Origin of the sequence: Rhodohalobacter halophilus (assembly GCF_001715195.1) — a bacterium.
Taxonomy (GTDB): Bacteria; Bacteroidota; Rhodothermia; order Balneolales; family Balneolaceae; genus Rhodohalobacter; species Rhodohalobacter halophilus.
The window spans coordinates 1-47,635 of record NZ_MDWE01000004.1; the positions used below are offsets into that span (position 1 = coordinate 1).

Annotated in this window: 41 protein-coding genes and 1 riboswitch; of the genes, 23 read left to right on the forward strand and 18 right to left on the reverse strand. The window is 45.3% G+C overall.

Features of this window, described 5'->3' with window-relative positions; translation table 11 throughout:
- Window positions 1–560: 560 nt before the first annotated feature.
- Window positions 561–663: riboswitch (SAM-I-IV-variant riboswitch) on the forward strand.
- 74 nt (window positions 664–737) lie between these two features.
- From BG260_RS01605 to BG260_RS14240, 3 genes are all read left to right on the forward strand, one after another.
- A complete protein-coding gene (locus tag BG260_RS01605; protein WP_141691494.1) occupies window positions 738–1,217 on the forward strand; it encodes a hypothetical protein in 480 nt (159 codons plus the stop codon).
- 358 nt (window positions 1,218–1,575) lie between these two features.
- Window positions 1,576–2,103: a Fic/DOC family N-terminal domain-containing protein gene (locus BG260_RS14235; RefSeq protein ID WP_218089706.1), complete on the forward strand. Its 528-nt coding sequence runs from the start codon at window positions 1,576–1,578 to the stop codon at window positions 2,101–2,103.
- Entirely contained in the window at window positions 2,024–2,713 is a 690-nt protein-coding gene (locus BG260_RS14240; protein ID WP_218089707.1) for a Fic family protein, read from the forward strand. Before BG260_RS14235 ends, BG260_RS14240 begins: the two co-directional genes overlap by 80 nt.
- A gap of 412 nt (window positions 2,714–3,125) precedes the next feature.
- Here BG260_RS14240 and BG260_RS01615 read toward each other — a convergent pair whose 3' ends face one another.
- Window positions 3,126–4,967, reverse strand: a complete 1,842-nt coding sequence (locus tag BG260_RS01615; protein WP_069130204.1) for a DUF4153 domain-containing protein — start codon at window positions 4,965–4,967, stop codon at window positions 3,126–3,128.
- 1,190 nt (window positions 4,968–6,157) lie between these two features.
- Here BG260_RS01615 and BG260_RS01620 point away from each other — a divergent pair.
- Window positions 6,158–9,046 (forward strand): hypothetical protein, encoded by a 2,889-nt coding sequence (locus tag BG260_RS01620; RefSeq protein ID WP_069130205.1) that lies wholly within the window; start codon window positions 6,158–6,160, stop codon window positions 9,044–9,046.
- A gap of 260 nt (window positions 9,047–9,306) precedes the next feature.
- Here the strand turns inward: BG260_RS01620 and BG260_RS01625 are convergent, their stop codons facing one another.
- Both BG260_RS01625 and BG260_RS01630 read right to left on the reverse strand, forming a co-directional pair.
- Window positions 9,307–9,750: a methylglyoxal synthase gene (locus BG260_RS01625; RefSeq protein ID WP_069130235.1), complete on the reverse strand. Its 444-nt coding sequence runs from the start codon at window positions 9,748–9,750 to the stop codon at window positions 9,307–9,309.
- 224 nt (window positions 9,751–9,974) lie between these two features.
- Window positions 9,975–11,816 carry an adenylate/guanylate cyclase domain-containing protein gene (locus tag BG260_RS01630; protein ID WP_069130206.1) on the reverse strand — a complete coding sequence of 614 codons (1,842 nt, stop codon included), beginning with the start codon at window positions 11,814–11,816 and terminating at the stop codon, window positions 9,975–9,977.
- Between the two features lie 117 nt (window positions 11,817–11,933).
- Here BG260_RS01630 and ndk point away from each other — a divergent pair, with 117 nt between their 5' ends.
- The 4 genes from ndk to BG260_RS01650 all read left to right on the forward strand — a co-directional run bounded on the left by ndk (window position 11,934) and on the right by BG260_RS01650 (window position 15,741).
- Window positions 11,934–12,365 (forward strand): nucleoside-diphosphate kinase, encoded by a 432-nt coding sequence (ndk, locus tag BG260_RS01635; RefSeq protein WP_069130207.1) that lies wholly within the window; start codon window positions 11,934–11,936, stop codon window positions 12,363–12,365.
- Window positions 12,366–12,815: 450 nt separating this feature from the next.
- A complete protein-coding gene (locus BG260_RS01640) occupies window positions 12,816–13,940 on the forward strand; it encodes an exo-beta-N-acetylmuramidase NamZ family protein (RefSeq protein WP_176719408.1) in 1,125 nt (374 codons plus the stop codon).
- Window positions 13,941–13,951: 11 nt separating this feature from the next.
- Complete coding sequence (locus BG260_RS01645; protein ID WP_069130209.1) at window positions 13,952–14,401, forward strand: hypothetical protein; 450 nt, start codon at window positions 13,952–13,954, stop codon at window positions 14,399–14,401.
- 119 nt (window positions 14,402–14,520) lie between these two features.
- A complete protein-coding gene (locus BG260_RS01650) occupies window positions 14,521–15,741 on the forward strand; it encodes an SPOR domain-containing protein (protein WP_069130210.1) in 1,221 nt (406 codons plus the stop codon).
- 23 nt (window positions 15,742–15,764) lie between these two features.
- On the opposite strand, the gene rlmB is transcribed toward BG260_RS01650, so the two are convergent.
- On the reverse strand, window positions 15,765–16,517 hold the full coding sequence (gene rlmB / locus BG260_RS01655) for a 23S rRNA (guanosine(2251)-2'-O)-methyltransferase RlmB (protein WP_069130211.1): 753 nt from the start codon (window positions 16,515–16,517) through the stop codon (window positions 15,765–15,767).
- 76 nt (window positions 16,518–16,593) lie between these two features.
- Between rlmB and BG260_RS01660 the strand changes: the two genes are divergently transcribed.
- The 14 genes from BG260_RS01660 (at window position 16,594) to BG260_RS01725 (ending at window position 32,708) form a co-directional block, all read left to right on the forward strand.
- Complete coding sequence (locus tag BG260_RS01660) at window positions 16,594–16,890, forward strand: hypothetical protein (RefSeq protein WP_069130212.1); 297 nt, start codon at window positions 16,594–16,596, stop codon at window positions 16,888–16,890.
- A gap of 183 nt (window positions 16,891–17,073) precedes the next feature.
- On the forward strand, window positions 17,074–18,699 hold the full coding sequence (locus BG260_RS01665; RefSeq protein WP_069130213.1) for a CTP synthase: 1,626 nt from the start codon (window positions 17,074–17,076) through the stop codon (window positions 18,697–18,699).
- Window positions 18,696–19,175 (forward strand): NUDIX domain-containing protein, encoded by a 480-nt coding sequence (locus tag BG260_RS01670; RefSeq protein ID WP_176719409.1) that lies wholly within the window; start codon window positions 18,696–18,698, stop codon window positions 19,173–19,175. The genes BG260_RS01665 and BG260_RS01670 overlap by 4 nt, the downstream gene beginning before the upstream one ends.
- 36 nt (window positions 19,176–19,211) lie before the next feature.
- Window positions 19,212–20,876 (forward strand): amidohydrolase, encoded by a 1,665-nt coding sequence (locus BG260_RS01675; RefSeq protein ID WP_069130215.1) that lies wholly within the window; start codon window positions 19,212–19,214, stop codon window positions 20,874–20,876.
- A gap of 9 nt (window positions 20,877–20,885) precedes the next feature.
- Entirely contained in the window at window positions 20,886–22,577 is a 1,692-nt protein-coding gene (locus BG260_RS01680) for an NAD+ synthase (RefSeq protein ID WP_069130216.1), read from the forward strand.
- Between the two features lie 96 nt (window positions 22,578–22,673).
- The gene (locus tag BG260_RS01685) at window positions 22,674–24,650 is read left to right on the forward strand and encodes a LysM peptidoglycan-binding domain-containing protein (RefSeq protein WP_069130217.1); all 1,977 of its coding nucleotides are present in this window, start codon (window positions 22,674–22,676) and stop codon (window positions 24,648–24,650) included.
- Between the two features lie 19 nt (window positions 24,651–24,669).
- Complete coding sequence (locus BG260_RS01690; RefSeq protein WP_069130218.1) at window positions 24,670–26,286, forward strand: S41 family peptidase; 1,617 nt, start codon at window positions 24,670–24,672, stop codon at window positions 26,284–26,286.
- A 2-nt stretch (window positions 26,287–26,288) separates the two neighbouring features.
- Window positions 26,289–27,131 (forward strand): PHP domain-containing protein, encoded by an 843-nt coding sequence (locus tag BG260_RS01695; protein WP_083750031.1) that lies wholly within the window; start codon window positions 26,289–26,291, stop codon window positions 27,129–27,131.
- An 11-nt stretch (window positions 27,132–27,142) separates the two neighbouring features.
- The gene (gene ribH, locus BG260_RS01700; RefSeq protein ID WP_069130220.1) at window positions 27,143–27,613 is read left to right on the forward strand and encodes a 6,7-dimethyl-8-ribityllumazine synthase; all 471 of its coding nucleotides are present in this window, start codon (window positions 27,143–27,145) and stop codon (window positions 27,611–27,613) included.
- Between the two features lie 69 nt (window positions 27,614–27,682).
- Complete coding sequence (locus BG260_RS01705) at window positions 27,683–28,510, forward strand: isoprenyl transferase (RefSeq protein WP_069130221.1); 828 nt, start codon at window positions 27,683–27,685, stop codon at window positions 28,508–28,510.
- Between the two features lie 70 nt (window positions 28,511–28,580).
- Window positions 28,581–31,031, forward strand: a complete 2,451-nt coding sequence (gene bamA / locus BG260_RS01710) for an outer membrane protein assembly factor BamA (RefSeq protein WP_245683872.1) — start codon at window positions 28,581–28,583, stop codon at window positions 31,029–31,031.
- Window positions 31,032–31,043: 12 nt separating this feature from the next.
- Complete coding sequence (locus BG260_RS01715) at window positions 31,044–31,577, forward strand: OmpH family outer membrane protein (protein WP_069130223.1); 534 nt, start codon at window positions 31,044–31,046, stop codon at window positions 31,575–31,577.
- A 45-nt stretch (window positions 31,578–31,622) separates the two neighbouring features.
- Window positions 31,623–32,144, forward strand: a complete 522-nt coding sequence (locus BG260_RS01720; protein WP_069130224.1) for an OmpH family outer membrane protein — start codon at window positions 31,623–31,625, stop codon at window positions 32,142–32,144.
- A gap of 18 nt (window positions 32,145–32,162) precedes the next feature.
- A complete protein-coding gene (locus tag BG260_RS01725; protein ID WP_069130225.1) occupies window positions 32,163–32,708 on the forward strand; it encodes an OmpH family outer membrane protein in 546 nt (181 codons plus the stop codon).
- A 139-nt stretch (window positions 32,709–32,847) separates the two neighbouring features.
- Here the strand turns inward: BG260_RS01725 and BG260_RS01730 are convergent, their stop codons facing one another.
- Window positions 32,848–33,957: a vWA domain-containing protein gene (locus BG260_RS01730; RefSeq protein ID WP_069130236.1), complete on the reverse strand. Its 1,110-nt coding sequence runs from the start codon at window positions 33,955–33,957 to the stop codon at window positions 32,848–32,850.
- A gap of 89 nt (window positions 33,958–34,046) precedes the next feature.
- Between BG260_RS01730 and BG260_RS01735 the strand changes: the two genes are divergently transcribed.
- Window positions 34,047–34,661, forward strand: coding sequence for a ribonuclease HII (locus BG260_RS01735; RefSeq protein WP_069130226.1), 615 nt, complete (start codon window positions 34,047–34,049; stop codon window positions 34,659–34,661).
- On the opposite strand, the gene BG260_RS01740 is transcribed toward BG260_RS01735, so the two are convergent.
- From BG260_RS01740 to BG260_RS01800, 13 genes are all read right to left on the reverse strand, one after another.
- Window positions 34,658–35,908 (reverse strand): FtsW/RodA/SpoVE family cell cycle protein, encoded by a 1,251-nt coding sequence (locus tag BG260_RS01740; protein WP_069130227.1) that lies wholly within the window; start codon window positions 35,906–35,908, stop codon window positions 34,658–34,660. The two genes, BG260_RS01735 and BG260_RS01740, sit on opposite strands and share 4 nt — an antisense overlap.
- Window positions 35,892–37,754: a penicillin-binding protein 2 gene (gene mrdA, locus BG260_RS01745; protein ID WP_069130228.1), complete on the reverse strand. Its 1,863-nt coding sequence runs from the start codon at window positions 37,752–37,754 to the stop codon at window positions 35,892–35,894. The genes BG260_RS01740 and mrdA overlap by 17 nt, the downstream gene beginning before the upstream one ends.
- Window positions 37,755–37,756: 2 nt before the next feature.
- Window positions 37,757–38,233, reverse strand: coding sequence for a hypothetical protein (locus tag BG260_RS01750; protein WP_083750032.1), 477 nt, complete (start codon window positions 38,231–38,233; stop codon window positions 37,757–37,759).
- Window positions 38,230–39,054 (reverse strand): rod shape-determining protein MreC, encoded by an 825-nt coding sequence (gene mreC / locus BG260_RS01755; RefSeq protein ID WP_245683873.1) that lies wholly within the window; start codon window positions 39,052–39,054, stop codon window positions 38,230–38,232. Before mreC ends, BG260_RS01750 begins: the two co-directional genes overlap by 4 nt.
- A gap of 15 nt (window positions 39,055–39,069) precedes the next feature.
- Window positions 39,070–40,140 carry a rod shape-determining protein gene (locus tag BG260_RS01760; protein WP_069130229.1) on the reverse strand — a complete coding sequence of 357 codons (1,071 nt, stop codon included), beginning with the start codon at window positions 40,138–40,140 and terminating at the stop codon, window positions 39,070–39,072.
- A 105-nt stretch (window positions 40,141–40,245) separates the two neighbouring features.
- Window positions 40,246–41,820 (reverse strand): bifunctional phosphoribosylaminoimidazolecarboxamide formyltransferase/IMP cyclohydrolase, encoded by a 1,575-nt coding sequence (gene purH, locus BG260_RS01765; RefSeq protein ID WP_083750033.1) that lies wholly within the window; start codon window positions 41,818–41,820, stop codon window positions 40,246–40,248.
- Between the two features lie 13 nt (window positions 41,821–41,833).
- Window positions 41,834–42,403 carry a phosphoribosylglycinamide formyltransferase gene (purN, locus tag BG260_RS01770; protein ID WP_069130230.1) on the reverse strand — a complete coding sequence of 190 codons (570 nt, stop codon included), beginning with the start codon at window positions 42,401–42,403 and terminating at the stop codon, window positions 41,834–41,836.
- Between the two features lie 72 nt (window positions 42,404–42,475).
- Entirely contained in the window at window positions 42,476–43,591 is a 1,116-nt protein-coding gene (locus tag BG260_RS01775) for an AI-2E family transporter (protein WP_069130231.1), read from the reverse strand.
- A complete protein-coding gene (locus BG260_RS01780) occupies window positions 43,584–44,282 on the reverse strand; it encodes a regulatory protein RecX (protein ID WP_069130232.1) in 699 nt (232 codons plus the stop codon). Before BG260_RS01780 ends, BG260_RS01775 begins: the two co-directional genes overlap by 8 nt.
- Before the next feature lie 2 nt (window positions 44,283–44,284).
- The gene (gene recA / locus BG260_RS01785) at window positions 44,285–45,334 is read right to left on the reverse strand and encodes a recombinase RecA (RefSeq protein ID WP_069130233.1); all 1,050 of its coding nucleotides are present in this window, start codon (window positions 45,332–45,334) and stop codon (window positions 44,285–44,287) included.
- Between the two features lie 173 nt (window positions 45,335–45,507).
- The gene (locus tag BG260_RS01790) at window positions 45,508–46,347 is read right to left on the reverse strand and encodes a TIGR02757 family protein (RefSeq protein ID WP_083750034.1); all 840 of its coding nucleotides are present in this window, start codon (window positions 46,345–46,347) and stop codon (window positions 45,508–45,510) included.
- Window positions 46,344–47,447, reverse strand: a complete 1,104-nt coding sequence (gene mutY, locus BG260_RS01795) for an A/G-specific adenine glycosylase (protein ID WP_069130234.1) — start codon at window positions 47,445–47,447, stop codon at window positions 46,344–46,346. The genes BG260_RS01790 and mutY overlap by 4 nt, the downstream gene beginning before the upstream one ends.
- Window positions 47,447–47,635, reverse strand: a 189-nt coding sequence (locus BG260_RS01800) for an Ig domain-containing protein (RefSeq protein WP_176719410.1), incomplete at its 5' end; no start/stop codon positions are given. The genes mutY and BG260_RS01800, both read right to left, overlap by 1 nt.

Consider the following 47,635-nt stretch of genomic DNA (forward strand, 5'->3'; position numbering starts at 1 on the left):
TTTTAATTGTAAAGTCTCTTAATATTTATAGATTTTTTGAACTTAAGATTCTTTACTTTAAAGTCAACAATAAAATTGTTTTGTAAGTAATGAAAATATTTCAATTCAATTTTCTTAGATAACTTTGTATTGGATTTTAAATCACCATTAAGCATCCTCCACCATTTATTACTGATCATTGTTATAATATCACCCACCCATCATAAATCAGATTTGATGCGGATAGGGGTTTCCTCGTATATTGAAAGTGTTATTCAAAAATCAAAGCCCACCTGACGAATAACACTCCAAAAAAAAACTGATTCCGGGTATTGCTGTGTCTGGATGACATTGGTAGATGGCTATCAAATTGCCTGAAGCATGAACAGTTCGCCTCTTGTCTCTGGCATCTGGCCAACAAAAAGAGACTCGTCGGTCGAACCGCCGCAAAAACACGCCGGAATTCGACAGACGAGGAGGGGTTGAATGTCGAATATCGAATGATGAATGTCGAACGCCGAATTTCGAATTGTTGCCTGAAGTTTGCCGCTTGATAACGGAATAGGCAGCTCTTATCTTTAACTCAGCATCAAGAAATCCGCCCACCGGCGGATTGCCAACCGGCCTGCTCGGGCACGGTGGCTCAAACGATGTGGGATCACGGATCCAAAACAGCGAGTCCCGTCTTTTCCCCATCTGATCTTGATGTACGCATCACAATACCAAACCGAAACCGTACATCAAACGATACAGATCCTATGAAAAAGTCAATGAACAGCAATCAATGCGAACCGTCCAACGGCCAGAACGAAGAACCCCTGAGTCCCACGCTTTCATCAGAAGAGCGCAAAACCCTCCACAGCTCCTATGTTCAGGCGGGCATCAAATGGATAGGGATGTTGCACGGAATTTCATCAGACGTGGTGGAGATGAAGAACGGCCTGCTGGTGGTTACCGTCACCCTGCCGGAGAGCTATTCGCAGCCGGTGGAGGATGGGGTGTTCATCCGTATTCTGAAGCATTGCCGGGCGTGGCACCGCCTGCAGATGGAACACCGCCTGCGCCGCCTCTACCTGATCGTCTATACCGACAAAGGCCGCGCGGGGTTTATGGTCAGGGCCGATGATATGGATAACGAAGAGTTCGTACAGCGTGCCCGCGAAACCCGCGAGTTTGGCAAAACCAGAAAACTGCTCTTCGACCGTATTTATGAGTGGGAGGAGGTGATGGGGATGTGATGGGATTAGCCCTGAAGAATTGGGGAAACGGGAGGTATTGGTGTTTGAATGACGAATGTTGAATATTGAATGTTGAATTGCGATTTGTTGCCTGCGGCCTGCCGCTTGAGGCTTGAGAAAACTCGTCGGTCGAACCACCGCAAAAACACGCCGGAATTCGACAGACGAGGAGGGGTTGAATGTCGAATATCGAATGATGAATGTCGAACGCCGAATTTCGAATTGTTGCCTGCGGCTTGCCGCTTGAGGCCGTTTTAACGAGTATACATTAAAAGTCACAATAATTAATGTATGTTTGGTTTTGTTACCCTATTTTAAGGTCGGATTCGCCACCATACATTAAAAAGCAAAGAATTTAATGCCAAAAGAGCAGCTCTACCCGGTTAACCCCGATCGTACAAAACCCTGGAATGATCTCCCGGAACTTCCCATTTCCCCGGCGCTCTACAGGGATGTGGATATTTATGAGCAGCTGGGCCGGGCAAAGGAGGCACTGGCGCTGCTGGCGGGACGAAGTATTGCAATTCCCAATCCCGGAATGCTCATCAACTCCATCACCCTGCAGGAGGCGAAGGTGTCGAGTGCGATCGAGAATGTGTTTACGACCGATGATGATCTCTACAGGGCGGTCAGTGATTCCAAAAAGGATGGTGAAGCACCGGGCCCGGCGAAGGAGGTGCTGCGCTATCAAGAGGCTCTGTGGGAGGGATATCACTATTTGGAGGAGACCGGTGCGTTTGACCGGGACTATTTTATCCGGCTCTATCAGATTATCCAGGAGAGCGGCGATGGAATCCGGCCGCCGTTTGCCAGAACCTTTATCCGGATGGGAGGGACCGGTCCGAATGCGGGGAAACCCGCCTATACGCCGCCAAGGGGGGGATGAGGTGGTGGAGGCGAGGCTCGACAACCTGATCGATTTTCTGAATGATGAGCAGTCACAGCCCGACGATGTTCTTCTGAAAATGTGCATTGCCCACTACCAGTTTGAGGTGATTCACCCGTTCCGGGACGGCAACGGTCGTGTCGGCCGGATCATGAATCTGCATATTATTACGCGGAACCATCAGCTGGATCTGCCCATTCTCTATCTGAGCCGTTATATCCTGGAGCACAAACAGGATTACTATGAATACCTGGCGGGGGTATCTCAGCGGGGCGACTGGAAAAGCTGGTTTCTCTATCTGCTGAAAGCAGTGGAATGGACCTCACGTCTTACCCTGCGCAAGGTGAATGATATCATCGAAAGTAAGGAGGAGATACTTGACGTGCTGCGCAGTCAGACGGATGTCCGCCGGCCGGAGGATCTCGCCGAAGCGATCTTTACCCAACCTTATATTAAGGTTAATCACCTGACCGAGCGCGGTGTTTATGCTGAAAACACAGCCCGTAATTACCTGAATGAACTGGCAGAGTTGCAGATTCTGGAGAAGAAAGAGATCAAGGGGAAGCACTACTACATCAACCCGGCTCTGGTGGAAATTCTGTCGTATTGAGCAATAATGCTTCTGAGAATAATTCCTGTAAAATAGTATACAAGCAAGATACACGAAAAGCAGTAAAGCCTAGCCTTGTGAAATTGACAGAGTAGCAGGTGAATGTGAGAATGAGGAGATCACAAATTCACCGGCCTCCGCCTTCATACTGACATTACCGGTCATTCTGATCCCGAAAGCATTCAGGAGAAGAATCTCCCTATGTTAACTTTATGGAATGATAAAAGTACGCATTGGCGCGTGGGGCTGCCATCAGGCTGTCACGCTGAGACAGGGGGTTTGAATGTCGAATTACGAATTACGAAAACCGAACTTCGATTTGTTACCTGCAACCTGCGGCTTGGGAAAACTCGTCAGGCGAACCGCCGCAAAAACACGCCGGAAATCGACAGACGAGGGTGATTCCGTTTGCTTACTCTTTAAATGAGAAATAGAGCCCGAAATTCGCATTCAGGCTTGTAACTTCACCGTTTTGCCGTTGGCCTACTACCGAATTGAAGACTAATTTTACCTTCAGGGATTCATTCTGCTGTTCGAGCGTCATTCTATCAACGGATAAAGATTCAAATCTGCCGCCACCGGTTTCAGGCAGTTCATCGATGAATGGTAAGAGATTAAATACCAGCGAACGCTCGGTCGCTTTCTCTGTGATATGGATTTCAAGATTTTCGTCTTCCAGTGAAATCGTGTAAACCCGTTCTGCAATGGTTGTTTCAAACTCTTGTGGAGTCAGCCACATCTCAATTTCACCGACGTAGTGGTCATATCCCTGCAAGGGGACCGGATCGGTGCTGCGCTTTTGTACCTGGAACATGGCAAAATCTGAGCCATCTCCCTCTTCCATCTCCCAGTTATTTACATAATCTATACCGATCAGGTCCGTAATGACCTGAGCATCTGAAACAACATTCATAGAGTCCTTGTTCTCAATAATCGTTTTCAGGTCTTCCTCAAAAAAGGGCTGAATGGATTGCACACCTTTCAGATCGAGCAGGTAGGTAATACCCGAGCTGATCTGTTTTCGATCGTTAAATGGGATCGCATTTTCAGCTCTGACAACGGTGCCGTTTTCCGAGAGCAGGCCGTGCTTTTCTAAATGATATTCCAGCCTGCTCAATTGACTTCTTTCTGAGACCTCGAATGCACTCAGCGGGCCAAAGGAGATCAGGATCATAATCAGAAAAAGAGAAACCGGGATCACTCTGATATCTTTCACTCTGCTGATCAGAAAATAGATTACCACTCCGGTCAGCCAAACAGCCAGGGTTGCAACATAATATCGGTTCACCGTTACCCCGTATTCGGAAATCCGGACCCAGATCGATAGCATGAGCAGAATGATCAGCGGAATGAGCGCAATGTAATAACCCTTCGAAAACAGGCGCACCCATTTGTGACCATTTTCATCCTGAATGGGATAGAGAAGCAAAAGGGCTAATATTCCTGCGATGGAGAAATTGAGCACCAGGTGAGCGACCCACCCGGTCGGCCACTGCCACTCAATGATGATTTTTCCTGTGTAGAGATACAGTATTAAAATGTATATGACGATCAGTGGGATGAGCACATGCTGAACAAAAATCTTCAATCCTTTCGGATAGGCCTTCTCATCGTCCGTTAGTTGATTGGGATGCGGAACTCCTGACAGGAAGAACCAGGTGCCAAAAATTCCGATTAAAAATATGGCCAGCTGCCCATATCGCTTCCCCTCGATGTCGAACTCGAGAAGGACTTCCAGCGAATACATGGCAATAGCCAATCCAATGTATAATACACTCACATACAAAGCCGAAAGCAGTATTCTGAGGAACAGGGTTTTATTGTAGGCCCAGAAGTCTTGTACACTCTTTTCACCCAGATAGGGTGCAAACGAAACCAAAAGATGAGACGACAGAAACAGCAAGGAGTATCGGTAAAACGCTTCAGAATTTGAGGGCTCAAAATCTTCGGGCAGAAACAGGTAATAAACACCAAGCAGCAGAACGCCCGCACCGCTGGCAAGGTATTGTTTGACAGAGTTCCAGTTTCTGCTTTCGCTGGTTATGTTGATGGCGAGTAAAAAGGATATGGATAAGGCTGAAACCCAGGTGAAATTTCTGAGCCAATCATATCCATCCCGCTGATCCCACGGTAAATCCACCAGCCAGATAACAGCCATTGTGCCCAGGATGGCAAAGATTAAAACAAAAGGGAATCTGCGGATTGTAGCTGAGGCATTTGAGGTAATTTGCTGTATAGACGGCAGCCGTATCATACTCTATCCTATAAATTTATGCTTAGTTGAATGTAGCACAATTTGGGATGATAAAAAGAAAAAAGCTCCTCTCCATGTCACGTACATTTGCGTGAGAGGAAGGATTACGGTATACGGCTTACGATATACGATTTAAGATCATCTGGAATTCTGTACTCTGAAAAAATGGCCTTAAGCTTTCAGCGGAAAAAGTGAGCAGCTGGGAGATGAGATTGAGGATTTGAATGACGAATTTCGAATGCTGAACACCGATTTGTGAAGTGGTTCTCTGCTTTTTGTTCCGAATAAGAGTCGAGATACTGCAGGATAACATTCAGATCTGCCCCGGCGGGGCAAAATATTTTTAGCCCCGGGTTGAATGAAGTGAAACCCGGGGTATAGATGAGTCCATTAAAAAGTCGCCGAATAGAGGGAATGGTTCGAAGTGTAAAACAAATTAGAGGCGATTATTTTACGATTTTGTTTTTGGGAAAGACAATTCAAGGTTCGTGAAATGTGCAGGAAATAGCTCCCCTCCATGTCACATGCATTTGCGTGAAAGCGTGGGTTGTCATGCAGCGGAGCTCCGGGACGAGGAGGGGAATTTGAATATCGAATATCGAATGACGAACGCCGAATTTTGATTTGTTGCATGCGGCTTGAGGCTTGAAAAGATCTCGTCGGGCGAACCGCCGCAAAAGCACGCCGGAATTCGTCAGACGAGGAGGGATTTGAATGTCGAATGTCGAATGATGAACGCCGAATTTTGATTTGTTGCATGCGGCTTGAGGCTTGAGGCTTGGAATAAACCCGTCAGCCTGCACCGGACACCCTATACAATCAACCTTTTCTCCGGTTAATCTTAGCTAATTCTAACAATCACTACTTATCACGCATAAAAATAGCTTCACCATAGTAAAATGGATGATTTTCATCTGTTGACAACGGATTGTTTTATGTTAGATCAGTCGTAAGAGATTGTAATTCAGCTCTTTATATACTTACTTCTTCAACATTATCTCGTGCTGTACATTATTGGTTTAATTGTCATGTAATCTATCTCTATATGGAAAAATGCTACAAATGTCTCTTTCAAAAATTTCTGATAACCATTTTTCTGATCATATTTTCCGGGTTATTCACCCAGCAGGCATTTGCCCGGCAAGCGGATCGTCCCTTTTCGGTTGATCTGAATGCGGGCGGCGGCCTGATTGGAAATTCAACGACCCACACCGCATTTCAGCCGGAGCTGGGCCTCAGTTACATGCCGGGACGGTGGGGGGGCAGGTCTTACTGCCGGCCTCTACTCGTTTGATTCCGGATTCAGTGCTGATCAGTATCGAACGGGATATGAGCAGTTTACGGTAACCGAAGCAAGTGAAAACCAGTGGGAGGCGTTTTATCTCAATGCAGGTCCCCGGTTTGAACAGAGCCTGAGCCGGTTTGTTAGCATGAACCTGGGGCTCGACCTGGCTATGAACTATCAGGAGGCACCGTCTCAAACTGTCCGGTTTTATGACTCCACCGGTGAAATGGAAAGTTCAGGTGTTGACTCTGATCTTGTACTTGCCGAAATGGATGCGGGAGACAACGCAGGGGGATGGAGTGCTGCAATTCGCCCTCAGATGCAGTTTGATTTTAAACCCGGATTTAGTGACCGGTTCAGTTTTAATATTAAAACGGGAATTCAGCATCATCTGTCTGATCGTGAAATCACCTATTCAGAACGGGATCTTTCCCGGGTGATGCAGGTGGATAACGCTTTTGAGATGTACTCACAGTTTGAGAACGCTCCTGTTGTACAGCACACCGAATCGGCACCCAAAACCAACTTTTTTGCCAATGCCGGAATTAAGATCAGCTTTGGAGGATCCAGGGCACCGGCTGCACCCGGCCAGGATTATAACTCGAGCCGATCCAATAAACCCGGCGGAAGTATTGCCAATGATGGTATAGGAGATGGTGATCCGGACAGTGATGATGACGGGATCGATGATGCTGTGGAAACCGCGCAGGACTATAACTCTAGCCGTTCCAATAAACCGACATCGGAAGCTGCTCCGGATGATGTCATAGAGATAAAACGGGACGGATTGGCTGTTGCAGAAAATTATATTGATGATATCATTGATGTTCTGGATCGTTGTGAGGAAGAAGTTTGCACACAAGTTCGCTTGAATGCGGATGGGAGAAAGGATAAGTCCCATCAAGTGAAACAGAGTCAAATTTCACAAGATCAGGGAATAGAAGATATCCACAGCATTGTGATGGAGGATGTGGTTTCACTGAGTAAATGTGAATCAGCCGTTTGCGGTGAAGTATTAGCCATGGAGCAGGCACTGCTCGGCCACATGAATGCTCTTATGGGAGTGGTTCAGGCCACGAGGGCACAGGATTACAATGCAGCCCGGTCGAACAAACCGACCTCCCGCGCAGCGGATATTGGTGACGGTGACGCGGATAGCGATAATGACGGGATCGATGATGCAATTGAAACGGCCAAGGATTACAACTCAAGCCGTTCGAACAAACCCAGATCAGAAGCCCGGGATGACCTCAATGATGACGATTGTGATGACGAAGGCCCCTGTCCGCGGCCGGATGATGTACTGGCTAATGCCAAAGAGCTGGGGTTAGCTTCAGCCGGGAATGATATCAGCAGCATCATGCAGGTTCTGGACAGATGTGAGGAGGGAGTGTGCGGGCAGGTGAGGCAACATGCGGATGAACGCCATCATGGAGTTGTCCAGGCCCGGGAAAATCCCTCTGATATCGACATGCATATTGAAGAGATTTTGAACATTGTGAAGGAGGATGTTGAATCGCTGGGAAGCTGTGAAACCGATGTGTGCCGGGAAGTGCTGGCAATGGAAGAGAGTCTGCTGGTAAAAATGAATCGGCTGAGCGAATTGGCACAGATCGCTCCGGCCCGGGATTACAACTCAAGCCGCTCCAATAAACCGTCTACACGCGCTGCGGATATCGGTGACGGTGACATGGACAGTGATGATGACGGCATTGACGATGGATTGGAAACTGCTCAGGATTACAATTCCAGTCGATCGAATAAACCGTCCACACGTGCTGCGGATATTGGTGATGGTGACATGGACAGTGATGATGACGGCATTGACGATGGATTGGACTTCACAATGGCCCGATTGGCAAACCCCTCAGGGTTGATTGTTAAGACGGGCATGGTGGCAGCGGGTGGTAATCCGTTATATAGCGGTAACACAAATTCCGGTGAAAATCCGCTGAATGAAGGTCAGGCAAACGATGGAGACAGTGATGGTCCTGGATCGTCAAATGTTCAGCAGTATACCATACAACCGGGTTCATACTGCATGGAAATAGGTACCAACTCCCAACCGGAAATGAACTCGAGTGCGCAAGCAGATCGAGGAATTGATAAAAAAGATATTCGTAGAGGAAAAGTTGATTCTGACGGATTCCCCGATTTCATGAAAACGGCATCATTTAGCATCAGCAAGCGAAGTGCACGAACCGGCCGTAATCCATCCGGTGACGAAGATATGGATAGTGATGGAGACGGAATCCAATTTAATCTGGAGATCGATCCAATCGATGAGGATTCAGATGATGATGGAGTGCTGGACGCTATTGAAACAGCATCCTACAGCATCAGCAAGCGAAGCGCGAGAACCGGTCGCAGTGCAGCTGCAGGAGGCAAAGAGATCGAGACGATGGAGTGGAATGAGGGAACTGCCAGGCAAATGGCGAGTGATGATGACCCGTGTGGGCCGGGTGTGTGGGCCCGAACTACAGGGGGCAGTGAGAATTGCATTCCGGAAAACTCAGAACAGGAAAACCCGCTTGCGCAGGAATCGGGGCGGCAGGAAACTCCGGTCCTCGAAAATATACCTCCAGGTAATGTATACCGATGGACTTATAATTTGACTTCACTGACTGATGCTCAGGAAATTCCGGGAAGGACATTAACCGTCTTGTTCACCGGAGGCACATGGCACTTTAATGTGCATATCGATCCGGATGATGACGGGGACGGGTATGGTGATCTGCTTCAGAACAGTTCATTCAGCATCAGTAAGCGGTCTGCGAGAACGGGACGCAATTGAGTTGAGACCTGACAGGGTTTCGATGGAAGGAGAATCCTGTCAGTGCCGGTATGTGGAATTGGGTTTCAGAATTTTTGATTAATGGATAAGCGACTGAATCCGTATTAGAGCCTGCAACTTGTTTGCTGAAATCTATATATAGCGGAGCTGCGGGTTGTCGTCTCGGAGCGAAGCTCTCCGAACGAGTTGGGAATGATGAAGGATGAATTTCGAATGTTAGCCTGAATCCTGAATCCTGAAAAATTGGTAATTAAAACCGGTTACTCCTCAACCTTCAAACTCTTCAGCCTCTCACCATAATCTACCAGAAATCGGTCATACTCTTTATTCATCAGATCAGATGTAATGAGAAAATCAGCCGAAGTACGATCGCAGGCCAGGGCGATATTGTACACGATCGATATTCGAAGCAGCGCCTTCACATCCACATCGTGCGGCTGAGCCTGGAGGGGATCCCAGAAGAAGATCAGGATATCGAGTTTGCTCTCGGCGATGGCCGCCCCAATCTGAAGATCACCGCCAAGCGGCCCGCTCATAAACCGGTGTACGGGCAGATCCAGTTTATCCGCAAGCAGGCCGCCGGTGGTTCCGGTGCCGTAGAGGTCGTGCTTCATAAGGATTTCGCGGTTGTAATCGGCCCAGTCAATCAGGTCGCGCTTACGGAAGTCGTGGGCAACAAGCCCGATTCGTTTCTTTTCACCCATCGGGGCGGTGTGGGATGCAATGCTGGGATGCGGAGCTTTAGATTTAGGGTCTTTAACCATACTGATTCACAGTTTGTATTGTTGATATATTTACGAGCTGTATCAGATACAAGCCCTATCATTAATATATCATTTGTAAGGCAAGTGTGAAGAGCGAATTTTTTCAGGTCTTAAGGAAATAATGAGGGGTAATAGCGGCTGTAAATTGTATACGACAAGCGGTTTTATACGACCAGGCGTAACGGACTATCGTTTCGAGACATCTGCAAAATCTCGAACGGTTCGTCATCAAATCCTTTCAGTGTTACTTCGCGTGAGTGAACACGAAGAATGTTGTGTTTTCCTCTCAGGTACTCCTTCAGTTCGGGGCACTCATAAGCATCGGATGAAATGACCACTTCCGAGCTGTTGGCAAAACTGACCAGCCTGGATGCAATATTTACGTGATTACCGAAATAGTCGATACGATTATTCAGAGAGACGGCCATGCAATCGCCCACGTGAATGCCACCTTTTAGTTTGATGGGAGACTCTTCACCGGCCTGCTGCTGTTTGAATAGTTTTTCTGCCTTGTAGAAGGCTTTCAAGGCATGGGCCGGAGTTGGGAAAATGGCCATTACGGAGTCCCCCAGGGTTTTTACTACCGCTCCGCGCTCCTCAATTACGGCTTGTTCAAGAGTATTAAAATGGCCCATCACCACTCCGAGTGCAGTTTCATCTCCATCTTTCCGGTATAGGTTGGAAGAGTTGAAGAGGTCGGTAAACAGGATGGTCAGATTTTTGGCATTCAGTTTCTTCTCATCACGGATCAGTTCTTCAGGAAACAGATTTCTGAAAAGCTGCCAGGAGGTAACTTCCGCCGCTGAAACGGCAAACGTCTCGCGGCTGAGGTTTTCACACTTCACAATCATTTTTTCTTCGGTCTGATTGTGAAGGATCAGATTGGGTGTTGTGGAGAGGTAGATATCTTCCCGGTCATCCCGCTTATCACTGAAATGAATAGTGGCATTTGTCAGGCCATGGTGATCGATCTGAGCGTAGATCACTTCACAGCTTTGGTTGGAGTAGATTTTATAGTACCCCTCCCGCAAATTCATTTTTACAAACCGCTTCTGGCCGGGATTGAGTGTGAGCTGTAGATCTACATGCGGTTGAGTGGCCGGGTTTCCATAACAGTAGGTTTTTCTGGAGACTTTTCGGGCCAGTGGATGAGGCTCGAACATCAGCTCCAGGGCTTGGTGGAAATCGACATTGAAATCTTTTTCACAGGTTGGACAAAAAACAGGATCTGTAATTTCACCAAGCTTCTGAATACTTTTAACCCGGTTTCTGCACTCCGGGCAGTGAACATTCCATCTAAAGTTGAGAAGATCCAGTTTTGTAGCGAACAGCATCACCCTTAGGACGCTGTTCAGCGGTTTTTCCCAGATTTCGGAAAGTTTAGCCGGATTGAGCTGTTTAATTTCAGCATCGTTACCATGCTGAATGGCATGTATCAGCAGTTCGGAAATTTCCTCGTCTCCGCTTAGCTCGGCCAGTTTTTCTCTGTGCAGGTCCCAGCGACGGGGAGCAGAAAGTTTGAATTTGGTTGAATAATTTTCCGGAAGCGTGTGTTCAACAATGGATTGATCATACTGCTGGATCAGTTTTTTTAGGTGGTAGCGGAATCTTCTGCTAAATCTCCGTTTGCTGAAAATATAACCCGGAAGTCGGTTGGCTTCGCCCCGGAAACGGAATGTGACCATACTGCCAAATTGATTATCACTGATATCAATAGAGATGAGCAGCTCTTTAAAATAACCTGACTTGTAATTTCTTTTTACGCTCAAATGGTAAGGGGCCTCCCACTGATAGGGTTCCTCTTCCCACATATCGGTGCGGTGAAGGGGTTCGTATGTTAGCTCGATGTGCCCCTTCAGGTTCATGCGTGAGAGATTAGCACGTTCTACAGGCAGCTCACCCAAATCCCTGAACAGCCGATTGGTATCAGACAGTAAAGTCCATAGCTGCTCAGGAGATGAACTGCTTTGAATTTGCCAACTGTATGAAAACGTGTAATCGAGCATTCGTTAGTTCGTAATGATTATCAATAGTTTCACTCGTGATTTTTCCGAGTATCCCGTATCTTTGTGGCTGTTAAAAAGAGAACTGAAACCGACAATTGTTACAAAAGAATTAAAATAATGGCAGTAGAAAGAACTTTGACAATCCTGAAACCTGACTGTGTACGCAAGAATTTGATAGGCGAAGTTACTCGTCGTATTCAGGAGGCCGGATTCAAAATTGTTGCGATGAAAATGACCCGCCTTACCCAAGATACCGCAGGCGGATTTTACGCGGTGCATAAAGAGCGTCCGTTTTTTGGGGAACTGGTTGAGTTTATGAGCAGTGGAGCCTGTGTTCCGATGATCCTGGAAAAAGAGAACGCGATTGCGGATTTCAGAAAGCTGATTGGAGCTACAAATCCCGATGAAGCCGATGAAGGAACCATCCGCGCAGATTTTGCAGACAGTGTTGGAGAGAACATTGTTCACGGCTCAGATTCCGTAGAAAACGGAAAAATTGAAGCGGCCTATTTCTTTGCTGAATCAGAAGTTGTGGCAAACAAAGCGTAAACTGCTTTTCTGAAAAATTTCAAAAGGGTGGGGCGAAAACTTCGCCCTTTTTTGTTTCGGAAAATAACTGGATATAGTGAAATCCCCTCCTTATGAAATGTTTTGAAGGGGTGGTTGGATCGGCACTTTATTTCTCATCAAATAAAATGAGAAAAGAATCCTGAATGATTGAAACCACTCTAAAAATCCCGTGATTCCAAATTGGGGATCATTCAATATTTGTCACAATACTTCGAAGTCCAAAGGACACTCGTTTGATTATCCCCTTGTTAGGGAAGATTTTTTGTAAATTGAACTCAGCCGAAGATCGAATTCTAAATATATCTCATGGTAAAGAGCAGACTAATTTATATACTATTAACCCTATCTCTTTCATCAACTCTGATTTCTTTCACTTCATGTGTAAATGAAGAATCAATTGAGCAGGACACCGTTCAAACAGGGGCGGAGATGCTGATTGAGAATCATCTGGATGAACTGGATGGGAAACGGGTTGGCCTGGTCATGAACCCAACGGCACGGATTGGAGAGACTCACATGCTCGACACACTGATGACCTTGGGTGTGAATGTGGAAGCGCTCTACGCACCTGAACACGGATTCAGAGGTGAGGCCGGTGCCGGGGAGATCATTGAAGACGGAGTGGATCAGCAGACAGGGCTTCCGGTCTATTCACTCTACGGGGCCAGTCGAAAACCGACCGCCGAGATGCTTGAGGCCGTGGATCTATTACTATTTGATATGCAGGACGTGGGAGCCCGATTTTACACTTACATCGCAACACTGGGTTTGGTCATGGAAGCAGCGAGTGAGTCTGGTATCCCGGTATGGGTGCTGGACCGGCCCAATCCCCTGGGAGGAAATTATGTAAGCGGATGGATGCTGGATGAGGAGTTCGAGTCGTTTGTCGGCCCATACCCGATTCCCGCCATTCATGGTCTGACGATGGGGGAGATGGCACGGATGATTGCCGGCGAGCAGTGGATGAATTTTGATTCTGACCCGGAGTTGAGAGTCATTCAGATGAAAGGATGGACGCGCGATATGATCTGGCCGGATACCGGGCTCGAATGGGTTGCTCCGTCACCGAATCTGGCCACTTTTGAACAAGCTTTTCTTTATCCCGGAACCGTCTATTTTGAAGGTACGACCCTTAGTGAAGGGCGGGGAACAGATCAGCCTTTTTTAGTACTGGGCGGACCCGAAACAAGCCTGAGTGAAGAGAAGATTCATGAATTGAATCAACTAACGGACCAGCTTGAGGTTCGGCCGCTCTCATTTACGCCAAGATCCATTCCGGGTGTGGCTCCGACCCCAAAACACCTCGATACAGAGAGCTACGGTGTACAAATCACCTTGCATGGTTATGAGTTTGATCCTGTACGGGTGGGGCTGAAACTGTTTCAGGAGATTCTGAATGCATCACCCGGCGCTGAGACAAATGACTTTCTATATAATCTTGCAGGCAGCAGGGAGATCGATCGGATCATTTCGGGAGAAGTAAACCCTTTGGAAGTCAATTTTGGTCTTGAGTCATTTTTAGAAGAAAGAAGGGAGTATCTAATTTATGAATAGCAGAGACTGAAATGGCCTATAGAAACACTCAGATCGGGTATTTTACAATTATTGTTATGGGAGGTGTTTCGATGTTTTTAATATTCATGATTCAATCATCGAAAGTTCTCCCCTCAGAACGCCCAATTTTATACGTCTCTCTACTGCTCATCCTGTTTCTATTCATCATTTTTTCCACGCTGACAGTTGAAGTGAACAGAAATGAACTCATCTGGTACTTTGGGCCCGGCATCTGGAAATACCGAATACCGATTGATCAAATCAAAGATGTGTCAAAGGTTAAAACTCACCCGCTTGAGGGAATTGGCATACGATGGACGCCGGGCAAAGGATGGCTGTACAATGTATCCGGATTAAAGGCTGTGAATATTTTACTTAAAAATGGGAAAAGTACGCGGATTGGAACAGACGAACCGGAAGTGCTTATTTCTGCAATTCTTGAAGAGCAGAAATATCTCTGATAACACCGGGATTAATCACAAAAGATCTTCTTAAAAATTTTGTATTATCTCTGAATGTTGCAAGGAGTTATGCAGTTGACATTTTTATACATCATAATCAGAACGAATGAAGGAGATATATGGAGAGAAAATCAATCAGCATACAGAAGTGGTTAGCAATTTTTGCAGCCCTTTGTTTGAGCTTTCCCGTTCAATCTTTATCACAATCCGGCGAGGGGAAAAGAGTCAGTTTTACACTCGGTTCAGGTCTTACCTACGGTTCCGCAGGTGATGGAGTTGTGGGGCGGCTTGCGGGTAATTTCAACGTCCCATCTTTTCGCCAACAGATTTATGGAGGGAGTTTTCAGTATGCTGCAAGCCCTGCTTTTTCAATCGATACAGGCGTTCAGGTTGGGAGTTTTACTAATCAGTATGATTTTGACCCCGCTTTTGAGAATGATTTTTTCTATGCAACCATAAAAGGTGTGACCAACCTAAATGGTCTCCTGGGGCTCAATTCCCGGTTCATGAATCCATATTTTTCTGTTGGCCTTGGAATGATTCGGAGCCAGATTGTTACCGACGATCTGGATTCAGAAGACCTGTCTTTGCTGGGCACTGCAGGTGCAGGAGTGAACTTCTATCTTTTCCGGGGGGCTGATCTATTTGTTCAGTATGACTATATTGCAGCGGGAAGTGATTTACTGGACGGACTCTCCGGATCAGGCAGCTCAGATCAATTTGCGGCTGTAAGTGCAGGCCTTCGCATTAATTTCGGCTCATCAGGTTCTAAACTCATTTCATGGCCTCCGGCACGAGATTCCCGGATTGAAATTTCAACCGGTGCTGATTTGAACAGAGCAGAAGAACATGAAGTGGAAGTAACTGTTGAACGACAAGTGGCCCCGGACCCTCAGAACCTGCAGGAGAAAGAGGAGAGAGAACAGAGACTTCAACAAATGGTGAATGAAGCAAATCGGGAGATGATGCGACAACAGGAACAAAACCGGGTGTTTGCTGAGCAGTGGAGAGCCGAACAGCGACAAAAACAACTGGAAGCTGAGGCTGAAGCCCGGAGGCAACAAATATTCACTAACAGGCCTGATCCGGGGCATTATATTCAGGTTTATTCATTTTCAAATCGTGCAGCTGCCGAAGAGATGCGAGCGAAGCTGGCTGAAGATCTTGGGTCTCAACTTGATCAGGCCGGACAACGAGTTATTATTCATCAATTTGATGGGCTAAATCGTGTACTGATAGGTTCGTTTCAGCGATATCGTAATGCAAACAGTATCCTGCAGCAACTCGACTCCGGATATGGAGCTTTCATTATCACCTACCCGCGTCCGGACGATATGTAAGGATTTCGATAAGTGCCAGAGAGTCACTTTTTAGACTGAACTTTCTGGCGCTTCCATTCGTAGCAAACCAACGCGGCACTCACCGATGCATTCAGCGATTCTACACGATTTTCCATTGGAAGTGAAAGGAGAAAGTCACAATGCTCCCCCGTCTTTTTGCGCATGCCCCGGCCTTCATTACCGATTACAAACGCCATGGGAACATCATAGGTCTGATCCCAAATCATCGAATCACTGTTTTGATCGAGCCCGGCAATCCAGAATTTATGATCCTTTAGTGCAAGAATTGCCTGGTTTAAATTTACTGCTCTTACAATTGGAATTCGTCCGGCTGTTCCTGCACTTGTTTTGAAGACGGCCGCGTTAACCGGCGCCTGGCGATGCTTGGGCACAATGACTGCAGAAATTCCGGCGCCGGCTGCAGTTCTTAGAATGGCACCAAAATTGTGCGGATCTTCAATTTCATCCAAAAGAAGTACCGCGGTTTGAGCATCAGGCTCTACCTTTTCAAGCCACTCTTCAAACTCCTTGTATTCTGCCTGTGCAATTGAAGCAACCACTCCCTGGTCGTTTACTCCACCCACAAGATCATAAAGTTTCTTGCCGGGAACTTCGGTGTAGGGAATCCGGTTTTTGGAAGCAAGAGATAAGATGTTAGCGATCTGAGAGTGTTGAATTCCTTTTCTTATGTAGATTTTATCAACACTTTCTGCACCTTGTTGAAGTTGTTCTTCAACGGGATTCCTGCCATAGATGTAATGATTAGAATTTTCCACGTATAGGGCGAAATATTTTGTTAATCGGTTACAGTTTGTATAATGGTAATGTGTTCTCAATTAAATAGACAGTCAAATGATCGACAATTCAAATAAATCAAAAGATGTCGAGGGTTCTCAACTCATTTCCGGTGCGTCCAATAGGGTAAAAACAAACCCTGTTCAGTTTATTTTCAGCAATACCGAAGCGATTATACCAAACGTGGCGGCCATGCTTCAAATATTTACCGGAATTGCACTGATATCCCTCTCTGTACTTGGCCAGATTACACCCTACTGGTTTTCTGCTATTATTAGCATTATTGGAAGCGTTTCCTGTATGATGGGAGTTTTGCTTGTTTATCACACATCAGCAAAAAAAAGGCTCTTTTGAGACCTTAATCAATCAGGCGATTAAACGAGTTATCGACTTCCAGAATTAAGAGTGATTACTTTCGTGTAATGTCAGTGCAGGGATGATGTTTTTTGAAAAAAAATTCATCTTTTCCCCTTTTAATTTGAATGGCATGTGAGAGGCCCCTATTTTCAGTTTTCCCTCAACAAGTACAAATTACACATGTCCACAAAGTATATTTTTGTAACCGGCGGCGTTACGTCATCTCTCGGAAAAGGAATCATTTGTGCATCTCTTGGAAGGCTTTTGGTAGCCAGGGGGTTGCGGGTAACCATTCAAAAGCTTGATCCTTACATCAATGTGGACCCCGGAACCATGAACCCGTATGAACACGGAGAAGTTTATGTGACCGATGACGGTGCAGAGACGGACCTCGATCTGGGCCACTATGAGCGATTTCTGGATGTTAAAACGTCTCAGGATAATAATGTAACGACCGGCCGGATCTATTACGATGTGATCACAAAAGAACGCCGGGGGGAGTATTTAGGGAAGACGGTACAGGTCATTCCACATATCACAGACGAAATTAAATCTCACGTTCTTCGTCTCGGGCAGAGCGGTGAGTACGATGTTGTAATTACAGAAGTTGGAGGAACCGTCGGTGATATTGAGAGTTTGCCATATATCGAGGCGATGCGTCAGCTGCGGTACGATGTGGGCAGAAAGAACACGCTCTCTATACATCTTACGCTGGTGCCTTATTTGGCTGCTGCCGGCGAGCTCAAGACAAAGCCGACACAACACTCCGTCCGGACACTCTCCGAAAGCGGATTGAATCCGGATATTCTTGTTTGCCGATCGGAGTATGAGCTGGACAGCTCTATCAGAAACAAAATTGCCCAATTCTGCAACGTAGAAAATGAAGATGTGATAGCATCTCTGGATGCAGAATCGATTTATGAAGTGCCGCTTTTGATGCAGAAAGAAGGGCTCGATCAGCGAGTGATACAAAAGCTTGATCTGCCGTCTAAAAATCCGGATCTGGAGCGATGGATTGAGTTTGTCAATCGAATAAAGCATCCGGAGAAGACAACCAAAATTGCGCTTGTTGGAAAGTATGTGGAGCATCACGATGCGTATAAATCCATTGTGGAAGCACTGATTCATGGCGGAGCAATGAATAATGCAGGGGTGAATATCAAGTGGGTTCAGTCAGATGATTTGACAGAAGAAAATGTGGCTGCCGAGCTCGGAGATGTGAAGGGAATTCTGGTTGCACCCGGTTTTGGGGGGCGTGGAATTGAAGGGAAGCTGGCTGCTGTAAAGTTTGCCCGTGAGAGTAAAATTCCAATGCTTGGTATTTGTCTGGGTATGCAGTGCGCCGTTATAGAATATGCGCGAAACTGTGCCGGAATGGAGAAAGCAAACAGCACCGAATTTGATGAAGAAACCCCTTTCCCTGTAATCGATTATATGCCTGAACAGCGGGAAGTTGAAGACAAAGGCGGCACCATGCGTTTGGGTAAGTACGACTGTAGCTTAGTTGAAGGAACCCAAGCTCATCAGGCATATGGTGAGGATTTGATTGAGGAGCGTCATCGTCATCGGTTTGAGCTGAATAATGAACTCAGGAAGAAATTGGTTGATGCCGGCCTGACCATATCCGGAGTGAATCCCGAGCGGAATCTGGTCGAGATCATTGAAATTGAAGATCATCCGTGGTTTGTGGGTGTGCAATTCCATCCCGAGTTGAGAAGTACGGTGTATGATCCCCATCCACTGTTTGTATCATTCGTGAATGCCGTTCTTGAAAACAGTGAAGTGACTGCAAAAGCGGCATTGTGATTTCTCAGGATCATTACTCCGGGAAATTGAGAGTTCGTGCATGCGGGCTCCTCGTCAAAAACCGGAAGATCCTGCTGGTTAATCAGAAAGTTCCCACACGAGATCACCCTGTGTGGCTTCCACCGGGCGGCGGTGTACATACCGGAGAAACAGCAGAAGAATCTGTAATCCGGGAGTGTAAAGAGGAGACAAATCTGGAAATCAACGATCTGAAACTCAGGTATGTTCACGAATTTATTCAGCATCCAATTCATGCAATCGAACTCTATTTTTCGGTTGGAAGTTATACCGGTAACCTTGAAAATGGATTCGACCCAGAACATCCTGCAGAGAATCAGTTGATCAAAGATGTACAGTTCATACCACTTGATGGGCTGAAATCTATAAGCATTGTGCCGGACTTTTTGGCTCACGAGCTATTGACAGGTAATTTTTTTGATGACCGTATCTCATATTTTAAAACTCACGAGTCGTAATACCCGACAGATATCCATAAACTTTAATTCATACCTATGATAAACCGAATCGTTACTCTGATCCTTTTTGCTCTGTTTCTTTTAACCGGCTGTTCCACTGAGCCTGAGGGGTTTATTCTTCATAATGTAAAAGGCTACACGATTGCCGGCGATGATCTGGAACTGATCAATTTTGACGCAATTGCCGTTCAGAATGGAAAAGTTGCCGCAACTGGAACTGCAGATGATCTGCGTGCCGAATATTCAGGTTTTGATGAAATTGATGGAGAGGGAAGGACGCTGATACCCGGTTTGATCGACGCCCATGTTCATGTGATGGGATTAGGATATCAGCAGCTGGATGTGGATGTCCAGGGGATCGATTCTCTCGAGGAGACCCTTGAGGTCATCAAGAAGTATGCAGAAGATAACCCGGACTTGAAATGGATTCGCGGAAGAGGCTGGAATCAGGTGCTTTGGGAAGAGAATGAATTTCCGACTGCCGAAGATCTGGACAGTGTGGTACCTGACCGGCCGGTATATTTGACTCGGGTCGATGGTCATGCAGCGTGGGCGAACAGCCGTGCGATGGAGATTGCCGGGATCAGCCGCGATACACCGGATGTACAGGGAGGGGTGGTGCGCCGAGATGAGTTTGGAGATGCTACCGGAATCTTTATTGATGCAACGATGTCGTACATCACGCAGCACATTCCCTCAAGAACGGAAGAGGAGAATGAACAAGCTTTAGAGTTGGCTCTTCAGGTAATGGCCGAGCATGGATTGACTTCGGTTCATGATGCCCGAATTGATGTGGCCACGTGGGACCGTTACAAGAAATTTGCCGATAACAGCGACATGATAACCCGAATTTATGCGATGATTGGCGGTACAGGCGAAACGTTTGATGAACTTGCAGAGAATGGTCCAATCAATAGTTATGCGAACGACCTGCTTGCTCTGCGAAGTGTGAAGATTTCTGCAGACGGCGCGCTGGGAAGCCGTGGTGCAGCCATGATAGAACATTACCACGATGATCCCGGAAACAGCGGACTGCTCTTTTATGATCAGGATGAGTTGAATCAGATGGTAATTAAAGGAGCATCCAATGGATTTCAGATGAATATTCATGCAATTGGGGATGCCGCAAACCGGCAGGTTTTGAACTCTTTCGAGCATGCATGGTATGAACTGGGCAACCAATCAGATTTGCGCCACCGCGTTGAACATGCACAGATCGTTCACCCGGATGACATTCCCCGTTTTGAGGAATTGGATGTAATCGCTTCAATGCAGCCTACCCATGCAACAAGTGATATGAATATGGCAGAAGATCGTGTTGGTTCAGAGCGAATTCAGGGAGCTTACGCCTGGCAGACCTTTCTGGATCAGGGAACGATGATTGCCGGTGGGTCCGATTTTCCTGTTGAAAACGTCAATCCTTTTTATGGTCTCTATTCTGCAATAACGCGTCAGGATCACGGGGGGATGCCTCCCGGTGGCTGGTACAGCGAACAGAAACTGAGCCGGGTTGAAGCACTTCGAATTTTTACCCGCGATGCAGCATATGCCGCACACCAGGAGAATGTTCTTGGAACCTTGGAACCGGGCAAATGGGCCGATTTTATTTTGATAGACCGGAATATATTTGAAGTGGATGCTTCGGAAATCTGGCAGACGGAAGTGCTGCAAACATGGCTGGCCGGCGAACGAGTGTACTAAATTGATTGTATGAAGATTCGAATTGAACAACTGAACCCCATTATCGGGGATCTCAAAGGGAATAAATCACTTATAGTCGAAGCACTTTCCAGCGCAGAAAAGTCCGGTATGGATCTACTGATTCTTCCGGAAATGTCACTGACCGGTTATCCGACTCAAGATCTATTGGAGGTGCAGGCTTTTCGGGATGAGTGCTATAAAATCAATGATGAGATTATTATGTTAACCGGAAGTACCGCCCTGCTTTTTGGTTCAATTACACCGAATAAAAAGCAGTTTGGGCGCAAAGTGTTCAATTCTGCACTTTTGGCAAAAGATGGGGTTCTCCTGGGTACGGTTCATAAAACACTTTTACCCACCTATGATATTTTTGATGATCTGCGATATTTTGAACCCAATGATGAGTTCAACTGCATCGACCTGGATGGGATAAAGCTTGGCGTAACGATTTGTGAAGACATCTGGTACAATGAAAACGAAGTTCAGTATCACACCTATCCCATAAATCCGGCCGAAGAATTAAAAAAGTTGGGTGCAGATATAATTATTAACATCTCAGCATCTCCTTATACAAATACCAAGCATCAAAACCGCGAAAAAATGCTTCAAAATCATACCCGGAGGCTGGAGTTGCCACTTCTGTACAGCAACCAGGTTGGAGCACATACCGATGTGATTTTCGACGGGGATTCAATGGCAATAGATGCGAAAGGCAATGTGATAGCCCGAACCAAAGCGTTTGAACCATCCTTTGCTGATGTAGAACTTGATAACAAGTCAGGAAATGTTGAGCCTTTGGGCGATCGTGATCAGAACGTAATTTATCCGGCACTGAAAGCAGAGCGACAGTTTTCTGCAATCCGACTTGGGTTGAGAGATTACATTGAAAAAACGGGTGTTGCGGACAGCGTGGTATTTGGTTTAAGTGGTGGCATTGATTCTGCAGTTGGGTGTGCACTTGCGGTTGAAGCCCTTTCCCCGGGGCAGGTAAAGGCAATCACACTGCCGGCTGAATTTTCAAGTGAGGGGAGTGTGACAGACTCCAGGGAGCTTGCGAAAAATCTCGGGATTGATCTTTTTGAAATTCCGATTCAGAAAATTTTTGAAACATTCAGATCAACTTTGGCACCTGTTTTTAAAGATGAACCGTTCGGAGTCGCTGAAGAAAACCTTCAGAGCAGAATTCGTGGTACAATCTTGATGGCCTATGCCAATAAGTTTGGTAGTTTATTGATGGCAACGGGAAATAAATCTGAGTATGCCGTCGGTTACGCAACTCTCTACGGAGATATGAATGGAGCTTTGAGTTTAATCGGAGACCTTTACAAAACGGAGGTGTATGAGATGGCAAAATGGCTCAACAGCTCCTATTATCGGAAGGAAGTTATTCCGGAAGCGATCATTAACAAAGCACCGAGTGCGGAACTGAGGCCGGACCAGAAAGACAGCGACAGTTTACCTGAATATGAAATACTCGACAAGCTGCTTTTCAACTACATTGAACTTCAGAAAAGCCGCTCACAAATAATTCACGAAGGATTTGAAGTCGCTACAGTAGATCGGATTCTTAAACTGGTTGATTACAATGAATTTAAGAGAAATCAGGCAGTGCCTATACTTAAAGTGAGTTCCAAATCGTTTGGAAGCGGGAGGCGATGGCCAATAGTACAAAAATGGACGGCAAACCGGACATCGTTTTAAAAACCAGATCGAAGCTCTTATTTTGATTCTCAAATTCCGAAACTCTGGTGAAATTGTTACTTTAGAAAAGACTTTAAAAACTCTAACCACTACTCCATGAAGCAAACGGTACTTCTGCTAATAACTTTTTTCGCACTTCATTCACTGCATGCTCAGGCACAGACATCCGGTGAGATAGAAATCCCATCTAAATTGCTTCCTTACTCTAACCCATTGACGGATACAAACCGGGATAAACCGGTAATGGAAATTTCTGCCGAAAGGAGTGAGCTGGATAAAGAAGTTTTAAGACGGATATCAGATATATACCGTATTCAAGTACTTGCAATTGATGCCCAGGTTCAGGGTGATCTTGTACAGGCCGAAACCTACATTAACCGTGCTTTTGAGGGGATTCAAACTCTTATGACAGACTACCCTGAAGTGCAGAATAACCGCCGTTTTGCGGAACTCTACCGAACCGTGATGGCTGAGCACAGCGAGTTTTATGGTATTACGGAAGCTCGGAGAGAGACCGAAGGAGATATTTTTGAAGTACAGGAGGAACTGTTTTCTGAACAGGATGACTGGATTGCTGAAGGGTATGCACTGCCCGACAATTTGACCATCAACCAAACGGATGTTCCGCTGGTTCAAAATCAGCATGTCAACAGACATTTGATGTACTACACCTTGCGTCGACCGGATGTAATGGAGCGTTGGCTGGAGCGGTCAGAGTACTACTTTCCAATGATGAAAGAAATTTTTGCTGAGGAGGGAGTTCCTCAGGAGTTGATCCATCTTTCTATGATTGAGAGTGGATTGGTGCCCACAGCACGCAGCTGGGCCAGTGCTGTTGGATTGTGGCAATTTATCCGAGCAACCGGCGCTGTTTACGGCCTTGAAGTTAATTGGTGGGTTGATGAGCGAAGAGACCCTGTAAAATCCACAAGAGCTGCTGCTCAGCACTTACGGGATCTGTATGATATTTGGGGCGACTGGCATCTATCGCTGGCCAACTACAATCTGAGTCCGCGAGGCCTTCGGCGAGCGATCCGGGCTGCCGGCGGAGTAGAGGATTACTGGACAGCTTACCCCTATTTACCGCGAGAGACCAGGGGGTACGTTCCCGGTTATATTGCAGCAACCATGATCGCCATGAATCCCGGTGAATTTGGTTTTGAAGTGGAACCAACCGGCAGAACCTATCAGTATGATATAGTGGAAGTGGATGGTTTGATGCCGCTTGAGGATTTGGCAAAAGCCGCAGGAATTTCACTTCAGGAAATCAAAGATTACAACCCTGAACTGTTACGCTGGGCTACTCCTCCCGGAGATAAATATCCGCTGAAGCTCCCGGTGGGAATCCAAGATGAATTTATTGCTGCATATCAGGAGATCCCGAAAGATTCTCGTGCATCCGAAGTAGCTATGCACACCGTAAGCAGCGGCGAAACACTGGGCTATATCGCTCGCCGCTACGGTACTTCTGTGAGAGCACTTTATGAGACAAATGAAGGCTTGAACAGTATGATTCATCCCGGACAGAGAATCGTGGTGCCTGTTGCACCGGGTTCGCAAGAACAAATTGCCACTAACCGACCTACAAACAGCTCCGGTTCATCATCAGGTCAATCACAAAGACAGCAGGTACAGGCTCCGGCCAATACCACTCCGGTAACTTATACGGTAAAAAGCGGTGATACGGTTGGCCATGTAGCTGAGTGGTTTGATGTGAGGGCTTGGCAGGTTCGCTCTTGGAATGGAATCAGTAACACGATTAGGGTTGGGCAACGGTTAACAGTTCACGTACCGAGTCAGCATGCAGACTATTTTAAACAGATTGACGGATTGACCTACGCACAAAAGCAGGAGGTAGAACGGCGTCAGCGCAGTGGAGAAAATATCTATGCCCTACGCTTTGAGGGAGACACCACCACACCTTCTGACGAAATTCGGTACACCGTTCGACGGAACGATACACTCGGTAGCATTGCCCGACGGCATGGGGTATCAGTTTCAGCAATTCAGCGGGCAAACAACATCAACGGAACAACGATTTACCCCGGTCAGTCACTGATTATTCGCCGTTAAGCAGAAAATATAGACATTGATGAAAGCTGTATCCAAAAAACGAATTTTACTGTCGCTGGCAGCTTTCATCATTTTTGCGGGAGCTTTTGCTCAATCGAACGATCTCTTCTTTCAGATCAAAAAGCAGCTTACCATTTTTAGCGATGTCTATAAAGAGGTTGCCGTTCGCTATGTAGATGAGGTAAGCCCCGAAAGGCTGATGAAGAGTGCAATTGATGGTATGCTTTCCGGCTTGGATCCTTACACATCGTTTGTGGATGAGGGAGAGCAGCAGCAACTCGAAATTTTGTCATCCGGTTCTTATGGCGGAATCGGTATTGAAGCCGGTTTTAGAGGAGACAGAATTGTTGTCGTTGCCCCCATAGACGGATATCCTGCACAGCGAGCCGGTATTCGCCCGGGAGATATAATAGAAGAGATAAATGGGGTGAGTGTTGAGAACAGCACACCTGATGAAGTTCAGCGTCTGACTATAGGAGATGTGGGAACCAGAATTGAGATAGTCATTTCCAGGAGCGGAGTCGATCGACCGATTTCATTTGAGCTGGAGCGTGAAAGAATTGAAGTTAGAAATATCAGCTATTACGGTTTTGCAGATGGCAACCAATCGATTGGATATGTGCAGATTAACAGATTCGGTAACAGAACGGGCGAGGAGCTGCGAGAAGTTCTTACAAAACTGAAAGAACAGGAAGGTCTGTCGGGGATCGTTCTGGATTTACGAAATAATCCGGGTGGACTTTTAAATGAAGCTGTTGAAGTTGTTGATAAATTTCTGGAACCCGGTGTAACGGTTGCAGAGACCCGAACGCGATATGAAAGTCAAAATGAGACGTATGCAACAGAGGAGCCCGCTCTGTTTGATGATCTGCCGGTTGTTGTACTCATAAACAGTGGAAGTGCAAGTGCATCTGAGATTGTTGCCGGTGCTCTGCAAGATTTAGACAGGGCGGTTATTTATGGGGAGAAGAGTTTTGGAAAAGGATTGGTTCAAACGATTCGTCCGCTCTCGTATAATACGTCAATGAAAATGACCATTTCGAAATACCTTATTCCGAGCGGTCGCAGTATACAGTCTATAGATTATCGAAAAGATACCCTTGAGGAGGTTCGGACTTTTAGAACCCGAAATGGCCGGCCTGTGCGAGACGGAAACGGAATAGAACCCGATGTTCATTTAGAATCAGACATACATTCTGAACTGGATATTGCATTGAAAAGGGATAATCACTACTTCTTTTATGTAAACGACAAAATTGCGGAAACTGAAAACAACGAGATTCCTGATAACCTGTATCGTACATTTGTACAGCATCTAATTGAGAGTGGTTTCTCATTTGAAACCTCAGCAGATGAACATTTGGATGCTCTTTCGGAACATTTTAAGAGCAGTGAAGAACAAGGTAATTCACAACGTCATCTCACAGAGTTGAAGGCACTTCAGCGGGATCTGAAAGTTGCCCAGCTGTATGATAGCAGACCATTTATTGAAAATGAACTGCAACGAGAATGGATTTCTCAAACGTTAACCGGTGATGAGCGACAGCAAGCGTTACTTCGGTTAGATATAGCACTGCAGGAATCGATAGAAATTTTACGAGACTCGGTAAGATACGAGTCCATTTTAAGACCATAACTTTGGGTAAAGCAGATCTACATACGCATACGACCGCCTCAGACGGGGCTTACAATCCGGATGAACTTTTAAGAAGAGCCAGGGAGAAAAAACTAAAAACTCTCTCCATTACAGACCACGATACAATTAAGGGGTATTTGAAAGCAAAAGATTCAGCCCGGGAGATGGGAATTGAGCTGCTCCCCGGTGTTGAAGTGAGTGCTGTATGGGGTGAACGAGAAGTTCATATTCTGGTCTACTGTTTTGATGAAGAAAATGCAGAATTTGTACAGATGCTTCGAAATCAAAAACATGCCAGGGTAAAACGTATGCAAAAAATTGTGGAAAAACTTCAATCTCAGGGATTGGATATTTCCATGGATGAAGTAAGAGCCGAGGCCGGAGTTGGAAATATTGGCCGGCCACATGCAGCATCTGTACTGATTGACAAAGGCTATGTTGCATCCATAGCAGAAGCATTTATCCGATACCTCTCCTCAGAAAAACTGGAACAGATTCAAACTGAGTATATTACTGTGGAAGAGTTAATCCGTATTTCCAAGCATGCAGGGGGCGTTTTGTCACTTGCACATCCCGGACCTCTTTACACACAGGACGAAATTCAACAACTGATTTCCCTTGGAATTGACGGATTGGAGTGTATACATCCAAGTCATAATTTTAACCTTCAGCGTACGTTTACAAAACTTGCTTCTGAAGAGAAACTGCTGGTTACCGGCGGCAGTGATTTTCATGGAAAAGGGAAAAAAGATTACGATCCTTACTTTGGAATTGTAACTCTGGGTGAACAGCATGTATTTTCACTGAAACGGATGGCGCGCAGAAGACGCGAATTGATAAATTAGAAAATGGACTTATGCCTGAGATAGAACTTGAATCAGATGAGTTGTTTAATAGCAAAAAGGTTGCCGTTGTAGCAGCGAAATGGAACTCATTTGTTACCGATGAGATGCTCGAAGGGGCTGTGGCTGCGTTGAAAGCCAAAGGGGTTAAGACAGAGAATTTGTATATCATGCGATGTCCGGGTTCTTTTGAGCTACCGCTTTCATGCAAGTACTGCATCGATAATCTTCAAGTGGATGCAGTGGTGGCAATTGGGGCGGTCATTCGCGGAGGAACACCTCACTTTGATTTTGTTTGTGATGCGGTTACCCGTGGGATAACAGACCTGAATATGGAGACCGGAATTCCGGTTGCTTTTGGTGTGCTTACAACCGATACTGTGGAGCAGGCAACAGAACGGGCCGGCATGGATAAAGGAAATAAAGGTGCGGAAGCGGCTCTGTCGGCGTTGGAAATGATTCGTTTGAAGGATTCCATTAAATAATTAAACCTTGAATATCGCAACTATTCGCGCTATTTTTTAAAGCTTCAAACACCTCATCAAATTATTGCATTGGAACCACTAACACTGACAGATCAAACTCAGAGCGAAGAGGATAAAAAACTCCAGTCGGAGGTTATATCTTCCGGTTCCATTCCCAAACATATAGCTATTATAATGGATGGGAACGGACGATGGGCCAAGGATAAAGGTAATATTCGCCTTTTTGGACATAAAGAAGGAGTAGAGTCCGTTCGTGATATCACAGAAAGTTGTGCCCAGCTTGGGGTAAAACATTTGACTCTCTATGCATTTTCAACCGAGAATTGGAATCGGCCTGAAGATGAGATTAACGGTTTGATGAAATTGTTGGTTAACTCTCTGAAGAAGGAGGCTGACCGTCTGAACAAAAATAATATCAAACTCTCGTCCATCGGTCAGATCAACCGTTTGCCCGCGTCTTGTCAGCGTCAATTGGAAGAGGTGAAAGAACTGACAAAGGATAACGACCGGCTGGAACTATGCCTGGCGCTCAGTTATTCGGGAAGATGGGACATTACAGAAGCGGTAAAAAAAATTGCCCTGGATGTTGCAGAGGGGAAAATTTCACCGGATGAGGTAACCGATGACAAAATCGGTTCTTACCTTTCAACGGCAAATGTTCCGGACCCTGATTTGATAATCAGAACCAGTGGAGAGTACCGCATCAGCAACTTTCTGCTCTGGCAGCTGGCCTACTCAGAGCTCTATATTACAAAAACGTACTGGCCTGATTTTCGAAGAAATGAGCTCTATCAGGCAATATTTTCCTACCAAAAGCGTGATCGTAGATACGGGAACGTGAAAAACGGATATACCAAAAAGATATCCGCAGCAGTTATAAATAAAATTATCTCTTAAAGAAGTAATTATCTATCACGTGGTCAATTTCAATCGACTCTTCATTTGCGCAATCTTATTTTTTATCGGATTGGTATCACTTCAGCAAGCAGTTGCTCAGGATACAAATTTCAGAATACAGGACCCGACCTCAATCTCACAACTTGAATATGAAATTCGGGAAATAACCGTATCCGGACTGGTGACAGCACGTGAAAGCTATCTGATTAGCAGCAGTGGGCTTCGTGTAGGTGACCGGATTTCAATTCCCGGAGAGGAGATCTCCGAAGCGATTCGACGTCTGCATAGAACCGGGCTATTCTCAGATGTAGAAATTGAATATGAACGTGTTTCCGGTGGTGTCAGAATTCATATAAAAGTTCAGGAACAGCCTCGTCTGCAGCGTTATGAGCTCGTTGGCGGTAAGCGGTCGCACCGCAGGGATCTTCGTGAACGACTTAACCTTATTTCCGGATTTGCCGTGACTAACTCAGTACGGAATCAGGCGCTGAATACGATCTATCGTTACTACCGGGAAGAGGGCTATTGGAATACGGATGTAAATGTTGTTGAAGAAGTAAGTGATGATGAGAGAAACCGCATCTCCCTAAGGTTTGAAATTGATCCGGGTGAGCGAATTAAGGTGCGTGAAATCAACTTTTCCGGAAATGAGGAGTTCAGCAATCGAAAGCTGAGAAAAGAGTTTAGCACAATTAAGCAGGATCGCTGGTGGAGGATTTTTAAACGCCATGTCTATACTCAGGACGAATATGAAGAAGGGATTCAAAACGTACTACAATTCTATCGAAATAACGGTTATCGCGACGTTCGAGTACTTGAAGATTCCGTATATGTAGATAACTGGAGAAGAAGTAAAGACGGTGTGATCTTTGACATCGAAATTGAAGAGGGGCCGCAGTATAGAGTCCGAAACATCAATTGGGAAGGAAATACGGTTTATACAGATGAGGAACTAACTCAAGCTTTCGGTTTCCAGAAAGGAGATGTGTTCAATGAATCAAAATTTCAGGAAAACCTGGAGTTCAGACGCGATGACGGTGATATTTCAAGTCTTTATCAAAATATCGGTTATCTCTTTTTCGATGTATATCCAAATATTGAAATTGTACAGGGCGATTCTCTCGATTTGAATTTTGAGATTGTCGAAGGGGAGATTGCAACGATTCGAGAAGTTGAATTTGCCGGCAATACGAAGACTCACGATGATGTGGTTCGTAGAACGCTTCGAACCGTACCGGGTGCTACTTATAGCAGATCGGCGATTGTGCGGTCCATTCGTGAACTGGGGCAGCTCGGTTATTTCAATCCTGAAGGTATTCAGCCCGATCTCCAGCCTGATCCGGAAAACAATACGGTAGATATTCTCTACAACCTGGATGAAACACAGGGAACCGATAATTTTGAGTTCTCCGGTGGTTTTGGTGGGCGACAAATTGGTATAATTCTGGCCGCTCGAGTTAATTTCAACAACTTCTCAGTTCAGAGAATGTTTGAGCCAGGAGGTTGGAATCCAATTCCCTCTGGTGATGGACAGAGATTATCGCTCGGTGTACAGGTTACAGGTCGCGGCTATCAGAGTTACAACTTCAGTTTTACGGAGCCGTGGCTGCGAGGACGCCCTACATCGTTGGGAGTGAGCCTATCGTATGACTTCCTGAACTACAATAATCGATCGATTGGCGGTATTGCTCAGCCAGACAGGAGAAATGAGCTTTTTTCTGCGAGCGTGAGTTTGGGAAGACGTCTGCAGTGGCCGGATGACTATTTCCAGCACAGAACCATTTTGACCTACAATCACTTTAATGTTGCCGGTTTCAGTGGGATCTTTGAAGACGGCAGGGCCGACCTGTTGACGCTTCGTCACGTAATTGAGAGAAACTCGACAGATAACCCAATCTCACCGAGATTTGGATCCAAGTTCAGTATTTCCGGCGAGGTTGCCATTCCACTGCCCAATTTCCAACAGTTTTACAAAATCAAATCATCCTACATGCACCATCAGACCTTGGTTGGCAAGCTGGTATTTAGTGCCGGTGCAGAGTATGGGTATATGGGATACCTGAGTGACAGCGGGCGAAGTAACTTCCAACGTTTCTTCCTTGGTGGTACACAGATACAGCAGCGTCAAAACTTCCTGAACGACAATATTGACTTACGCGGTTTTCCGGGTGGTTTTAACGGGGTAATATCGCCGCTTGATCCAAATCAAAATCTGGTAGGCGGGCGTGTATACAATAAATACACACTCGAGCTGCGTTACCCTGCGGTGTCATCCGAACAGATTCAGCTAATTCCCTATGCATTTGTTGATGCAGGAAATACATTTAATGATTTGAATCGGTTTGATCCGTTTGAAGTGAAGCGGGCCGCAGGGTTTGGTGCACGTATCTTCCTCCCGATTTTGGGACTGGTTGATCTGAGTTACGGTTATCGACTGGATGGTACTCCTGCATCAAACGAAGGACAGGGATTGCGAGCGGGTGAATGGGAGTTCTTGTTTAATATTGGAGCTCCATTTTAAATAGGTGACGAGATGAAAAAACTTCTCTGTTCCACAATAATTTTGCTTTGGGTTGGTTTTGAAGTGTCGAATGCTCAAAACCAGAAAATCGGGTTTATCGATACGGATGTGATTATGCAAAATATGCCCGAATATAGCGGAGTGGAGCAGAGACTCAATTTATTGAGCGAAAACTGGCGGCAGGAGATCCGAGAGCTTGAACAGGAGCTGCAGGAACTCCGGGAAGATTTTGAAGCCCGTGAAATCCTTTTTACCGATGAAATCCGGGAGGAGCGTCTGCAGCAAATTGAAGCTAAAACACGGGAGCTTGATCAAATGATCGAAAATCGTTTTGGTCCCGAGGGCGAATATTTTACTCGTCAACAGGAACTGCTCGAACCGATTCAACGTCAGATTTTCGAAGCCTTGAATCGTGTTGCTGAGCGTGATAATTTTGACTTTGTTTTTGACCGGGCACAAGATACACAAATGCTGTTTGCCCGGCAGCAGTGGAACCTAACCGAAGAAGTGATGTTAGAATTAGGGTTAGATTCATCAAGAAATTAAAGATTATAAATTTTAACTTAGGGCGCTTAAATCAAAAGACAATTTATGAAACAGACAATTCTGACAGCACTATTCATACTCATGCCACTTACTGTGTTTGGGCAGTTAAAGGTTGGCATTATGAATCCGGACGATGTACTTGACGCACTGCCGGAAACCGAACAGGTACAAAACGAAATTCAACAATTTATTGAACAGCGACAAGCTGATTTTCAGAATCGCTATCAGAGCTGGATCGAAGATCTGACTGAATTTTCTGAGCTGGTTGAAGCCGGTGAACTTTCTGAAGCAGAACAGGCGCGCAGGGAAGAGCAGCTTCAAGAGCGGCAAGAAGAACTTGCCAACCTTGAAAACCGCATTCAGCGGCAGATTCAACAGCGACAAAATGAACTTTTTAATCCGCTTTTAAACCGTGTAGATCAGGCTATGAGTGATGTAGCCGAAGAGTTGGGATTGGAATTTGTGATCAATAAAACGGCCAGTACGGGCGATCCGATTGTCTATTATGCCTCAGATCGCGGTGTTGATATTACAGAAAGAGTTATTCAAAAACTTACACAGAACTAATACGAACCCTCTATTATCATGAAAAAAGTATACACATTAGGATTTATTTTTCTCGTAGCAATCTCAACAGTTATGGCAACTCCTGCGGTGCAAGCTCAGGATATGAAAATTGGCTTTGTTGAGCCGAGAGCTGTATTGGAAAGAATGCCGGAGATGAGAGCGGTTCAACAGAGACTGCAAAATTTTGCTGAAAGAAAACAGAATGAGCTCATGGAGAAGGAGCGCGAACTTCAAACTGAAATTGAACTCTATCAGCAAAAAGCGGGTGTAATTTCTGAAAATGCACGTCAGCAAGAGGAAGAGCGCCTGACAGCTATGGATACAGAATTCCGTCAAATGCAGCAGCAAGCTCAGCAGGAGATGGCACAGCAGCGAGCTCAATTAATGCAGCCGTTACTTGAGCAGATTCAGCAGGCAATTGATGCTGTGGCAGCTCGTAAAGGCTTGGATTACGTATTGAATACAACAACTTCAGGCGGAGATGTGATCATTCTTTACGTATCACCAAACATCCGGGATGAGTATGATATTACCGATGAAGTGATGGACGAGCTGGACATATAAGCATTCGCCATCAAATTTTTTAAAAGGCAGGATCATTCAGTTGGTTCTGCCTTTTCTATTATCCGGTATTATGACGTAATATGAGTTGATCGCATAATTTGGCATAGATTACGGCATAAACTCTTGGATGTGAACCGGACTATCTCACATTTTTTCTTCTGTTGCGGATGTAATCTTCAAAAATGTATCCCCCCAGTTCATCCAATGAAGAGTAATAGGCTCGCCCCTTATTTGCTTTCGTAAGTTCCCTTACAAAGTTTTGCAGATACGGATCCCGTGCAATCATAAATGTAGTAATATTGATCTGATCACGCTTACATTTTACAGCCTCATCCAGAACTTTATTGACGATTTTACGATCCAGACCGAAACTGTTTTTATAGAATTTTCCATTCTCGATCATACAGGAAGGTTTCCCATCTGTAATCATGAATATCTGTTTATTGGCAAACTTCTTTCTCTGTAAGATATGGCGTGCCATCTCAAGAGCTTGAAGGGTGTTGGTATGGTAAGGACCGACTTTTAGATAGGGAAGCTCTTTCATCTCAATTTTCCAGGCGCGGTTTCCGAATGCTACAATATCGAGCGAATCCTTCTCATAACTTCCTGAGATCATTTCAGAAAGTGCCATTGCCACTTTTTTGGCCGGTGTGATCCTATCCTCACCATAAAGGATCATGGAGTGGCTCAAGTCGATCAGGAGTACCGTAGCAGTGGATGTGTGGTGATCGGTGTTGTAAACCTCAATGTCGTCCTCTCTGAGATTGAATTGATCCAGTGAGGTGTGCTTCAAAGCATTCATCAGCGTTCCGGTACTGTCGATGTGTGCAGTATCGTCGCCATGTTTCCATGAACGAGTTTCCGGTTGGCGCTCAAGTCCCTTACCCGTATGTACAGTTTTATGTCCCCCAACACTCCCCTTCTTTAATTGGGAAAAGATCTCTTCCAACGCTTTTCTCCGAATGCTTTTTCCTGTTTTAGAGGTAGGAACCATTCTCTGTTGATCCTGATCGTGTTTGATATATCCTCGTTCCTGCAGTTCCTGTATGAAGTCTCCGAGACCGTAATTTTCATCGAACTGGTCGGTAACTTTATACTCTTCATCAATTTGGTTCATCCATCGAAGAGCCTGAGATACATCTCCTCCGGAAATGGAGAGGAGCTCCTGGAAAAGATTAAAAAGAGTATCAAAAGGAGATTGTTGACCTCTGTTGAAACGGTCTGACCATTGAGTATATCTAAAATGCATAAAGGAATATTTCGGTTTCTCTTCTGCCGTCAATTTAATAAACTCACTCTGATTTAAAATCATTGCAATAAAGCCGGAAAAATTTATAAATGTACACTTACGAAGAGAAGCTCTGGAGTGAAGGCTACAGACGTATAATGGGTTTGGATGAGGTTGGCAGAGGGTGCCTGAGTGGTCCCGTTGTGGCAGCAGGAGTAATTATCAAGCCGGGAGTGAAATTGAACGACACGGTTACTGACAGCAAGAAACTCTCAGATACAAAACGAAGGTCACTTGCAGAGGAGATTAAACAAAAATCAGAGTTTTGGACGATTCAATACTGCACTCCCCGGGAGATTGATAAGTTCAATATTTTAAAAGCGTCCATCCGAGCAATGGTTAAATGTTCGGAGCAGAACAGTGCTCAGCCCGACTATCTGCTTGTGGATGGAAATCGATTTACAGACTCACTCATTCCCTATGAATGTGTGATTAAAGGGGATGATAAATCGGCATCAATCGCCGCGGCTTCAATTCTGGCTAAAGTTTACAGGGATGATTGGATGGTGAGATTACATGAAGAATTTCCTCACTATGGATGGGATTCCAATGTCGGTTATCCCACAAAAGTACACTATGAAGGTTTGTCGGAATTTGGGTTTACGGAGCATCACCGAAGGAGTTTTAAACTGAGAACGAATAAACCTTATGATGCCCGCAATTAACTATAGATGCTGAAGGAGCGTTTGTTGAGATCAAGATTCAGACAAACTGCAAGCATAATGGTATTTGCCAAAAACGCCGATCCGCCATAGCTCACAAAAGGAAGCGGCACTCCCATGATTGGGAGCATAGCTGTGGCACTTCCAATATTTATTATAAAGTGGGTAAAGTAGAGGAACGTAACTGAAATTATGACCAACTGGGCAAATGGATGCTTGTGTGAACTGGCCATGCTCATAAGCCTTAGAAAAAGAAACAGATAGAGAATAACCAGAATGGATGAACCGATAAAACCGAACTCTTCACCAATCACACAGTAAATGAAATCTGTCCACTGTTCAGGCAGGAATCGGAGTTGTGTTTGGGTACCCTCGGTAAATCCTTTTCCGGTAAGACCTCCCGAACCGATGGCAGTTGTTGCCTGTAGTACATTCCAACCCGCTCCCTGCGGATCTAACGATGGATTTACAAACGCCTCAACTCTGGCTTTTTGATGTGGCTTTAAAATGTGCTGCAGACCTACTTCTGTGCCAACTATGACAACCAGGCCGAGGATTAGGGCAGATACAGAAAACCAGCGACTCTTCTGTAGAAAGAGGACCGTTACAGCAATGATCAATGCAGAAATTACTCCGTAGATCAAGCCGATAACAGAAAAATATCCGATTATTGCCGGTGAAATCATGATGAGTGAGACGCCATAGGGCAGTCCTGACCAAAAAAGAACGACCGGTATGAGGGCGATCATAACTAGAGCGGTACCGGTGTCATTTTGCAAGATTACAATTATGGCCGGGATCAAAATTAAAAGAATGGTTATCAGTGCCGTCCGGATGTTATTAGCAGACATATCCCGTTTATGAGTCAGGTAGTTAGCAACGGCTAGCACGGTTGCAAACTTAAGAAACTCACTTACCTGTAACCGCATACCAAAAATGGAGAGCCATCTGCGACCACCCCCTACTTCAATTCCTACAAAAATGGTGATGATTGCCAGGATAATTGTAACTCCATAAAACAGGTAGGCAACTCCCTGGAATGTTCGTGGAGATGTAAACTGAATGGCAATCAGGGTGACCAAAGAGAGACCAATCCAAACACTCTGTCTCATGAAATTATTCTGAATATACTCCGGCAGGAATCGTGCTACTGGACCCTGCGTGGCACTGTAAATGGCTGTCAGCCCAAAAACAGCAAGAGCAGCCCAGGCAAAAAGTACCGGCCAGTTAAAGTCATTCGAGCTGCGCATCTACTTCCTCCTCTGCCGGGTTTTCAGTTCTTGGTTTGAAATTCAGTACATACTCATAGATCCAGTTTCTGGTTGGGCTGATTTCACCATTGAAATATTTCTCAATGAGCAGTCCTGCAATGGGGGCCGCGGAGATCGATCCGTACCCGGAGTTCTCTGTAAGTACTGCAATAGCAATCTGAGGGTCATCCATCGGGGCAAAAGCAATGAACCAACCATGGTTTAACCCATGGGGATTTTGTGCAGTTCCGGTTTTTCCGGCTACCTCAATGTCCGGTAAATTGGCATAAAATCTTCCGCTTCCTTCTGTTACAACCTGTCTCATACCACTTTTAACAACTGAAAGCTGATGCTCTTTAATCCACTCAATTTTTGTTTTTTCAGGATTGGTATAGCGAATGTCATTTGAACTGTACCGAATCTGATTGACCAGATGGGGCTGAACTCTGTATCCGCCATTTGCAATCGAGGATACCGCTACGGCCATTTGTAATGGAGATGCGGAGACCAATCCCTGACCGATACCGAGGTTTATAATATCACCGATACTCCATCGGCGTACGCCAAACGTTTGGTCAAGGTAGGTGCTGTCCGGAATGATGCCTGTCCGTTCTGAAGGGAGGTCAATTCCATTCAATGGACCCATTCCAAAATCCGTCATTAGATTAGCCCAAGTATTAAGCCGACCGCTTGTTGCAATCTGGTCCATCATCCAGTAGAAAAAATAGTTACTCGACTCAGCAATCGACTTCTCAATGTCATATCTGCCCGGATCGGCAAGGTCTCCATATCTTCGTCCCCGCTGATAATAACCGGGGTTATTCAAAACTGTATTCTCTGTAAAAAGTCCCATCTCAAGCCCGGCAAGTGCCATGAAGGGCTTGAATGTGGAGCCGGGAGGCTGCCTGCTTGAGATTGCACGGTTGAAGAGCGGGGTCTTGGGATCTGTATTGATCTGTGCCCAATATTCGAGATCCATCCGTCCGGCCAGTCGTGTAATATCATATTGAGGGGCACTCACCATGCTTAAAATAGCTCCGGTATTGGGATCCATAGCCACCAATGCACCGCTTTTATTCTCCATGAGCTGCTCGGCCATTATCTGAAGCTCGGTATCAATAGTGGTAATCAAATCTCCTCCTTTTTGAGGGGCTGTATCTAATTCACCATTATTAAACGGACCGAGAGCCTGGCCGTAGGCATTAACCTGAACATATTCACTGCCAAGTTTGCCACGGAGGTGTTCTTCGTAAACCAATTCAAGGCCGCTTTTCCCGATTTTATCACCTAATCGAATTCGGTCGGATCGCTGATACTCCTCCCGGGAGGCTTCCCGAAGGTATCCGAAAATGTGCGAAGCCTTCATTTCTGGGTGGTAATTTCGTTTACTGTCAACCTGGTGCCCAATACCGGGAAGTTGCCACAAATTTTCCTGGATAATCGAAAACACCTCGAAAGGTACTTCGGTAAACAGCCTTGAGGTTCTCTGCCACGAATATTCCTGTGCCGTCTGAATTCTGGCCAATACAAATTCCTGATCCAATCCCAGTAGATCCGATAGGAGAGGCAGTTTAGCCATATCAAAATTGGCGGGGGTGATGGTTATGGAGTAGATGGGTTGATTGTCAACCAGTATTGTACCATTCCGGTCGAGGATTAAACCGCGGGCGGGGTTTACCATTTCCATCCGTAATGAGTTTTGCATACTCATCGGTGAATACTTCTCGTAGTCAACGATTTGAAGCTGAAAAATCCGAGCAAAAAGAATCGTAATGCCTAATATGATCACACCCTGCAGAATGCGGATCGACATTTTTGTCTGTTCCGGATTTCTTCTTCTCGCCATAATTACCTGTCAGTTCGAACCAAGTGCAGAAAACTTCCAACAATCGCCGTCATTAGTGGACTTACAACCGTGAGGCTTATAAAAACATAACCGGACGAATAGGTTTCAGAGAAAAGCGTGAGCCCAAAGAAAACCAAGTTATGCAGATAAGCGACACCCAAAATAATCAGAAAAACTTGCCAGAAGATAAACCTGTTTTCTGATATACGATTGAGATAGCTATGTAGTATAAATATAGTGAGTGTTTTTGAAAACATATGCAGCCCCCACAAATCAGTGAACGCATCCTGGAATAGTGCCAATAGTGCTACCAATATCAGGCTCTCGCTTTTGTTATGTTTTGTGCAGAGCCAAATTGCATAGATCAGGATCAGGTCTACCTCTCCATCAAACACCCGAAGGTTTTTGAAAAGTAAAACCTGGATAAAAACCATCCCGGTTCCAATCAGAAACTTTTTAAGAAGGTCGGATTTAATCAAAACAGCTCCTCCTGTTGTTCCATCAGATTATTTATGACCGTATCCGGTTCAAATGCAACCACAAAAGCTTCAGATAGTGTAAACAGATCTGCATATGCACGCACAAAAATAGTTTGGGTTTCAACTCCCCGGCCGGGCTGAATATCGGTAATTTCACCGATAGGAATTCCTTCGGGAAATCGATTGCTGGCTCCGGATGTTTCAACAATTTGGCCCACATCTACCGGAATGGTTTGAGGCACGTATTGAAGAATCAACTCATTGTTTTGGCCGGTCCAGGAGACAATTCCATAAGCCCTGGAGTTTTGAATACGGGCACTTACCCTGAAAAGAGAGTTGGAGTAGGGGAGAACCTGTGCATAGTGATTGGCGGTGAATGTGACCTGACCTACGAGTCCGTCAGAATTAACCAGAGGCATTCCGGATTTTACACCATCCAGGCTGCCTGCATTAACAGTCATAGAGTTATTTATTCCCCTAAGTTCCTTTGCAACAATCTTAACAGGAATCATTGGGTGCTCACTCTCCTCGCGCAGGTCCAGAAGTTCACGAAGGATACGGTTCTGCTGTTCAACAGACCTGAGCCGGCTCAGTTCATCCTGCATTTGAATATTTTGACGCTGGAGATAGGTATTTGATGTGAGCGCCTGTCTGTATATCCGGATATTCGAAAGTGGCTGCTCCAGATAACTGAGTACAGTGATAGAAACTTTACGAGCGTTTTGCAAACCGCCTTCATGCCTGCTAACCATCAAGCCTGTGGCAAAAAGCAGAATGAAAGCAGCTATGATGTAATCTTTGGCATCAGCTAAACGTCGCATTCAGGTTTTTGACGGTTAAGAAATTACACTTCTGTAGTAGTCAATATCTTCCAGAATGGCTCCGGTTCCCCGCACTACGGCAGTCAGCGGATCTTCGGCAATATGCACCGGCAGATCCGTAGTTTCCATGATGAGCTTATCGAGATTCTTGAGGTTTGCTCCACCGCCGGTAAGCATAATACCGCGATCCAGAATATCGGCAGAAAGCTCAGGAGGAGTTTGCTCAAGAGATTTTGTAATCGCTTCAACAATCGTATTTACTGATTCGGAAATGGCTTCTCTAACATCCTTAGAAGTAACCTGTCGTGTTCTTGGTACTCCATTTACCAGGTCACGACCTTTTGTAATCATTTCAAGCTCTTCATCAAGTGGTGCGGCTGAACCAATTTCACATTTAATTTTTTCAGCGGTTCGTTCACCAATCAGGAGGTTATGATTTCTTCTGAAATAGCTGATGATGTCGTCATTCAGCTCATCACCGCCTAACCGAACAGACTGTGCATAAACAATTCCGGATAGTGCTATAACAGCAATTTCTGTTGTTCCGCCACCAATATCTACAATCATATTTCCAACCGGTTCGTGAACATCAAGTCCGATCCCGATTGCAGCAGCCATCGGTTCATCCACCAGGTACACTTCCCGTGCTCCGGCATGTTCGGCGCTGTCGCGAACGGCTCTGCGCTCTACCTCGGTAATACCACTCGGTACGCAAACCACCATTTGACGAGTGGTTGAGTACCATTTCATCTTCACCTTTTTGATCATCCCCTTGATCATCTGCTCAGCCACTTCAAAATCTGCGATTACACCATCACGCAGCGGACGTACAGTACGAATATTCCGGTGTGTTTTTTCGTGCATCAGGCGTGCTTCGTGCCCTGTTGCTACCGGTTCGTTCTGGTTGTTGAGAGCAACAATGGAGGGTTCGTTCAGAACAATTCCCTGCTCCCGGGCATAGATCAGTGTGTTTGCGGTGCCAAGGTCGATGGCAATATCTGTATAAAGAAAGTCGAAAAGGCCTTTCTTGGTTTGATTTTTTCCATCCTTAGGTTTTGTCTTCGTAGGGGTATAGGTATCCGACATCGAAATGCGTGGCTTTTTCGGTTAATTTTAAAGAGCAACAAATGAAAATACGATTTTGACGCTCTATTTGCGAATTCAACTTTTCGCGAATATATAGATTTACATTCAGTGTTTGAAGTGCCGTTTTCCGGTAAAAATCATAGCCAGATTGTGCCTATTTGCAGCTTCTATCACTTCCTCGTCGCGAATACTTCCTCCGGGTTGTATGACAGACGTTGCTCCGGCTTCTGCGGCCGCTTCCACACCATCGGCAAATGGGAAAAATGCGTCCGAAGCAATGGCGCATTCGTCCAGATCCAATCCTTCCTTGCGTGCTTTTTCAATAGCAATTTCTGAACTGTCAACCCGGCTGGTCTGGCCGGTTCCAATTCCGAGTGTCTGACGGTTTTTAGCGTAGACGATTGCATTGGATTTTACATGCTTCACTACTTTCCAGGCAAACAGCATATCGGCCAGCTGTTCGTCTGATGGGGTTCGTTTAGTTACATTTTGCAATTCATTACTGCTTAATGAGCCAGAATCCGCTTGCTGTACAAGTGCACCGCCAAATACGGAGCGAACGTTCAAAGTCCGGTCTGCATCAGGAAACTTCAGCACCTTGATCAATCTTCTGTTTTTCTTTTGGGTCAACAGTTCGGTGGCTTCGGCACTGAAGGATGGGGCAAGAATAATTTCAGTAAAAATTTCATCAATTGACTGAGCCGTCTCAATATCAAGGGTTTGGTTCACTATCACGATTCCACCAAACGGAGATACTTTATCTGTGGCAAACGCTTTCTTGTACGCCTCATTCAGCGTGCTATCGGATGCAACACCACAGGGCACAGTGTGTTTGAAAATGGCAACGGTTGGATCGTCCTTCTGAAAATCTGCCATCAGATTCAGGGCGCTGTCTATATCAAGATAATTGTTGTAACTAAGTGCTTTTCCGTGAAAACAATCGATAAAATCTGCCTGGTTTCCATAAATTCCGGCTTTTTGATGCGGATTCTCACCATAGCGGAGATCGTTGGATTTTGGCAAACTCACAGTGAGCTGATCGGGCAGATCAAGCTCATCAATTCTGGTGAAATAATCAGAAATGGCTGAGTCGTAGTCAGCAGTGTGTTCAAAAGCTTTTCGTGCTAAAAACCTTCTGGTTTTGAATGAAATACCCTCTTTGGAATTAAGTTCATGAATGAAACTCTTATACTGATCAGGGTTGGTTAAAATACAAACGTGTGCAAAATTTTTGGCAGAAGCGCGAACCATAGTCGGTCCACCAATGTCAATGTTTTCAGTGGCAATAGCCGGAGTTACACTCTCATCACTCACCGTTTTTTTGAAAGGGTAGAGATTGACGACAACCAAATCAATTGGCTTAATCCCAAGCTTTTCAATCTCCTGATTATCCGGTTTATGACTTGTTCGAGCTAAAATCCCTCCATGAATATGCGGATGGAGAGTTTTCACTCTGCCATCGAGGCACTCAGGGAATCCGGTGATCTCGCTCACATCTTTTACAGGGATCCCCTCATCGCGTATGACTTTGGCAGTCCCTCCGGTACTGATAATTTCAACGCCATTTTTATGCAGTTCATCTGCAAGTTTAGTGATTCCTGTTTTGTCAGAAACGGAGAGAAGTGCACGTTTGATTTGAAGAGATTGCTGAGGGAGTTCAGAAAGAGGTTTTAATGCCACGGAGTAGATAATTTTAGTTTAGTAGTTCTGCGATTACTTCTGGTAGGAGTTTGTGTTCTTCTTTTAAAACATTCTTTGCCAGCGATTCCGGAGTGTCATCTTTTGATATAGGAACCGATGTTTGCCGGATGATGTCACCCTGATCGTAAAACTCATTTACGTAGTGGACTGTACATCCTGAGACTTGTTCACCGGATTCAATAACAGCACGATGAACATTCATTCCATAAAATCCTTTCCCACCAAACTTTGGGAGCAGGGAGGGATGGATGTTAATGATCCGGTTTCTGTATTGATCGATCACAGCCCCGGGGATTTTTTTAAGAAAGCCTGCAAGAACAATTAAGTCCGGATCCCATTCATTGAGCTTTTCTAAGAGCTGTTGTTCCAGTTCAGCCGAGGTAGTGGCAGTAAGAATGTAATATGGGATTTCAGCTTTTACCGCTCGATCAATTGCGCCAATTCCTGCTTTTCCGGCAATTAGTCCGGAAATAGTGGCGTTGATGGTGCCGTCTTGAACAGAGTCAATTACTGCCTGAAAGTTGGTGCCGGAACCGGATGCGAGAACGACGATTTTTTTCAACGCTGTTATTTTTGCTATGAACTGTTCGGCAGGAAGATAGGTAAAGATGACAGATTTGTCACCCGGAATATATTATAAAGGTTCAGTGGATCTGTCCTGAACCTTTGGAGTTTCACCACCCTGCCGATTGATTCGAAAAATGTGATAGTTGTTGAAACTCCATACAACCTGATTTATTGTGATCTTGATGACGGTAGCAATGGGAATAGCCACAAGCATACCCAAAATTCCTGCGGTTTGGGCACCAATCATAATTATGAAAAGAATAGCTACGGGATGAATATCTGCAGATTTAGAAAAGATGAGGGGCTGTAATACCACATTGTCCAATATCTGTGCAAACAGAACCGCCATTATACTCGGTAAAACCAGTGAGAAATCACCGGTTTCAATAATTGAGATAATAATTGAAAGGATGTATCCAATTAGCGGACCGAAATAGGGGATGGAATTGGCAATACCGATTGCAATCCCGACCGAAGCTGCGTTATTGAGTCCGGCAAATGACAGGGCCAGCCATGCCGCAATACCGACAAGTGTACACTGCAAAGCGACACTTCGGAAATAGTAACCTAAGCGTGTTTCAATTTTATCAATCAGTGTAAGAGTAGATTCAAAATATTTGTTTGGTACCAGTTCAAGAAGGTCTCGCCGAATTTTAAAACCATCTTTGAGAAAGAAAAATGTGGCAAATGGGATAATCAAAAATGCAGCGAACAGATTTGTGAAAATTCCGATCAGATCACTCAAAATGTCTGAAAACCGACCAATATTGAAAAAATCTCCTGCCAGTACTTCAATATTTTCTCTTAGGTAGCCCGGAGGGATAAAATCGAGATACTCCCGTAATTGAAGCTCTACCTGGTTGGCGATAAAAATCATGTTGTCGATTGTAAGCTGGCGCGTTAAACCGGCCATTTGGTTTGCCACAATCGGAATTACACTTGTCGATATCCATGCAATTAATAGAATAACGGAAGAGAGGGTGACCGTAATGGCCAATGTTCGGTTCATGCCGGAAGACTGCATGCGGTTAACAATTGGATCAAGCAGATAGCTAAGCAGCATAGCGATCAATGCATAGGCCACAAGGTTGATATAGTTGAATACAATCAACCCAACAATTGTGAGGGCGGCAATTCCAACCACCGTCTTGAATATATTTTCTGGTGTAAGGTTTCTAAACATCAAAGCTGTCTTTAACCAAGCTAATCGCCTTTTTGATTACTTCGCCGGAGAATCCCTTCCCGGCCAGATACCGGTACATTTTCTGTTTGCGTTTAAATGGGTCAGTCTCCCGCATGTAGCGACGTTTCTTTTTGTGTAGTAAATCTACACAAATCTGATGTTGGTCCAAATTGTTGGTTAGATCTTTTACTGCTTTATCTGCGTGATCTTTGCCAATTCCTTTTTTTAGTAGCTCACTTTTGATTTTTTTCGGACCCCACTGTTTGAATTCTGCCTTATCAGCAGCAAATTTCCGGGCAAAATCGAGATCGTTTAACAACCCTTTTTGGTCAAACTCATTCAGGATTTCATTCATCATTTCTGTGGAAAATCCCTTCCGATATCCTTTTTGCCGCAGTTCGTGTGAGCCGTGATCCCTGCGGCTGAGGTAGTCATAAAACGTATCCTTAATTTTTTGATACTCCTCAGCCTGCTGAAGCTGTTCAAATAAAAAGGGCGTTAATTCAACGCCCTTTTTAAGTTTGTAATCAATAAGTGTTTGTGCTGAAATCCCAATCAGAAATGTTTTTTCATTGAAAAGAGAGAATCGATCAGCACGCTTTTTCTGTGGTGATATCGATGTAACCTTCAGAGGTAACTTATCTGAAATGTCTCTTTTTTCATTCGTCTCTTTTTTCCAATTGGGTTTCATGGTTACTCTTCAGCAGCTTCTGCTTTTTCTGCCTCTTGCTCTTCCGGTTCAAAGTTATCCGGCATTAACTTCTTACGTACGGTTAGCTCAATCCGGTTTGCCAGCTCTTCATCCTCTTCCAGGAACTGTATTGCCGCATCGGTACCCTGCCCGATCGGTTCTCCATCATAACGATACCAGCTTCCCCGTTTTTCAATAATGTCGTACTCAACGGCAAGGTCTAACACTTCATTGATTCTGGAAATGCCCTGACCGTACAGAATATTAAACTCCACAACTTTAAAAGGCGGTGCTACCTTGTTTTTTACAATTTTGGCTTTGGTTCGGTTACCCAATACGTCGTCACCTTTTTTGATGGAGCCAATTCGGCGAATATCAATCCTTACAGAAGAGTAGAATTTAAGCGCTCGCCCACCGGTTGTGGTTTCAGGATTACCAAACATCACACCAATTTTTTCACGAACCTGATTGATAAATACGCAGGCAGTTCTCGTTTTGCTGACAACACCCGTGATTTTTCGAAGTGCCTGAGACATCAATCTTGCCTGAAGTCCCATGTGAGAATCTCCCATTTCCCCTTCAAGTTCAGCGCGCGGTACAAGTGCGGCCACAGAATCCACGACAATTACATCCAGTGCGCCTGAACGGATCAGTGTTTCGGTAATTTCAAGCGCCTGCTCACCGCTGTCAGGCTGCGATACCAGAAGCTCATCGGTATTGATTCCCAGGTTACGGGCATACTTGGGATCGAATGCGTGTTCAGCATCAATAAACGCTGCGTAACCGCCCTTTTTCTGTGCCTGTGCAATTATTTGCAGGGCAAGTGTCGTTTTACCACTGGCCTCAGGCCCATAAATTTCTGTGATCCTCCCTCGTGGAATACCGCTCACTCCCAGTGCATAATCGACCATGATGGAGCCGGTAGAAATGGCGTCTACCTCGTTATAGGGATTGTCACCCAAGCGCATCACAGTTCCTTTACCATGCTGCTTTTCTATCTGCCCGATTGCTATATCAATTGCTTTTGCTCTGTCGTTGTTGTTCTTTGCCATGGTAATGAAATTAGAGGTTGTAGAATTATTTCTGTTGCAAGCTAATCAATTTCAGTGTCAACATAGTGTCATGCATCACAAAAATAATATATGTTCAATGTATATGTATGATACAAATTCGGCGACTTCCTTACAGAATTATTTTGTAATTTTTTTAGAACGTTACGTTTTGCTCAAACTTTGTTTAGAATAAACTTTTTGGGAAGGTTATAATCGAGAGCACCAATTCCAAAAAGTGCGTAGTCATAACGTGCCGGATCATCCGGGTTCATAATTTTGAGAGATTCTGTAAGTTCGTTTACAGTTTTCCAGTCATCGGATCGCCGTGTTATCAAGCCGTATCGTCGGGCCTGCCGAGCAACGTGAACATCAAATGGAACCAGCAGTTCTGACGGTTCAATAAAATTCCAGATGCCCGGATCCACCGGACTATCTTTACGTATGGTCCAACGTAAATACATATAAAGCCGTTTACAGGTACTTCCTTTTTCGGGATTAGAGATATGTTTTCGGGTTCGTTCGGCCAGATCGCTGCTTTTTTCGAAAAAACGTTCGTGAAAAAGTGCCAAAAAAGGGCGGTCTTGTTGAAGTCCGGCCCGGTGGCACTCAGCCCAGAACTCTTCAAAGTCTTCATATTCAAGATAAATCTGCTGCAAAGCCAGCACCATTCCGTGGATGTCGATCGGCTTAAACGTTCTGTGCTTGAAGCCGGTCAACCGATCAAACTGTTTCTGGGAGTAGCCCATTACAAACTCAAACGGCTGATAGTGCATCCGTTTCAGCAGATCGTGCACTTTGGAAATAACAATATCTCGTCGGCCCCATGCCATCGTTGCAGCCAGAAAACCTGCAATTTCCATATCCCGTTTATCTGTAAAAAGATGCATGAACTGTACCGGGTCGTGGGGGATATATCCCGGTTCTTCCACTTCGTCATTCATCCGGTCGAGCAGGGGTTTGAGTTCCATCAGAGATTTGATCGATCTGCCGCGAAGTTTTGGCTTGTCGTTCATGAACGTGTAAAAGTTGTCAGGTCAGATTGCTCGAGCTCGTGCAATTTTTCGATCAGCGTTTTATTGGCTTTCGGAAATGGGTAACGGTCGATCTGATTGAGTGTAACCCACTGGATTTCTTTGCCCGAAATGGGTTTGGGTGAACCATCAACAATTGAGCACCAAAAGGCGTGCATCGTAATTTTGAAGTGTGAATAGGCGTGTTTGAGCTGCATGAACTTGTCAAATACCTGAACGGAAACACCCAGCTCTTCACTCAGTTCGCGGCTGACGGTCTCTTCAATTTTTTCACCTTTCTCCTGTTTGCCGCCGGGGAACTCCCAAAGTCCGCCCAGCATTGCGTCATTCGGGCGCAGGGCTATGAGCAGTTCATTCTTCTGATTGACAATCAACCCAACACCAATATGGTGATGAGGGACCTTTTTTGCCGGAGATTTGTAGGGAATTGTGTCAGTTTGAACTGTTTGATACGCCACACAGTCTACAGATAGGGGGCAATCTTCGCATTTGGGGTTGGTGGGAGTACATACCGTTGCGCCCAGCTCCATCACAGCCTGATTGAAATCACCCGGACTATTTTCGGAAATCATCTCATCGGCCAGCCTCTGAATTTGCCGTTTGGTTTTTCCGGAGCGGATATCATTTTGAATACCGAAATATCGGGCCATTACCCGAAGTACATTCCCATCAACTACGGCATGTTTCTTTTCAAATGCGATACTCAATACTGCGGCAGCTGTGTAGGGTCCAATTCCTTTCAGCTTTGTGATGGTTTTGTAATCATCCGGAATTTTGCCGTCAAATTCATCAACCACCATTTTTGCCGCCTGATACAGATTGCGTCCTCGGCTGTAGTAACCCAGCCCTTCCCAAAGTTTTAAAACTTGTTGTTGATTCGCTTCCGCCAAGGCGTGAACGGTAGGAAAAGCTTCCAGAAAACGGTGATAGTAGGGAATAACGGTATCGACCCGGGTTTGCTGAAGCATGATTTCAGAAACCCATATTTTGTAGGGCGAGTCGGTATTTCGCCAGGGCAGGTCCCGTTTATTTTTCTGGTACCAGTCGAGTAAATCTTGAGCTGCTTTTCCGGATCCCTGCACTACTGATTATTTTCGGTCTCAGATTCATTGATTTCTACGACCCGAATTTCAAAATCCTGAGATGCTGCAGCACCATACTGATCAGTGGCAATGACCTGAAATCGGTGAGATCCGACTTGACGAACATTCGGGGTCCAGGTAAAACGACCAGTTTTTTCATCAATTCTGGCTCCATCCGGGAGATCTAC

Bases quoted from the DNA above. Each gene is read 5' to 3' on its own strand.
- BG260_RS01640 (WP_176719408.1), top strand. From the start codon at position 12,816: ATGCTGATTGAGAATCATCTGGATGAACTGGATGGGAAACGGGTTGGC.
- BG260_RS14235 (WP_218089706.1), top strand. From the start codon at position 1,576: ATGCCAAAAGAGCAGCTCTACCCGGTTAACCCCGATCGTACAAAACCC.
- mreC (WP_245683873.1), bottom strand. From the start codon at position 39,054: ATGCGACGTTTAGCTGATGCCAAAGATTACATCATAGCTGCTTTCATT.
- BG260_RS01780 (WP_069130232.1), bottom strand. From the start codon at position 44,282: ATGAAACCCAATTGGAAAAAAGAGACGAATGAAAAAAGAGACATTTCA.
- BG260_RS01630 (WP_069130206.1), bottom strand. From the start codon at position 11,816: ATGCTCGATTACACGTTTTCATACAGTTGGCAAATTCAAAGCAGTTCA.
- mrdA (WP_069130228.1), bottom strand. From the start codon at position 37,754: ATGGCGAGAAGAAGAAATCCGGAACAGACAAAAATGTCGATCCGCATT.
- BG260_RS01645 (WP_069130209.1), top strand. From the start codon at position 13,952: ATGGCCTATAGAAACACTCAGATCGGGTATTTTACAATTATTGTTATG.
- BG260_RS01650 (WP_069130210.1), top strand. From the start codon at position 14,521: ATGGAGAGAAAATCAATCAGCATACAGAAGTGGTTAGCAATTTTTGCA.
- recA (WP_069130233.1), bottom strand. From the start codon at position 45,334: ATGGCAAAGAACAACAACGACAGAGCAAAAGCAATTGATATAGCAATC.
- ribH (WP_069130220.1), top strand. From the start codon at position 27,143: ATGCCTGAGATAGAACTTGAATCAGATGAGTTGTTTAATAGCAAAAAG.
- BG260_RS01725 (WP_069130225.1), top strand. From the start codon at position 32,163: ATGAAAAAAGTATACACATTAGGATTTATTTTTCTCGTAGCAATCTCA.
- BG260_RS01665 (WP_069130213.1), top strand. From the start codon at position 17,074: ATGTCCACAAAGTATATTTTTGTAACCGGCGGCGTTACGTCATCTCTC.
- BG260_RS01730 (WP_069130236.1), bottom strand. From the start codon at position 33,957: ATGCATTTTAGATATACTCAATGGTCAGACCGTTTCAACAGAGGTCAA.
- BG260_RS01660 (WP_069130212.1), top strand. From the start codon at position 16,594: ATGATCGACAATTCAAATAAATCAAAAGATGTCGAGGGTTCTCAACTC.
- BG260_RS01720 (WP_069130224.1), top strand. From the start codon at position 31,623: ATGAAACAGACAATTCTGACAGCACTATTCATACTCATGCCACTTACT.
- BG260_RS01615 (WP_069130204.1), bottom strand. From the start codon at position 4,967: ATGATACGGCTGCCGTCTATACAGCAAATTACCTCAAATGCCTCAGCT.
- BG260_RS01715 (WP_069130223.1), top strand. From the start codon at position 31,044: ATGAAAAAACTTCTCTGTTCCACAATAATTTTGCTTTGGGTTGGTTTT.
- BG260_RS01625 (WP_069130235.1), bottom strand. From the start codon at position 9,750: ATGGGTGAAAAGAAACGAATCGGGCTTGTTGCCCACGACTTCCGTAAG.
- BG260_RS01740 (WP_069130227.1), bottom strand. From the start codon at position 35,908: ATGCGCAGCTCGAATGACTTTAACTGGCCGGTACTTTTTGCCTGGGCT.
- BG260_RS01605 (WP_141691494.1), top strand. From the start codon at position 738: ATGAAAAAGTCAATGAACAGCAATCAATGCGAACCGTCCAACGGCCAG.
- BG260_RS01790 (WP_083750034.1), bottom strand. From the start codon at position 46,347: ATGAACGACAAGCCAAAACTTCGCGGCAGATCGATCAAATCTCTGATG.
- BG260_RS01680 (WP_069130216.1), top strand. From the start codon at position 20,886: ATGAAGATTCGAATTGAACAACTGAACCCCATTATCGGGGATCTCAAA.
- BG260_RS01690 (WP_069130218.1), top strand. From the start codon at position 24,670: ATGAAAGCTGTATCCAAAAAACGAATTTTACTGTCGCTGGCAGCTTTC.
- BG260_RS01685 (WP_069130217.1), top strand. From the start codon at position 22,674: ATGAAGCAAACGGTACTTCTGCTAATAACTTTTTTCGCACTTCATTCA.
- BG260_RS01675 (WP_069130215.1), top strand. From the start codon at position 19,212: ATGATAAACCGAATCGTTACTCTGATCCTTTTTGCTCTGTTTCTTTTA.
- BG260_RS01775 (WP_069130231.1), bottom strand. From the start codon at position 43,591: ATGTTTAGAAACCTTACACCAGAAAATATATTCAAGACGGTGGTTGGA.
- BG260_RS01735 (WP_069130226.1), top strand. From the start codon at position 34,047: ATGTACACTTACGAAGAGAAGCTCTGGAGTGAAGGCTACAGACGTATA.
- BG260_RS01760 (WP_069130229.1), bottom strand. From the start codon at position 40,140: ATGTCGGATACCTATACCCCTACGAAGACAAAACCTAAGGATGGAAAA.
- ndk (WP_069130207.1), top strand. From the start codon at position 11,934: ATGGCAGTAGAAAGAACTTTGACAATCCTGAAACCTGACTGTGTACGC.